Here is a 57,119-nt window from a genome sequence, read left to right on the forward strand (position 1 = left end):
TCCCAGCTGTCCACGTGGACAGGTAGCATCAGAGAATCACTCGTCCATTGCTAGGGCGTCCCTGAAGGACCGCATACGCTCGAACGACGCGATGGTCCGGCTACGCTATCGGTCAGCGCGAACGCAAATGCATTGAGCAGTTGCTTGAGTGGGGCAAGACAGTCGGGAGGATTCGGCGGGCGATGTATCGTGGTCTAAAGCGAGTCGACCAACTCTTTCTGCTGACTCAGGCGGCCTACAACTCGACGCGCATGCGAACGCTTGCCGCTCGGGCAGCACGACAGCCCATTGGGTGCGAAAGCGCGGCATCAGCAGCACTAGAATCAAGGAAGTTTGGCGTCAAATCGGCTGGAACACTACGTCACGCTGCCACTTTCGAATAAGCCAGCGCGCGCTCACGAATGGATATTTCAACAGCCATTTAGAGCGCCCGTGCGTTTTCCCGCAGCGTTATGGGATCAGCTGCTGCGAGGATCCTCTTGTGGAAGCTTGCCGTAGAGCTGCCCCGTTTGCCCGCTTGCAATGCCGTCGGCCATTCGCTGCAGATCGACCGACGTGTCTTTCGCAAGCAGAACATAGGCGAGCCGGTTCGCACGCCATGTAACGGTCTTCATCTCGCCGACCTGCTGGGAGCGCACGGGCGCATCGCCTTGTCCGTCCTCGATGATGCAGAGCGCCACTGGATCGCCCCGTTCGGGGAGATAGACCATCTGCACGAGCGGCCGGTCGTGGTAATTCAGCCGTTGCACGCGCTTGAACTTGAGGCCCGCCTGCCGCAGATCCGGCACGCTTACCGGCATGCCGTCGCGCTGGTGAATATCGGCGAGCACCTGCTCCGTGCTGACCTTATCCTCCCTGATATTGGCGACGGTATCGCGTCCGTACAGCACCTGGTAATCGGCCACGCTGCGCACCCACGGATCGACACCCGGCCTGAGCGGGTTCGCGCCACCCAGATAGCCGGTAAGAACGCCGGAACAGATCGCGCCCGCGACGAAAGCGGCCGCCGCCCACTGAACGGGCCAACGCCGCCCGCGGCGCTCGGCGGCGCGCTGGTGCGGCGTCGTCACGCTCACGAGTTCCTCGATGCGGCGCGTGAGGCTTTCAGGCAGCGGGGGAACCGCTTGCCGCTCGTAGGCGGCGCGATAGGGCAGGCACGACGCGCGCAACGCGGCCACTCGGCCGGAAAGGTCGTCAGAGTGCGCAATCGCGGCTTCGACCTCCGCGCGTTGTTCGGGCGGAAGCTCGCCATCGACGTATGACATCAGCAGTGAATCATCGACATTGATCATATTGATTCTCCCTTGCGAGCCGCGGACGACGGTTGCGCGCCGAATTGCTGCCCGATCGTGAGCCGCGCTCGCGACAGCCGGCTCATGACCGTGCCTATCGGCACATCGAGCACGTCGGCGGCCTCACGGTAACTGAGGCCTTCGATCGCGACCAGAACCATCACGACGCGTTGTGCGTCCGGCAGCGCTTCCACGGCGTTGATCACCTGGCGATGCAGCAAATCGATCTCCGGATTGTGCGATGCAGGATCGGCAAACGATTCTATGTCTTCGTCCTGCCAGTCCATGCTGCCGCGGTTGCGAATCGAACGAGCGCGCAGTTCGTTCATCCACGTCGAGTGAACGATCGAAAAGAGCCAACTCAGTGCCGAAGTGCCGGGCTGCAACTGACTACGCCGTTCCAGCGCGCGCACGCAGGAGCGTTGGACGAGATCTTCGGCATCGTGCTGGTTCTGCGTCAGACGCAACGCGAAGCGCCAGAGTCGCGGCAACAACGTCGGCAGGACGGCGGGTAAATCGTCGTCGTTCATCGGGGCAGCTCCTGAAATGGGCGCGCTCATAGAACAAAACACCCAGTTCGCGCCTTTATTCCAAAGTTTTTTCGAGTTTTTTTGCGGAATAAGTTGTGGAGCCCGGCTGTTTTCGGGTCACTGGATGCGGAACAGCGCAGAGACGAACGACCGAAAAGGAGACAGATCATGGAGACCATCCTCGACAGGGCCCGGGAAGCGGGCATGGCGGTCATGCTGAAGGCGTGCATCGGACGCGAGCATTTTCATAGCATAGCCGGTTCGCGTACGACGTTTCGAACGATTTGCGCGTTTTTGCGAAGCGCCGCTCGCGGATCGCGACACGTTGGACCGCTGGGCCGACGAAGCGTGAACGCCGGCTGAGTCGATCCGCGTTCGAGCGGGTCGAACCAATCAATATATTTAGACATCCGAATTGAGCGGAGGGCGATTTGCGCTCCGAATCCACTAGCTTCGCGATCCGAGTGGCGCGAACTCACCTGTGCGGCATGACGCACACATTTTCTGGAGACTGAGATGGCCGTAGATATGTTCCTCAAGCTGGGCGACATCAAGGGTGAATCACTGGCTGTGGGCCACGTGGAAGAAATCGAATTTCTGAGCTGGTCATGGGGCTCGTCGCAGACGGGCACCACGCACAGCGGGACGGGCGGCGGCACGGGTACCGCCGCCGTGCAGGACCTGATGATCAGCAAGTACGTCGACAAGAGTTCGCCCACGATCGTGCAGTCGTGCTGCCAGGGCAGCCACATGCCCGAAGCGGTGCTGACGATGCGCAAGGCAGGCGGCAAGGAGCCTGTCGAGTACCTGAAGCTCACGCTGAAGGAAGTGCTTGTCAGCAGTCACTCGGTCAGCTTCGGCGGCGGCGACCAGGCCGTCGAGAACATCACCCTCAACTTCGCGCAATTCAACATGGAGTACCAGCCGCAGGACAACAACGGCGCAAAGAAGGGCGGCGTCGTCACCGGCAAGTGGAACATCCCGAAGAACGTTTCGGAATGATCGTTGGGCCGACCCTGCAAACCCCTGATCGCGATCCCCGGACATCACCATGAAGCACGCCCCTATCGCCGCCTGGCTGACCGACGTTGCACCGGAACTGCCGTGCGGAGAAGACGAGGAATACAGCACGGAATTTCGTGCGCTCGAACTGGCGGTGGCCGGCAAGCCCGATGTGCAGTACGGCGGAACCGTGGTTGCCGCGACACCGCCCGACTGGACGCGCGCGCTCTCTCTCTCGATGACGCTGCTGGCGCGCAGCCGCGACTTGCGCGTGGCTGTGCATTTCACCCGGGCGAGCGCGATCCGCGAGGGTTTCGAGGGACTGGCATGCGGGCTGGCACTGATCGAGGGCCTGGTCGACCTGTATTGGGAGACCGTTCATCCGCAACTGGATGCAAGCGATAACGACGACCCGACTGCGCGCGTCAACGCGCTTTCTGGGCTCGTCGACGGCGCCGGCTTGCCGGCAGCGCTGCGTGACGTGCCGTTCGTGGTGCCGCCCGGCCAGCGCGGCTTCGCGCTGCGCGACATCGAAGTGCTTGCGGGCGAATCGTCGCCGGCCGAGGGCGCGGGCATGCCGACGCTCGCCGAAATCGAGGCCGCTTTCGCACAGTCGGGAACGGACGAAGTGGAGGCGACCCGTGAGGCGCTGTGCGCCGCGATGGCTTCGCTGACGCGGATCGAGACGTTGCTGACCGAACGCGTCGGGCCGGCGCGCGCACTCGACTTCAAGCCGCTTGCGGGGCTTCTGGCGCGCATCGCCGAGTTCGTCGGGGCGCGTGTCGCGGCAGCGAGGGAAACGGGAGGACAACGGGGCAGTGCGATGGAGACCAGCCGTAATCAAGAGGACGCAGACACCGGATCGGCGACGCACCGCGCCGCCATGCCCGGTCCTGCAAGCCCGGCACGCATCGTAAGCGCGCAGGGCGTGATCGAGGCGCTCGACACGATTTGCGCGTATTACGCTGACCACGAGCCATCGAGTCCGCTGCCCGTGTTGTTGCAGCGCGCGCGGCGGCTCGTGGGCAAGAGCTTTATCGAAATCATCGAGGACGTGGCGCCCGACGGTGCCGGTCAATTCAGGCATCTGGGCGGCGTCGAGTGAGACCTGCGCGGGGCGCATTCAACTGGCGAACACAGGAGTGACATCGTGGCAAAGGAAAGCAGTCAGAAGTTCATCGCGCGCAATCGCGCGCCGCGGGTGCAGATCGAGTACGACGTCGAAGTGTACGGCTCGGAGAAGCGAGTGAATCTGCCGTTCGTGATGGGCGTGCTCACGGACCTGTCGGGCCAGCCTGCCGAACCGCTCGCGCCGGCCGCCGAGCGCAAGTTTCTTGAGATCGACGTCGACAATTTCGACGAACGCCTCAAGTCGGTCGGGCCGCGCGTCGCGGTGCAGGTGCCCAACACGCTGACGGGCGAGGGCAACGTGGCGATCGACCTGACCTTTGAAAGCATGGACGACTTCGCGCCGGCCGCCATCGCGCGCAAGGTCGAGCCGTTGAGGCGCCTGCTCGAAGCACGCGCGCAACTCGCGAACCTCCTGACCTACATGGATGGCAAGACCGGCGCCGAAGCGCTGATCGCGCGCCTGCTCGAGGAGCCCGCCCTGATGCAGGCGCTGTCTGCCCAGCCGCGCCCAGAGGCACAACCAACCGAAACCCAAACGCCGACCGAGGGAGCATGACGCGATGAACGATCTCAGCATCCAGCAACAGGGCGACGCCTTTGCGGCCGCCATCGAACGTGCCCCGGACGTCAGCGACTTTTCGGCGCTGCTGCAAAAGGAATTCAAGCCGAAGTCCGAGCGCGCCCGCGAAGCGGTCGAGAGCGCGGTGCGCACGCTTGCCGAGCAGGCCTTGCGTGACACGGGCGTGATCTCGGGTGACGTGCTCGCGACCATCGAAGCGCTGATCGCGCAAATCGACCAGACGCTCACCGCGCAGATCAACCTGATCCTCCACAGCGAGCCGTTCCAGAAGGTCGAGAGCGCGTGGCGCGGTTTGCATTACCTCGTGAACAACACGGAGACGGACGAGTCGCTGAAGATCCGCGTGCTCAACATGTCGAAGGCGGAACTGCACAAGACGCTGAAAAAGTACAAGGGCCTCGCGTGGGACCAGAGCCCGCTCTTCAAGAAGCTCTATGAGGAAGAGTACGGCCAGTTCGGCGGCGAGCCATACGGCGCGCTGGTCGCCGATTACTACTTCGATCACAGCGGACCCGATACCGACCTGCTCGCGCAGATCGGCAGGATCGCGGCGGCGGCGCACGCGCCCTTCATCGCGGGCGCGGACCCGACGGCGCTCCTGATGGAATCGTGGCAGGAGCTCGCGAATCCACGCGACCTGACCAAGATCTTCCAGACGCCCGAGCATGCCGCGTGGCGCTCGCTGCGCGAATCGGAGGACTCGCGCTACATCGGCCTCGCGATGCCGCGCTTTCTCGCACGCGCACCGTATGGCGCAAAAACCGACCCGGTCGAGGAGTTCGACTTCGAGGAGGACACCGCAGGCGCGAACAGCAGCAAATATGCGTGGGCGAACGCGTCCTACGCGATGGCCGCCAACATCACACGCTCGTTCAAGATGTTCGGCTGGTGCTCGCGGATTCGCGGCGTCGAGTCGGGTGGGGCAGTGGAAGGGCTGCCCGTGCATGCGTTTCCGACCGATGACGGCGGTGTCGACATGAAATGCCCGACCGAGATCGCGATCAGCGACCGTCGCGAGGCCGAGCTTGCCAAGAGCGGCTTCATGCCGCTCGTCCACAAGAAAAACTCGGACTTCGCCGCGTTCATCGGCGCGCAGTCGCTGCACAAGCCGGCCGAGTACGAAGACCCGGATGCCACCGCGAATGCAAACCTCGCCGCGCGCCTGCCATACCTCTTTGCGTGCTGCCGCTTCGCGCACTACCTGAAGTGCATCGTGCGCGACAAGCTCGGTTCGTTCAAGGAACGCGAGGACATGCAGCGCTGGCTGCAGAACTGGATTCTCCAGTACGTCGATGGCGACCCGGCCCACTCATCCGACGACACCAAGGCCCGCAAGCCGCTCGCTGACGCTCAGGTCGTCGTCGAAGAGGTGGAGGGCAATCCCGGCTACTACACGTCGAAGTTCTTTCTGCGGCCGCACTACCAGCTCGAAGGGCTGACGGTGTCGCTGCGGCTCGTGTCGAAGCTGCCGACCGCCAAGACCGCATGATCCCGGCCGCGCCCATCTAAGGAGCATCAAATGTCAGAACTGACCGCCCGGGACCGCCTGCAACCGTCGTTGCTCGACCGCCTCACCGATCTCGAACCCGACGCGCGCCACGAAACGCGCGAGCGGCGCGTGCTGTCGCAACGTGCCTTGCGCGACAGCGTGCAGCGCGACATCGGCTGGCTGCTGAACGCGAGCGGGCTCGATGCGGTGCAGGACCTCGCTGGTTTTCCGCACGTCGCGACTTCGGTCCTCAACTACGGCCTGCCGGATCTTGCGGGGCGCAACGTCACGGGCCTGACGCCGGCTGCGATCGAGCGGCTGATCCGCGATGCGCTCTGGGCCTTCGAGCCGCGGCTCGTGCGCGATACGGTGCGCGTCACGGCGCTCGACGACGCGAAAGGCGCGTCGCGCGCCCATGTGATCCGCTTCGGGATCGAAGCGGAGATGTGGTCGCAGCCGTACCCCGAGCGTCTTTATCTGCGTACCGAACTGGACCTCGAAGCGGGTGAGGTGCGCATCGTCGATGGCGGCGCTGCGCGGCGCACCGAACTCGCGGAGCAGCAGGCATGAACCCGGCGCTTCTCAAGTATTACAGCCAGGAACTCCAGCATCTGCGCGAGATGGGCGGTGAGTTCGCCGCCGCGTTTCCGAAGATCGCAGGAAGACTCGGGCTCGATGGCATCGAATGCGCGGACCCGTATGTCGAGCGCCTGCTCGAAGGCTTCAGCTTCCTCGCCGCACGCGTGCAATTGAAGCTCGACGCCGAGTTTCCGCGCTTCACGCAACACCTGACAGAGCTGGCCTATCCGCACTATCTCGCGCCCACGCCGTCGATGGTGGTCGTCCAGTTGCAAGCGGACCATTCCAATCCGCAGCTAACTGCGAGTCCGGAGGGCGCCGTCGTGGCGCGGCACACGATGCTGCGAAGCATGCTCGACAAGTCGGGTTCGACGCGCTGCGAATACCGCACCGCGCACGCGGTGACGCTGTGGCCGATCGAGATCACGCACGCGAAGTTCTTCACGCACTCGGGGTCGCTGGGCGCTGCGGGCCTGGCGGTGCCAGCCGGCGTCAAGGCTGGGCTGCGGTTGCGTCTGCGCACGACCGGCACGTTGACGTTCGAGCGCCTCGCACTCGATCGCCTTGCGCTCTATCTGCGCGGCGCCGACGGCCTGCCGGCGCGCATCCACGAGCGGCTCTTGGCCGGTTGCATGGGCGTTGCCGTGCTGCATGGCGCCGGGGCGGGGACCGTGCTGCCGAAGACCGCGCTCCAGCCGCTCGGCTTTGGCGAGGACGAAGCGCTGTTGCCCGTGAGCCAGCAATCGTTCGACGGCTACCGGCTGCTGCAGGAATATTTCTCATTCGCGCCGCGCTTCATGTTCGTCGAGATCGGCGGATTGCGCGAAGCGTTGCGCGGGTGCCGCGAGCGGGAAGTGGAACTGATCGTCCTGCTCGACGGGGCGGATGCGTCGCTCGAACGCTCGGTGGACGCATCGCACTTCGCGCTCCATTGCACGCCGGCGGTGAACCTGTTCCGCCGCCGCACCGACCGCATCGCGCTCGCCGATACGGACTTCGAGTATCACGTCGTCGTCGACCGGACCCGGCCGATGGACTACGAAATCCACCAGATCGACGAAGTGACCGGCTATGGCGCGGGCGCGAGCGCCGAACAGCAATTCCGGCCGTTCCACTGCGCGAAGGATCTGGATATGCCGCAGCAAGGCGGCGCGTTCTACCAGTTGCGCCGCGAAGCGCGGCGGCCGTCGGCGCGGCAGCAGCACGGCGCGCGCAGCAGCTATCTCGGCAGCGAGACGTTCATCGCGCTGGTCGATGCATCGAGCGCGCCGGTGCGCGGCGAACTGCGCCAGCTCGGCGTGGCCGCATGGTGCACGAACCGCGACCTGCCGCTCTCGATGCCGATCGGTACCGGCTCGACCGATTTCACCCTCGACGCCGAAGCGCCCGCGACGGCCGTGCGCTGCGTGGCGGGTCCGAGCCGGCCGCTGCCGTCGTTCGCGCAGGGGCCGGCGGCATGGCGGCTGTTGAATCACCTCTCGCTCAACTATGCGTCGCTCGTGGACAGCGATCCGCAGCAGGCAGCCCGCGCGCTGCGCGAGATGCTGGCGCTGTACTGCCCGGCGGGAGATACCGCAGCGCACCGGCAGATCGAAGGGCTGCGCTCGGTCGTCGCGGCGCCGGTCGTGCGGCGCATGCCTTCGCCGGGACCGATCGTGTTCGGGCGCGGCCTGCGCATCACGCTGCAGTTCGACGATGCCGCTTTCGAGGGCGCGGGCGCCTTCCTGCTTGGCGCGGTTCTCGCGCGCTTCTTCGCGCAGTACGTGTCGATCAACTCGTTCACTGAGACCGCCGTCGCGACCCTCGCGCGCGGACCGATCATGCAATGGCCTGCGAGGACCGGACGATGCGCGACGCTCTAGACCTCGACCGCGCCCTCGTGCGCGACTCACGCCGCTTCGACTTCTTCCAGGCGCTGCGCCTCCTCGACCGGGCGCATCCGGAGCGTCCGCGCCTCGGCCGCTCGCTCAACGCCCGTGACGACGCCGTGCGCCTTTCGCAGGATCCGGAGCTGATCTTCCACCCGACCACGCTCGGCGACTACACGCCAGGCGGGGAGGGCGGTCCCGGCCGCCTGGCGGTGAATTTCCTCGGGCTTCTCGGCCCGAACGGTCCGCTGCCCACGCACCTGACGGCCTATGTGCGCGAACGTGCCCGCAATGCTGGCGATGCCACGATCGCGCGATTCCTCGACATGTTCCATCACCGCATGCTGTCGCTCTTCTACCGTGCATGGGCCGACGCGCAGCCGGTGGTGAGCGCGGACCGCGCGAGCGACGACCGCTTTGCCGATTACCTCGGCAGCCTGTTCGGCCTTGGCGCGCCTGCACTGCACGATCGCGATGCGGTGCCCGATGCCGCCAAGCTGCACTTCGCAGGCGTGCTCGCGGCACCGACGCGCCATGCGAGCGGCCTGCAACTGATCCTCGCGCGGTTCTTCGGCGTGCCGGTCGCGGTCGAGCCGTGGCGCGGCCACTGGATCACGCTGCCGGACGATGCCCGCACGCGTCTCGGCGGCGCGCGGCTGGGCGTCTCGTCGGTGGTCGGCACGCAGGTGTGGGACTGCCAGCACAAGTTCCGCATCGAGCTCGGGCCGCTCGATTTCAAGGATTTCCAGCGCTTCCTTCCCGGCGGCGCGAGCGTGAGCAAGCTCGCCGACTGGGTGCGCAACTACGTGCGCGATCCGCTCGACTGGGACGTGGTGCTGCATCTGAAGCGCGACGAAGTGCCCGCGCTGCGCCTCGGCGCCACATCGGAACCCGGCGCGCGTCTCGGCTGGTCGACGTGGCTCACGAGCGGCACGCCGGTTCATGACCATCATCGGGTCGTCATCGCACGAGACGCGTGCGAGCCCCGCCAACTGGAGACCTTCCATGACTGAGATCAGCCGTCTCGCGCTGTTCGGAAAACTGGACGCGTTCGCGTATCGCGCGATCGAAAGCGGCACCGTTTTCTGCAAGCTGCGCGGCAATCCCTACGTCGAACTCGCACATTGGCTGCATCAGATCCTGCTCGCGCAGGACTGCGACCTGCAGCGGATCGTGCGGCACTTCGAACTGGATCACGCCGTGCTCGCCCGCGACCTGACCGCCGCGCTCGATCGCCTGCCGCGCGGCTCGATGTCGGTTTCGGACATCTCGGCGCAGGTCGATGAAGCGGTCGAACGAGGCTGGGTGTTCGGCTCGCTGATGTTCAACGCGGCGAAGGTGCGCACGGGGCATCTGGTGATCGGCATCCTGCGCACGCCGAACCTGCGCAACGCGCTTTTCGCCATCTCGCGCCAGTTCGAGAAGATCAGCCTCGACGCACTGTCGGAGCGATTCGACGCATTGCTCGCGGGTTCACCGGAAGCGTCCGCCGAGCACACGCTGCACGACCGGAACGCCGGTCCGCAGACGGATGCCGCTCCGCTCGGCGGCCACGACGCGCTCGAACGCTACACCGTCGACCTCACCGCCGAGGCCCGTAACGGCAAGCTCGACCCCATCGTCGGCCGCGACGACGAGATCCGCCAGGTCATCGACATCCTGATGCGCCGGCGCCAGAACAATCCGATCCTGACGGGCGAGGCGGGCGTCGGCAAGACGGCGGTAGTCGAAGGATTCGCGCAACGCATCGTCGCGGGCGAAGTGCCGCCTTCCCTGCGCGATGCCGTCGTCCGGACGCTCGATGTCGGCCTGCTCCAGGCCGGCGCGAGCATGAAGGGCGAATTCGAGCAGCGGCTGAAGCAGGTGATCGAGCAGGCGCAGGAATCGGAGAAGCCGGTGATCCTCTTCATCGACGAAGCGCACATGCTCGTCGGCGCGGGCGGCGCCGCCGGCACCGGCGACGCGGCGAACCTGCTCAAGCCCGCCCTCGCGCGCGGCACGCTGCGCACGATCGCCGCGACGACGTGGGTGGAATACAAGAAGCACATCGAGAAGGACCCGGCGCTCACGCGGCGCTTTCAGGTGGTGCAGGTGCCGGAGCCGTCGGAGGCGTGCGCCGTCACGATGCTGCGCGGCCTCGCACTCGGGATGCAGCAGCATCACGGCGTGCAGGTGCTCGACGAAGCGCTCGAAGCGGCAGTCGCGCTTTCGCATCGTTACATCCCTGCGCGCCAGTTGCCGGACAAGGCCGTGAGCCTGCTCGATACCGCGTGCGCGCGCGTCGCGGTGAGCCAGCATGCGCTGCCGCCGGCGCTCGACGATGCGCGCCGCCGTATCGATGCGTGGCAAACGGAAGCGCGGATCGTCGCGCGCGAGGCCGCGCTCGGTATCGATACCGCCGCGCGGGCCGCCGATGTCGCCGCCCGGCTCGACGGCGAGCGCGCGCGGCTCGCTGAACTGAGCACGCGCCATGAAGCGGAGCGGGCGCTGGTCGCGCGCATCCTCGCGTTGCAGAGCGAACTCGAAGCGTGCCACGGGACCGATGCCGCGCGCCTTGCCGAACTGCAGGCGCTTCAGCAGGAACTCGCGCAACGCCAGGGCGAAACGCCGCTCATCCTGCCTGCGGTGGACCGGCATGCGGTGGCGTCGGTCGTGCAGGACTGGACCGGCATTCCGGTGGGCCGGATGATGCGCGACGACATCGCCAACGTGCTCGATCTCGCGGCGACGCTGAACCGGCGCATCGTCGGCCAGCAACACGCGATGCAGATGATCGCGCGCCGCGTGCAGACCTCGCGCGCCGGCCTCGACAACCCGGAGAAGCCCGTCGGCGTGTTCATGCTCGCGGGCACCTCGGGTGTCGGCAAGACCGAGACTGCGCTCGCGCTCGCCGAGGCGCTCTATGGCGGCGAACAGAACGTCATCACCGTGAACATGAGCGAGTACCAGGAGGCGCATACGGTGTCGTCGCTCAAGGGCGCGCCTCCCGGCTATGTCGGCTACGGCGAGGGCGGCGTGCTGACCGAGGCGGTGCGCCGGCGTCCCTACAGCGTCGTGCTGCTCGATGAGTTCGAGAAGGCCCATCCGGACGTGCACGAACTCTTCTTCCAGGTCTTCGACAAGGGCCGTATGGAAGACGGCGATGGCCGCCAGATCGATTTTCGCCACACGCTGATCCTGCTGACCACCAACGTCGGCACCGAGCTCGTCACGCGTCTGTGCGGCGATGCGCGTGAGACGCCCGCGCCCGAAGAGATCGCGCGGGCGCTGCGGGCGCCGCTCGTCGAGGTGTTTCCGCCCGCGCTGCTCGGTCGCGTCGTGGTGATTCCGTACTACCCGCTCGACGACACGATGCTCGACGCCGTGATCCGCCTGCAACTCGCACGCATCGAGCGTCGCATTGCGGAGCGGCATCGCGTGACGTTCGCTTACGACGACGCGATGGTCCGTCAGATCGCGAGCCGCTGCACCGAGCTGGAAAGCGGCGGACGCATGATCGACGCGATCCTCACCAACACGCTCTTGCCGCGCATCAGCGCCGAATTCCTGGCGCGCCTGATGGAAGGCCGCGAAGTCGCGAAGGTCGAGGTCAGCGCGCGCGACGGCGCATTCACCTACGCGTTCGATTGAACGCGCGAACGCACATCACACCAGAGGAGCCGATGATGCCGCAACAAGTCAGCATGGGTGCGACGCTGCAGTGTTCGTTCGGCATGGCGCCGTCGACGCTCGTCGTGCTGCCGGTCAACCGCGTGCTCTGCGAAGGGCCGATCGCCGCGAACATCATGGACCACGTCCCGCTCGTGAACATCATGCCGTTCGGGATGTGCACGTCGCCCGCGAATCCGCAGGTGGCCGCGGCGACCGCCGCCGCGCTCGGCGCCCCGACTCCGATGCCATGCGTGCCTGCTACCGCGCAGCCGTGGACGCCCGGTGCGACGACCGTGCTGCTCGGCAACCAGCCATCGCTCGACAACGTGTCGGTCTGCGCGTGCGCCTGGGGCGGTGTGGTCGCGGTCGCGGATCCCGCCACGCGCGAGACGCAAATCCCCTGACGCGAGAGGAGCGATGATGCTGACCGATACCCACCGCATTGCCAAGCTGAGCTGCGCACTCGGGCCCGACGCGCTGGTGCTGTACCGCATGCGCGGGCGCGAGGAACTGGGGCGACTCTCGGCGTGGACGCTCGATCTTTTCGCCGAGCGTTCGGATCTCGACATCGCCGCGATGCTGGGCAGCGACCTGTCGATCGCGGTGGATATTCCTGGCGCCGGGGAGCGGCAGTTCAACGGCATCGTGAGCGCATTCGTGCTGGCTCAGCCCGCCAGCACGAAGCCGAACCGCCCCGCGATGTACCGGGCGACCGTGAGGCCGCGCCTCTGGCTGCTCACGCGCGCGTCACACAGCCGGTTCTTCCATCAGATGACAGTGCCCGCAATCATCGCCCGGGTGCTGAGCGACTATCACATCGACTTCGATAACCTGTGCTCGGCCACCTATCCGAATCTGGAGCACTGCGCGCAGTATCGCGAGACCGACTTCGATTTCGTCAGCCGGCTGGCTGAGCGCGAAGGCATCTACTACTTCTTCGAACACCGCGAGCGCAAGCACAAGCTCGTGTTGACGGATTCGTCGCACGTGCACGCGGCCATGCCGCACTACGCGTCGCTCGTCTATCGGCCGCAAGCCGCGGCGCCCGGCGAGCATGAATGCATCTACGGCTGGTCCGCGGGCGGCGAGGTGCAGGCGGGCATCGTCGAGACGAACGACTACGACTTCGAAAAGCCGTCGCAAAGCGAGCAAGAGGGCCTGCTTGCACGCGGACGCCGGATGAAGCGCTACGACGAGCCGGTCTACGTGATGCAGGAACACGGCCTCGGCTACACGCGCAACGACGACGCCGAACGCTATGCAAAGGCGCACGCGCAGGCGCATCAGGCGGCCAACGCATGCGTGCGCGGCCACGCGACGGTGCGCGGCATCTGTCCCGGCACGCTGTTGCGGCTCGCCGAGCACCCGCTGAAGGAACAGAACGGCGAATACCTCGTCGTCGCGGCGGACTACGCTCTCAACTCGGATGCCTATCTGTCCACGCTCGACGCGGCGGCGCAGCCGCATGTATTCGACTGCGCTTTCGAGGCGCTGCCCCGCGACGCCGGGTTTCGGGCCGCGCGCATCACGCCGCGCGCACGTGTCGCCGGACTGCAGACGGCGGTAGTCGTCGGGCCCGCCGGCGAGGAAATCCACACGGACAAGTATGGCCGCATCAAGGTGCAGTTCCACTGGGAACAGCTCACGCCGCAGGAGTCGCGCGCGTCGCTTCAACGCTGCTGGGTGCGCGTCGCACAGCCATGGGCGGGCAAGGGCTTCGGAGCATTTTTCCTGCCGCGCGTCGGCCAGGAAGTGCTGGTCGATTTCATCGAAGGCGATCCGGATCAGCCGCTCGTCGTCGGCAGCGTCCATAACGCCGCGCAGATGCCGCCCTACACGCCAGCCGGAAAGATGGCGCGCACGACGCTCAAGACCAACTCAACCAAAGGCGGCAACGGCTTCAACGAAATGCGCTTCGACGATGCCAAGGGTGCCGAACAACTGTTCCTCCACGCCGAGCGCAATTTCGACACCTGGGTCGGACACGACGCGCTCGCGCGCATCGGCAACGAGCGGCATGTGATCGTCGAAAAAAGCGACTTCGCGCGCTGCGGCGGCGATCGCAGCGACGCGCTCGACGGCAGTCACAGCGGACGCATCGGCGGCAAGTACTCGCTCGATGTCGGCGCCGACACGCAGCACAAGACCGGCGCGAATCTGGCGCTCAGCGCGGGCGGCAACGTCGACCTCAAGGCTGCTGCCAACGTGACCATCGAAGCCGGCAGCACGCTCACGCTGAAGGCGGGCGGCAACACCATCGTGCTCGGGCCGCAAGGCATCGCGATCAGCGCGTCCGGTCCGGTGACGGTCGACGGCGTGCTCGTGAAGATCAACTGCGGCGGCGCGGGTGGCGGGGCGAGCGCAATGAGCGCCAGGCCCGATGCGCCCGCCGATCCGCAACAAGCCGACGACGGTTCGCAATGAACGCGCCCGCCGAACACTACGCGCACCACGCGCACGAGGAAGACACGATGCGCATGACGCTCGCGGTCAGGTCTTATCAGGGCGCCGCGCCCGACGCGCCGCTCGCCTGCGGATTCGGCACGGCGGGCGGCACCATCGGACGCGGACCCGACAACACCATGGTGCTGCCCGACGCGCTCAAGACGGTATCGCGCGTGCAGGCGCGCATCGACCGGAGCGAGGACGGCTGGCGGCTCACCGACCTCGGCAGCAACCCGAGCCGGCTCAACGGGCGGCCGCTTGCCGCCGCCCGCCCGGCGCGGCTTGCGAACGGCGACCGGCTGGAGATCGGTGGCTATCGGCTCGACGTTCGCACCGTCGAGCGTGCGCTGGCGGACGGCTTCGACGCACCGCCTGGCCTGCATGACGAGCGCGCCTTCGATCCGCTCGCCAGCGCCGGGGCAGCCGCGCTCTCCGGCGATCCGCTCGCGCATGCCGCCGTGCTCTCCGGCTCGTCTGTGCCGGGCGCGATGTTCGATCCTCTCGGCACGCCGGCCGATGCGGCACGGAGGCACGCCCTGCGCCCGGGAGGACGCGCGTCGTTCGCCGGGTCCGAGAGCGATCACGTGCCGCCGGAGCAGTTCGCGTGGATGCCACGGGAGGCTGCTGTCGCCGCGGGCATTCCGCACGATTACGATCCGCTGCGGGACGAGCCGATGGTGCCGCAACGGCCAGAGCCGGTATCGGCTTCGATGGCGCAATCCGGCTCGCGGTCGCCGCAACCGGCCGTCCCGGAAATGGCGCACGCCGCGCCCGCGACCGACGACCCGACGCTCAACGCCTTGCTCGAAGGCCTCGGCATCGATGCATCCGCGCTGCGCGAGCGCAGCGCCACGGAACTGGCCCGCCTTGCGGGCACGATGCTGCGCACGGCGGTGCGAGGGGCGGTGGACGTGTTGCTGTCGCGCTCGGTGCTCAAGCGCGAGGTCCGTCTCGACACCACGCTCCTTCTGCAACGCGACAACAACCCGCTGAAGTTTTTTCCCGATGGCGACAGCGCGCTGCAGCAAATGCTCGCCGGCCGCAGCGGCGGCTATCTGCCGGCGCAGACCGCGCTCCAGGGCGCTTTCGACGACATCCGCCGCCACGAACTGGCGGTACTCGGCGGGATGCGCGCCGCAATCCAGCACCTGCTCGGCCGCTTCGATCCGCAGGCGATAGCCGTCGCCGACACGGCACACCACTGGCTCGACTGGCTGCCAGCGTGCCGCAAGGCGAGGCAGTGGGATCGCCTGGTCGCGCTGCATCGCGAACTCAACCGCGCGAGCGCCGACGACCTTCAGGCGCTTTGCGGCGGCGCCTTCAATGATGCATACGAGCGGCAAGCGGGCCTCATGTCCGGCGACGAGCCGCAGACCTTCACTCACACGCAGCGAGACGACAATGTCCTGGAATAACAAGGTGATCTGGTCAGAAGGGATGCTGCTGCAGCCGCAGCACCTCCAGCAGCACGACCGCTACGTGCGCGCGCAGATCGATGCGCGCTGCGCGGCGCTGCGCCCCTACGCATTCGGTTTCTCGGAACTGGCGATCGACGCAGAGCAACTGAAGCTCGGCCGCATCGCGCTGACCGCGTGCGCCGGCGTGCTGCCGGACGGTAGCCCGTTCCGGCTGCCGTCGGACGACGAACTTCCGTTGCCGCTCGCGGTGCCCGAGGACGCGCGGGACCTGACGGTCGTGCTCGCGCTGCCGGCGGCACGCCGTGGCGTGCCCGAAGCCATGCATGCTGCATCGGCCGCACAGACGCCGGGCGACGTGCATCGCGACGGCTTCGCGCGGCATCGCATCGCCGAGGCCGAAGTGCTCGACAGCAACGAAGGCGCGACGGGCGCGGCGCTCGTGCAGGTCGGCAAACTCCAGTTGCGCCTTGCGTTCGAGCAGGACGTCGCCCATGCGCATACGTCGCTCGGCGTCGTGCGGATCGTGGAGCGCCGCGCCGACAACCGCGTCGTGCTCGATGCCGGCTACGCCCCGCCGTGCCTCGACTATCGCGTGACACGCAGGCTCTCGTCGTTCGTCGATGAACTGGTCGGCCTGCTGCACCAGCGCGCCGACGCGCTCGCGGCACGCCTTGCCCAGCCGGCGTCCACGGGCGCGGCCGAGATCGCCGACTTCCTGCTGCTGCAGGTGCTCAATCGCGCGGAACCGCTTTTCGCAGGCATCGCATCGACGACCGGCCTGCATCCGCACGACCTGCATCACCACGCGCTGCAACTGGCCGGCGAACTCGCGACCTTCGGCCAGGGCAAGCGGCCGGGCGCGTTCCCGGTCTACCGGCACGAGCGGCTCGATGAAACGTTCGCGCCTGTCGTCGACGCATTGCGCGCCGCGCTCGGCATGATCATGGACCCGCACGCGGTGCCGATCGCGCTGGAAGAGCGCAAGTACGGGCTGCGCGTCGCGGTCGTGCCCGATCGCGACCTGTTCCGCTCGGCGAGCTTCGTGCTCGCGGTCAAGGCCGATCTCGCGCCTGCCGCTCTGCTGAACGGCTTCCCGTCGCAGGCGAAGCTCGGACCGGTGGAGCGTATCCGCGATCTGGTCAATCTCCAGTTGCCGGGGATCGGGCTGCGGGTGCTTCCCGTCGCACCGCGCCAGTTGCCGTTCCACGCCGGCTTCACCTACTTCGAGCTCGACCGGAGCAGCGAATTGTGGAAGCAGTTCGCGACATCGGCGGGCGTGGCGCTGCATGTTGCCGGCGACTTCCCGGGACTCGCGCTCGAGTTCTGGGCCATCCGTCCATGAACGACGCCGCCTGCACCTTCGAAGGATGAAACCGTGAACGACCAGACACTGCCGGTGGCGAGCACCGACCCGGATGAAACCATGCTGATCCCGCAACCGGGCGGGCGGCGCGCGGGGCAGGGCGGCATGGGCGCGCCCGCGCATTCGCAGCAACACGCGGGCGCGAACGCCCGGCCATCGCGGCAGGCGCCGGTCATAGACGTCGCGAGCGGTCTGAACCCGCTCCTGCGCGCCGCCAACCCGCTGCTCGAACTCGCGCTGCCATTGCGCACGCGTCCGTCGCTGACCGATATCGAGGCGTTGCGCGCCCAACTCGTGCAGATGGTTAGCGCTTTCGAGCACGACGCGCGCGCGAGCGGCATCGACAACGAACGGCTTGCTGCAGCGCGCTATTGCCTGTGCACCTGCATCGACGAGGCGATCTCCGGCACGCCATGGGGCAGCGGCGTGTGGGCGAGCCGCAGCCTGCTCGTAACGTTTCACAACGAGGCGTCGGGCGGCGAGCGCTTTTTCCTGATCCTGCAAAGACTCGCGCAAGACCCGGCGGGAAACGTCGACGTCCTCGAACTGATCTACGTGATGTTGTCGCTTGGCTTCGAGGGTCGCTATCGCCTGATCGATGGCGGACGCACGCAACTGGAGTCCGTTCGCGAACGGCTGGAGCGCATGATCCGCGCGCAGCGCGGCGCCTTCGAGACGGAACTGTCGCTGCATTGGCAGCCGGTGCAGCGCACGCGCCGCCGGCTGTCGCAACTCGTGCCGCTGTGGGTGGCGGCGGCGCTCGCCGGCGTCGTGCTGGCCGCGACGCATGTGGCGCTCGGCGTGAGCCTGAACCGCGCATCGGACCCGGTATTCGATGCGATGAACCGGATTCGCGCGAACCCGCCGCCGCAGCATGCCGTCGCCGCGCCGCTCGCGGCGATGCCCGCCGCGAGCGCGAAGCTTGCGACGTTTCTCGCGCCGGACATCGCGCAGGGACTCGTCACGGTGCGCGAGGGAGCCGACCGCACGGTGGTGGCGATCAACGGCGACGGGCTGTTCGCATCCGCCAGCGCGACGCCCGACCCCGCCTATGACGCGCTGCTGACGAGAATCGCCGATGCGCTGAAGGCGGTGCCGGGCAAGGTAGTGGTCACCGGTCACACGGATGACCAGCGGCTTTTGTCGGCGCGTTTCCCGTCGAACTGGCATTTGTCGCAGGTGCGCGCCGACAGCGTGCGCGCGCGGCTCGCGGCGGCCACCGGCACGCCGGAACGCTTCACCGCCGAAGGACGCGGCGACGCCGAGCCGCTTGCCCCGAACGACACGCCAGCGGGGCGCGCGAAGAACCGCCGCGTGGAGATCACCTTGCTTGCACCGGGAGCGTCGTCATGACGCGCCGCTTCGAAAACATCGCCCGACGGGGAGACATCGAATGAAAAAGTTCGCTGGATGGATAAAGACGCCTCAAGGCCTGACCCTCGTGGGCGTGGCCGGGCTTGCGCTCGCGTTGTGGTTCGAAGGGCCGCTCTTCGCGTTCGGCTCTCACGTGCCGCTCGACACGCAGCAAAGCCGCTGGTTCGCGATCGGCTTCCTGCTGCTGGCCTGGGCGCTGGCGTGGGCCGGCCGCTCCCTCGCCGGGCGGATCGTCAACGTGCGCTTCGTCAGCGGCGTGGCGGCGCAGACGCCTTCGCAGGCCGCCAGCAGCGCCGACATCGCGCTCTTGCGCGAACGCTTCGAACAGGCGCTTGCCATGCTGCGCAAGGTCCGCGTGAAAGGCACCTTCGGCAGCCAGTGGATGTACCAGTTGCCGTGGTACATGTTCATCGGCGCGCCGGGCACCGGCAAAACCACCGCGCTCACGCATTCCGGGCTGCGCTTCCCGCTGCGCGAAAAGCTCGGCGACGATGCGATCGGCGGTGTCGGCGGAACGCGTCATTGCGACTGGTGGTTCACCGACGACGCCGTGCTCGTCGACACAGCCGGCCGCTACACGACGCAGGACAGCGACGCCCAGGCCGACGAGTCCGCCTGGTCCGGGTTCCTGCAACTGCTGCGCAAATATCGTCCGCGCCGTCCGCTGAATGGGATCATCGTCGCGCTGTCGGCGGCGGATCTCCTGCGCCAGGACGATGACGCACGCGCCGCGCACGTGCGGGTCGTGCGCGCCCGGCTGCACGAACTCACGGAGCGTCTCGGCATGCGCTTCCCAGTCTATCTGGTGGTGACGAAGTGCGACCTGCTCGCCGGCTTCACCGAGTTCTTCGACGACCTCGGCGAGCAGGAGCGCGCGCAGGTGTGGGGCATGACGTTCCCGCTCGATGAATCGGCGAGTGCGGACAGTGCGCTCGGCGCGTTTCCCGCCGAATTCGATGCGCTCGGCACGCGGCTTCATGCGCGCGTGCTGCATCGCATGCAGCGCGAAACCGACGTGCATCGACGCGCGCTGATCTACGCGTTTCCGCAACAGTTCGCGGGTCTTCAGCCGGCGCTGCGCCGTTTTCTCGACGACACCTTTCGCGGCACGCGCTACGAAGCCGCGCCGCTGCTGCGCGGCGTCTATTTCACGAGCGGCACGCAGCATGGTCGGCCGATCGACCGCGCGATCAGCTCGCTGGCGCAGCGCTTCGGCTTGAACCGCGATGTGGCCTTCAACCGCGAGGCGGCCGGCCGTGCGTACTTCATCAACCGGCTGCTGACGGATGTCGTGATCGGCGAGGCCGGGCTTGCTGGCGCCAATCCGCGGCTCGAGCGCTGCCGCGCGTGGCTGCAGCGAGGCGGCCTCGCGCTGATCGGCGTCGCGCTCGCGCTTGCGCTGGCAGGCATGGCAGTGAGCTACGAGCGCAACCGTGGGTTCGTCGCGTCGTTCGATCAGCAGATGCATCGCCTGCAGCAAATGACGCAAGCGCGCGGCAACGACGGCGATCCGCTCGCGGTGCTGCCGCTTCTCGATGCGGCGCGCGCGCTTCCCGGCGGCTACGCGGACGCGGGCAAGCCGGTGCCGTGGCTCACGCGCCTGTGGCTGTATCAGGGCGACAAGCTCGGTCAGCAGGCGCAGGTGACCTACCGGCGTCTGCTCGACCAGGCGTTGCTGCCGCTCGCCGTCGCGCGGCTCGCGGACGCGCTGCGTCACGGCGCGGCGGACTCGCCCGAACATCGCTACGAAGCGCTGCGCACCTACCTGATGCTCGGCGATCCGCGTCACTACGACGCCGACGCAGTGCGCGCATGGGTGGCGCGCGACCTCCAGCGCGACGCGAACGCGGCCCAGCAGCGCGCGCTCAATGCGCATCTGGCGGCGCTCTTCGAGCAATCCCGCTTCGACCCGTCGCTGCCGCTCGACAGCGCGCTGATCGCGCAGGCGCGTGCCAGTCTCGGCGCGTTGCCGCTCGCGCAGCGCATCGGCGATCGCGTGGATCGCGAACTGAACCATGCGAACCTGTCTGCGTTCAGCGTCAGCGAGGCTGCCGGGCCGAACGCGCCGCTCGTGCTCGCGCGTGCGAGCGGGGCGGCGCTGACGGGCGGCGTGCCGGGCGCCTACACGCGCGCCGGCTACGCCCAGTACATGCGAGTACGCGACGCCGCGCTGGCCGATGTCGCGAAAGACGCGTGGGTACTCGGCCGCGACGACGTCGCGCCGACTCCGGAAGGCATCGCCGGGTTGCGAGCCGCGCTCGACCAGCGCTATTTCGATGCGTATATCCGCGCGTGGGATGGCCTGCTTGCGGACGTGACCGTCGCGCCGTTCACGGGCTTGTCCGATGGCGCGCGGGCCGCGAACCAGTTGTCGGCGCACGGCTCGCCACTGAAGAAGCTGATCGTCGCGGCGGCGCGGGAAACGACGCTTGCCGATGTGTCCGTCGGACGGACGACGAGCGAGCACGGCGCGCAGGCCGCCGGCCCTATCGAAGCGGCGCGCAGGCGCGTCGCCGCCGCGCTCGGCAGTGAGGCGGTGCCAGCGGCACCCGCGGCCGAAACGGTGTCGACCACGACGCCGGTCGATGCGCACTTCCAGGCTCTGCATGACCTCGCGGGCAAGCCGGCTGACGCCGCCGCGCTCGATCAGGCCTTCGCGCCGCTGAAGGACGCAGCCGTCTTTCTCGACGCAGCGGACGCCGCGCGTCGCATGGGCCAGGCCGCGCCCGCTGGCGACGCGCTGGGCAAGCTCAGGCTCGCGAGCCAGACGCTGCCCCCGCCGCTCGCGCCGGTGGCCGTATCGCTCGCGGCGACGGGCGGCTCGCTGCTCGAAGGCGGCGAGCGTGCCCGCCTGAATGCGCAATGGAACGCGAGCGCAGGCCAGTTGTGCCACAAGGCGCTCGACGGCCGCTATCCGCTCGTTCGCACCTCCACGCGCGATGCCGCATCGGACGACTTCGCCAGGCTCTTCAGCCCGGGCGGCCTCATCGACGACTTCTTCCAGAAGAACCTCGCGGCGCTGGTCGATACCAGCACGCCCGTCTGGCAATGGCGCGCGGGCGCGGCGCCCGCCGGCATGCCGCGCGATGTGCTCGCGCAGTTCCAGCGCGCCGCGCAGATCCGCGACGCGTTCTTTCGCGACGGCGGGCGCGACCCGTCGGTCCGCTTCGCCGTGAAGCCGCTCGCGATCGATGCGTCGGTCGCGCAACTGACGCTCGATATCGACGGCCAGCAACTCGTCGTCAGGCCGGATACGCTGCAGTCGATGTTCTTCCAGTGGCCGGGCGCAAAGAATACGGGGCACGCGCGCGCGGAATTCGCGCCGCAGGCGGGCGGACAGGCCGTCTCGTTCGATACCAGCGGCCCGTGGGCGCTGCTGCACTTGATCGATGCGGGAAAGCTCGAAGCGACCGCGCAGCCCGAGCGTTACAAGCTGACGCTCGAATCGGCGGGCCGCAAGGCCGTGCTCGAACTCGATGCGAACAGCGTCGTCAATCCGTTCCGGCGCGCGCCGCTCGAACAGTTTCGCTGCCCGGATCATCTGTGATGCAAACGCCCGGAACCGCCGGCTGCTTCGGCAAGGTGCGAGGCAACGGCGACTTCGTCTCGCGACGCCTGCCGCACCTGTTCGTCGAGCCGTGGGACGCCATGCTGCAGGCCGGCATGCTCGCGACCCGCGCGGCGCTCGGGCACGCATGGCTCGGTGCCTATCTGGACGCGCCGTTGTGGTGTTTCGCCCTTGGCGGCGATGTCGTGGGAGGGAGCGGGTGGGCGGGCGTGCTGATGCCGAGCGTGGATCTCGCCGGACGCCACTTTCCCCTGACGATCGCGGCTCCCGTCGATCCGGGCGCGCTACCGCTCTGGCTGCCGAAAGCCGGCGCGTGGTTCGAGCGCTGCCGCGAACTCGCGCTGGCGACGCTGGAAAATGGTTCGCGTCTCGCCGATCTGGATGAGGGCGTGGTCGCGCTTTCGCCGGTCTGCCCGACCGTGCGGGCGGGAGCGGGCATCGAGGTGTCGGACGATGCCGTCGCACGCTGCATGAGCGTCTGGTGGACCGAAGGATCGGACAGCGTCGCGGCGTCGCTGCGAGGCTGTAGCGGCCTGCCGGATGCCGCGCGCTTCGCCGGCCTCATCGACGGCCGGGTCGGCGGCTGGGCGTGGCATCGTCCATTGACGGAGCGCGCCGGAACCTAGCCGGCGTCGACGCTGACAATCACTGCGGTCACGTTGTCCCTGCCTCCGGATTCAAGGGCTAGATCGATCAGACGCCGGCATCCTGCTTCGATCTCCGATCCGTGCAGCCGTGCAAGGACCGCTTCGATCTCGTGATGCGGCACTTCGCCGTGCAGCCCGTCACTGCACAGCAGATAGCGGTCGCCGGGCGCGCACGCGTGCGCTTCGATGACAGGTGCCACCGATGGCAGCGGCCCGAGCGCCTGCAGGAGCACGTTGCGCGGCGGCAAATGGTCGATGGTGCCGAGATCGAGTGCCTGCTGGTAGAGCGTCTGATCGCGCGACAGTTGCTGCAACGCGCCATTGCGATAACGGTAGAGCCGGCTGTCGCCCACCTGGAACGCGATCAGGAGGTCGGGGGCGAGCGGCCGCCAGATGCCCGTCAAGGTCGTGCCCATCGAACGATGCGTCGCGATGCGCTCGCTTACGTTGATCGCGTGGAGCGTGGCGTTCGCGTCGTCGAGCGCATAGGTCAGCGCGCGGAGCGCCGCCAGCGTGTCGTCGTGGATCGTGGCATCGGGGTCGACGGCGAGCTTCGTGCTCTCGCGCACCCGTGCCGTTGCAAGAATCGCTGCGAGGCGCTCGAGCGCAATCGAACTGGCCCGTGCACCGAACGCGTGGCCGCCTATACCGTCGGCGACGGCAAACAGGTTCAGGCTCGCGTCGATCAGAAAACGGTCCTCATTCTCCCGGCGCACGCGCCCCGGATCGGACAGGCCGCACGCCGAGCAGCCGCCGAGGCGCAGCAGCGCCGGCGTCGGCAGTGTGTCGAAAATCATGGTCGGGTCTCCCTCGATGAGAGCGCTTGCGCGCGCCCTGTCATTGCAGTCCGACGTCGCGCCGGAAGCGGGCGCGATCGTGTTCGTTCGTGATCGTGATGGCGAGGCTTTCGTACAGTGCCGGCAGGCTGGCGGCGCGCGCGGCTTCGCGCCGGGCCAGGATGTTCGCTATCGGTCCGAGATACACAGCCAGTTTCAGCGCGGCAGCCTGCGTCTCTTCGACGCTCGGGTGCGGAAAGTGCGAACCATCCGGTGGCGTCGCGCGATGCGTGGCGCACGTCAACACGTCATCGGCGAAGGCGTCGGTGAACTGTCTGCGACCCTTGTCCGAGGGGATATGCGGAGCGAGCAGTGCGACGAGCGCAGAAAGCTCCGCCGTGCGCGCCGCGCCGCGAGCGACGAGCAGGCGCGCGACCGGCCCGACCTGCGAGGCGAGCCGCGCCTCGATGCCGGCGAGCGTCGCGGTGGACCATGCAGCGGGCGAGCCCACGCAGTCGCCGCGCGACGATTCCGCAGCCGGGGCAGCGGACCAGGTCTGAACACTCGCCGCCGTAACGAGCACGGTGCGATCGATCTCGTGATCGCCGTGCGCGCTGCCCGACGCTCCCATCGCGTCGGTCAGGGCCTGTTGCAGCGCCGCCGGTGTCTGGAAGCGCGCTGCCGGGTCCTTTGACAGTGCGCGTATCAGCACTTCATCGAACGCCGCGGGCAATGCCGGGTTGCAGAGCGATGGCGCACGCGGCGTCTCGCGCAGCACCTGTTGCATCACCGCAACTGGCGAGCTTCCAACGAACGGCCGCTGACCCGTGAGCATCTGGTAGAGCACGACCGCCGCCGAAAAAAGATCGGAGCGGCCATCGGCGGGAGCCCCCGAGAATTGCTCCGGCGACATGTAGCTGGGCGTGCCGACGACGGAACCGGCGACCGTCAGCGTCGACGATTCGACGTGCGCGATGCCGAAATCGGTCACCTGCAACCGGCCGTGTGCGGTGACGAGCAGGTTCGCCGGCTTGATGTCGCGGTGGACGATGCCGTGCGCGTGGGCAAAGCCGAGCGCGGCCAGCAACTGGCTGAACCAGCCGAGCGCCGTGTACATCTCGACGGGGCCGCCGCTCGCATCGAGCAGGAGATCGAGTCCGCGTCCCGCGACGAACTCCATCGCGATATAGGCGGTGTCCGGGGTCTCGCCATAGTCGTAGACGCCGACGATGTTCGGATGCGACAGCCGCCCCGCCGCTTGTGCCTCGTTGCGAAAGCGCGCCATCAGGCTTGCGCGCTCGCCGGTCTCGAATAGCTCGTGGCGAATCGTCTTGAGCGCCACGAGCCGGTCGAGGCGCGGATCGAACGCGCGATACACGACGCCCATCGCGCCGGCACCGAGCGTCCCTTCGATGCGGTACCTGCCGAGGGACCTGACGGGCGGCGGTTCCATCGCGCTGCCTCAGGCCTCGATCATCTTGAACGCTTCCACGAGGCTCGTCTTCATGCGCGCGAACGAAGCGGCGAGGGAAGCGATCTCGTCGCGGCCGCGTTCTGTGAACGTGGCGCCGTCGAGCTTGCCGAGGCTCGCTTCGTCGGCGGCCCGTGAAAGCGCGCGAATGCGCCGCGTCACGAGCAGGTGGACCATCGCGTTCAGCGCGAGCAGCAGCCACACGAATACCACCAGCAGGGACACCAGGAACGTGCGCAGCATCGTTTCGCTGTGCGCGACCGGCAGTGCCATCGGCACCGAAACGAATTCCGCGCCGATCACTTCGTGCATCGCCCAGTTGAAGCCGTTGTCGGGACCGTACTTGTCGATCAGCGTCTTCGGCGCCCTGGACGGCACGCTGTGGCATTCCATGCACGCGACGTCGTTGATCCGGTTCGGACGCGCGATATACAGGTTGGGCCCGGACGGCGTGTCGCGCACACCCACCACTTCCTTGAGTTCGGGCTTGTCGCGCAGGTGGCGGATGACATCGGTTTCCCAGTCGCTCGGGCGGTCGCGCGGATTGGTCGGATTGAGCATCGTGGAACGATACGAATAGCCCGTGAGGTGCTTTTGCACCGTCATCAGCGTTTCGATCGCGGAGAACGCCGGTACCGACTGCGGCACGAAGCTGTATTTCAGCTGCGTTTGCAGGAGCGGCGTGACCTGGGTTGAGGTGTAGTTCTGCGCCGCGCCCGCCGCTTCCATCAGGACGCGGGCGTTCTGCACGGTTTCTTCGACCGCCGAGCGCCGCAGCAGATCGCGTGCGGCGAAGCCCGCCGCGACGAAGCCGATCAGGAAGACTGCGAGGAACACCAGGTTGAATTTGACGGCGAGCGACAGCTTCATGAGTCCACCTCGGACGTTTTCGGAATGCCCGGCCGACGCGGCGGCGCGGATGGTGGCGGACAGAGCACCGTGCGCCACTCGGGAAGCTCGCGCAGGTTCAGCCGGACCTGCGTGCGGAACGTCTCGGTCCGGACGAGCGAACGAAAGCGCGCGACGAAGGTGCGCCGAACGGTGAGCGGCGAAACGAGCCACTCCGCGATGTCGGAGTACGCGGCGACGCGGCCGTGTGTGGGCGCGAGCGGCTGCGTCGGCATGCGCGCGGTGATCGAAGCGAGGGGATCGCGAAACGCGAGCGGCAAGCCGGTGACGAAGGCCGGTGCGGGGCGCGCCTGCGCTTCGAGCGGCTTGCCGTTCTCGCGCTGGACGTAGTGTTCGGCATTCAGGGACCGTGGCGCGTCGGCTGAGTCCGGCAGAGTGAGCAGGATGCCCCCCGTCTCGATGAAAAGCGACGCGGCGTCTGCGCTCGCCTGGATCACGGCGGCTCCGTGGGGCATGCTGACGCGCAACGCGGCGGTGTCGATCTTCACTTGCCCGGACGAGTCGCCGTCGCCACGTTCGACCTTGATCCAGCCGGAGAGAAGCGAGAGCGCACCGAGCGTATCGGTGTTCACGCCGCGCGGTACGGCATCGATTGAGATGCGCGTTTGCGCTCCGAGCGCCACGATCGTGCCGTTCGCGTCCTCGATCTGCGCGCTTGCGTGAGCATCGGTCGAGAAGAGATCGCCCGGCTCGACGGCGAGCGGCGCGTCGATCGTGAATACGGATGTGCCGCGGACCAGCGTGACCGGCCCTTCGGGAAGCAGTATCGCGTGGCCGGCGTACGCGAGTGGGGCGGCGCACAGGCATGCGATGCCGATGCCGTGGCGCAGCCATCGTGCAAGGCCGCATCGTGACCAATGCTGGAAGTTCATCGCCGCCATGCCTCGAAAAAGTGAAGGGGGATTGCGTCGAAAACAGCCGGGCTATCGTTTCTATTCCAAAATAATTTTCAGAAGAGCGATGGAACAAAATCGCGTGTTCCGCTGTTGTCGGCAGGACGGGATCGCCAGGCGTTCCGTGATCCGGTCTTTCAATCACCGATTCATCGAACTCAAGGAACATTCATGATGCGTAGATCCACTTTGCATGCCGCGGTCATCGCGCTCGCGCTGGCCGCTTCTTCGAGCCAGGCGGCGTGGCACGTCGATAGCGGCCAGTCCTCGTTCTCCTTCACGACGGCCAAGGCCGGCATGCCCGGCACGTCCGCGGTGGAGGAAGTGCAGACGTTCAGGCAGATCGGCGGCTCACTTGCCGATGATGGCAAGCTCGTGTTCGACGTCGAACTGGCGAGCATCGAAACGAACATCGGCCTGAGAAACGACCGGCTGAAAGCGCTGCTCTTCAAGGTCGCCGATAACCCGAAGGCCGTCTTCACCGGCTCCGTCGATCCGCGGCGCCTGAAAGCGCTGCGCGTCGGGACGAGCCTCGACATGGACGTGAGCGGGCAGCTTGCGCTTGGCGGACTGAGCAAGCCGCTCACGGCCAGCGTGCGCGTCGTGAAACTGGCATCCGATGCGCTGCTCGTGGGCACGCGCGTTCCGATCGTCGTAAATCTGAACGATTACGGCTTGCAGGATGGCGTCGAGGCATTGCGCGCCATCATGAATCTGAACGTGCTCGCAAGCTCTGCGCCGGTCAGCTTCTCGGTGATGATGAAGCCGGGCAGATGACATCTGCCTTGGTGAGATGCACGCTCAGTCGTGCATCTCACATTGGCGCGGGCAGACATGCGATCGCCTTCACGACGATGAAGGCGATCACGGTGACGGAGGCGGCGCGGTCAGCCGTTGAGGAATCCCAGCACGGCCTGCCGGACCTTGAGATCCCAGGTCTGTTCCTGCTTGTGATTGCCGGAGAATTCCAGCAGTGCCTTGACCATGTTGTCTTCCGACGCGAAGCTGAATCCGGCATCGCTCAGATAAGTCGATCCCCAGACCTTCAGGTCATCGACGTACTTGCATCCGGCCTGGAATTCAGCCTTGCCAATCACTGCGTCGTCGTCTTTGAACATCGCGAGAAAGTGCATTTTGTCGCCGCAGATTCCCGAGTTCAACGCAAGGACCGACAGCACCGGAAGCGGGATCGCATAGCGCTTGAACCAGTTGTTGAATGCGATCGGCTGAGTATGCAGCGCGTCGCGATGCATACGCGCTTCCCAATGCGCTTTTGCCTGCTGGAAGAAGCGCTGCATGCGCTTGATCTCCACGATCTTCCAGATCGATTTGGCGAGCGTTTCCAGAATGGAGACCACGGCTCCGACGATCGTCGACGCGCCCTGGCTCGCGATCTGCAGGCCGAGGTCCGCGCCTCCCTTGACCATGTCGTACACGCCCGCGCCGATGCTTATTTTCATCGCGCGCCTAATCGCCTCGATGATGGTAGACGGGTGCCCCGCGAGCAACTGGACGTCGCGGCCCGCGACCCATTCCCGGTACTTGGTGATGCTGCTGTCGACGGTATTCGCAATGCCCTTGGCGATGTCGAGGCTTGCGCCGATGAGCGGGGCAAAGGCGACCAGCAGCTTCTTGCAAAGGAAGTCGACCAGCTTGCGGATCAGTCCGGGCATGACGTCAAGTGCAAAGGCGCTTGGGTCGTCGCGGATGTCCACCGCCTTTTCGCGAATCATATTCCACAATTTCATTGCCGCTTCTTCGAGCTTCGCGCGGATGAAGTCGTACAGGGCACGCGCGGCGCTCCCGGTCGGCGGTGGGCTGCTGCCGTTGGTGAGCTGGTTCGCGTTCACGAGCTTGGTGCCCTTGTGCTTCCTGACCCTCTTTTGCACTTGCTCGAGGGCCAGCGAGGCGGACTTCTGCACGACGCTGTTTTCCAGCACGTCGGAGGCCCGCGACGCGGCATCGTTGGAGTCCGCGATGCCCAGGCCACCGATCGTGACCTCGAAGGCGCCCTCCAGCATGACCTGGAACACATCGTCCTCGATCGTCACGTTGCCGAACAAGTAGAGCACGCCCAGTCGCGAATTAACGAGTGCAGGCGTCATGAAGTCCTGCGCGCCCATCGCGGCATCGGTGTCGCCCTTGCCGCGCAACTGCTGGTCGAGCAACGAAAAGAGCTTCGATTCATTGCGTGCATCCGATTCCCACGCACCGCTCGGCCGGAGGCTTTCCTTCCAGTTCCTGAACGCATTCTTCAACTGGTGAAACTGGTACGTCGACCGATCACGGTGATACGTCAGTATCTGATGATCGAGCGCCTTGAGCGCGGCACTGCGCGGTTGTAGCAACGACGATGTCCCTCTGAGCCATTCGTCGTAGTCGACGATGGCGGGCAGGCGGGCTTGGTTGTAGGGCATCGGAGGTCTCCTTGCGCCTTGTGGGTGTTGAGTGGAGTCAGATGTTTTCGCGTGTCCTAGCACCACGTGATCTCGCGCAACTCGACGTAATGGCATTCAATCAGCCGGCCGCTACGACTGCGCACATCGACTCGATAAAAACAGCCGAGGTTGAAAAAGCTCTGCTGCATGACGTGGATTTCCCGGTGCATGAAAGTCTCCTCGCAGGCTCGCGCGCGGTGTGCACCGAGTCTTTTGTCGCGCGGCAGAGTGCCACGCCGTCCATGCCTACTGGAACAGCGGACGCTCACTGTTTCTTCCGTACGAAACGAAAGATATATTTTTCTTGCAGCGACGAATAACGCGGCGCAGTTGCGTGTTATTAGGGTTCGGGGCTTCGGCTCGAATAGGAGAGTTCGGCCGGTTACTGCAAGGTTCTTGAGTTGTCGCCAACAGTAGGCATTCGTCAACGGAGCGACCGATTGCGAAGGTTCAATCGGCCCCCGGGTCGACGAAATGGCGAAGAAGGGGGCCCAACTTACGGCATCCGTCGGTTTTGCACAAAATGCGTCGAAACCCGACTCCCTTGCGCGTGCAAGACCGGCCTGCGATGCCAGTGCCGATTGCCGTGCTCGTCAACGCTTGCGGACCAGTCGTTGATGCGTTGGATCGACGAACTGCACCTGGAGTTTCCGTTTGCCGGGCACGGATGCTGGCGCGCTTGCTGTGCCGGGAGGGCCATGAGCTCGGCCGGCTCCGCGTGCGCACGCTCATGAGGCGTATGGGCGTAGAGGCGCTGTATCGCAAGCCGAACACGAGCCGACGCAACGCGAAGCACAAGATCTGGCCGCACTTGCTGCGCGGTCTGAAGATCGAGCGGGCCAATCAGGTCTGGGCGCTCGACACGACCTACATTCCGATGGCGCGCGGCTTCGTGTACCTGACGGCGGTCGTGGACTGGGCGCGCCGCAAGGTACTCACGCACCGGGTTGCCATCACGCTGGGAGCGGTGCATGCGGTTGATGCGCTGGAAGAAGCGTTCAGCCGTTACGGGCTGCCCGGCATCGTGAACGCCGATCAAGGCAGCCAGTTCACGGCGGGCACGTTCACCGAGGCCGTGCTGGGCCGGGGGATTCGTCTGTCGATGGATGGCAAGGGATGCTGGCGCGACAACGTGTTCGTCGAGCGGGTGTGGCGCAGCATCAAGTACGAGCGGTCGTGGCTCGTTCCAAAATCCGACCGTCGACTCCAGGCCGCCCACACCCAACCCGCCTCACAACCATTCCCAGGCACACCCTTCACGTTTTTGATACGCTTGAGGCCCTCGATCAAAGCCCGCAAAGGAGCGTCCATGCTACGCCACATCGTCATGTGGAAACTGAAGGAAACTGCCGAAGGCGCCGACCGCGCCGAGAACGCCCAAAAGCTCAAAGCCACGCTGGAAACCTGCCGTAGCATCGTCCAGGGGCAGGGGCACTTCGAAGTCGGCATCGGGCTTGGCCTTCCGGCCTCGACCTTCGACGTCGTCCTCGTCTCCGACTTCGACGACAGCGCCGCCCTCGATTCCTATCAGAACCACCCGAAGCACGTCGCGATCAAGGCCTTTGTCGGCGCCGTGACCGAAGGGCGGCAGTGCGTCGACTACGAAGTGTGAGCGCAACGATGCCCCAAGACCCACGCGACCCCGTCATCGAAAGCCCTTTCGTCGACAACCTCGGCGTCCAGCTCATCAAGGCCGCCGACGGTACGAGCGAAGTCGCGATGCCGCTCGCGAACGGCCACCTGAACACCTGGGGCATCGCGCACGGCGGCGTCACGATGACCCTCGCCGACGTCGCGCTCGCGATGGCCGCGCGCAGTCTCGCGGGCGATGGCATCGGCGTCGTGACCGTCGAGATGAAGGTCAACTTCATGCAGCCGGGACGCGGCGAGCTGCGCGCCTTCGGCCGCGTGCTGCACCGCTCGACCACGATGGCCTATTGCGAAGGCGAAATCCGCGACAGCGAAGGCCACTTCGTCGCGAAGGCGCTCGGCACATTCAAGTATATGAGGCGGCTCGCCGTCGGACGCGACATCGTGCAGCAGAAACTACGCTCCGATCCCGCCGCGAAGCCCGGTCCGAGCGACGCCTGAACCGCATCCATCGATCCTCCAAGGAGTGCCGTATGACCGAGCAAAACCGACAAATCCTGCTGGTCTCGCGCCCCGACGGCGAGGCGCGTGCCGACAACTTCCGGCTCGTCGAAACGCCGCTCGCGCCGCTCGGCGACGGCCAGGTGCGCGTGCGCAATCACTATCTCTCGCTCGATCCATACATGCGCGGCCGCATGAACGACACCAAGTCGTATGCGCCGCCGCAGCCGCTTGACGAAGTGATGATCGGCGGGACGGTGGGCGAAGTGGTCGAATCGAAGCATCCGAAGTTCAAGGCCGGCGACAAGGTCGTCGGCATGTTCGGCTGGCAGGAGTACGGCACGTCGGACGGCACGAACCTGAAAGTCGTCGACGATACCCATGTGCCGCTCTCGGCCTATCTCGGACCGGTCGGCATGCCAGGCGTCACCGGCTGGTACGGGCTCAACCGCATCATCGAGCCGAAAGCGGGCGAAACCGTCGTCGTGAGCGCGGCGAGCGGCGCGGTCGGCGGCGTCGTCGGGCAACTGGCGAAGGCGGCGGGCTGCCGCGCGGTCGGCATCGCGGGCGGCGAGGACAAATGCCGCTACGTGGTCGAGTCGCTCGGCTTTGACGCCTGCGTGGACTACAAGGCCGGCAAGCTCCACGAAGATCTGAAGGCGGCCGTGCCGAACGGCATCGACGGCTACTTCGAGAACGTCGGCGGCGAAGTGCTCGACGCCGTGCTCCTGCGCATGAACGCGTTCGGCCGCATCGCGCTGTGCGGAATGATCGCGGGCTACGACGGCGCGCCTTTGCCGCTCAAGCGCCCCGCGCTCATCCTCACGCAACGGCTCAAGATGCAGGGCTTCATCGTGAGCGAGCATCTGGAGGACTGGCCGCAGGCGCTCACGCAACTCAGCGGACTTGTTGCGCAGAAGAAGCTGCATTACCGCGAAAGCATCGCGCTCGGGCTCGAAAACGCGCCCGAAGCGTTCCTCGGCTTGCTCAAGGGCCGCAACTTCGGCAAGCAGCTCGTGAAGCTGATCTAACCTGCCGACCCCGTCGCAGCGAAAAAAAGGAACCGAGCGTGGACCAGTTTGAAGGCAAGGTCGCGGTGATCACCGGCGGCGGCAGCGGCTTCGGCCGCGCGTTCGCGATCAAGGGCGCGTCGCTGGGCATGAAGCTCGTGATCGCCGACATCGATCCGGCCGCGCTCGCCGAAACGGTCGAGATGCTGCGCGCGTCGGGCGCCGAGGCGCTCGGCGTGCCGACCGACGTCGCCGATGCAGCGCAAGTCGACGCCCTCGCGAAAGCCGCGCTCGACACCTTCGGCGCGGTGCATCTGCTCTTCAACAACGCGGGCGTCGGCGCGGGCGGTTTCATCTGGGAAAACACCGCGAACGACTGGCGCTGGGTCTTCGGCGTCAACGTGATGGGCGTCGCGAACGGCTTGCGCGCCTTCACGCCGGTCATGCTCGCGCAGGGCGAACCGGCGCATATCGTCAACACGGCGTCGGTCGCGGGCCTGCTCGCGGCGCCTGCGATGGGCGTCTACAACGCATCGAAGCACGCGGTCGTCGGGATGACGGAGACGCTCCATCACGACCTGAAGCTCGCGGGCGGACAAGTCGATTGTTCGCTGCTGTGCCCGGCGTTCGTGCCGACCGGCATCGCGAACGCCGAGCGCGCGCGTCCCGGCGACTTGCGCAACGACGCGCCGCCGACCGCATCGCAGAAACTCGCCGGCCGGCAATTGACGAAGGCGGTGGAGGGCGGGCGGCTCTCGGCGCGGGAAGTGGCAGACATCACGTTCGACGCCATCCGCGAGCGCCGCTTCTACGTCATCACGCACCCGGGCATCATGGCGTCGGTGCAACTGCGCCTCGACGACATCGCGCAGCTGCGCAATCCCACCGATCCGCTTTCGCTCAAGCCCGGCGTGAAGGCGAGCCGCTGATCACCCATGCCGCTCAACCCCAGAATCGCGCAGATACTCGACATGGTCGCGCGCGCGAATCGTCCGCCGTATCACACGCTCACCGCGCAACAGGCGCGCGCGGCGTACGCGATGAGCGCGCAGATCCTCGACATCGCGCCGGCGCCGATGCACGACGTGCAGGACGTCGACGTGCCGACCCGCGACGGCGCCGCGATCCGCATGCGCCTTTATTTTCCGTTCGAGCCGAGTTGGGCCACGCCCGCGCCCGCGCTGGTGTTTTTCCATGGCGGCGGCTTCACGGTCGGCAGCGTCGAGACGCATGACGCGCTGTGCCGCAAGTTCGCGATCGACGCGGGCTGCGTCGTGGCATCGGTCGATTACCGGCTCGCGCCCGAGTACAAGTTTCCGGTCGCCGTGAACGACGCCTTCGACGCGCTTCAGTGGCTGCACGCAGAGGCCGCGACGTTCGGCATCGATGCGTCGCGCATGGCGGTCGGCGGCGACAGCGCGGGCGGCACGCTCGCCACCGTCTGCGCGGTGCTCGCGCGTGACGCGGGGCTCGCGCTGCGGCTGCAACTGCTGATCTATCCGGGCGTGAGCGCGCGCCAGCAGAGCGGCTCGCACACGCGCTATGCGCAAGGTTTCCTGCTGTCGGGCGAGACGATTCAGTGGTTCTTCGCGCAATATCTCGACGACGATGCGCAACGCGACGACTGGCGCTTCGCCCCGCTCGACGGCACGCGCGGCCAGCCCGATTACAAGGGCGTGGCGCCCGCGTGGATCGCGGCGGCGGACCACGACCCGCTCTTCGACGAAGACGTCGCTTACGCGCAGAAGCTCAAGGACGCGGGCGTGCCCGTGACGCTCGTGCGCTACGAAGGGATGATCCACGAGTTCTTCAAGATGGGCGGCTTCGTGCCGGACGTCGGGCATGCGCACGCCGAAGCGGTCCGCGCGCTGCGGATTGCGCTGCAATCGTAGGCGGCGCGCCTAGCGCTCCACGTCGAACGCGAAGCTGCGCTCGAACGCGCCCGGCCGCACGATGCGATGCGCGCCGTCGTCGTCGCTGCGTTCCTTGATCTCGATTTTCAGGCCGTCGTCGAATTCGAGGACGTGTAGCGCGGTCGTGCTGCGCGTGCCGTAGTCGGGCGATTCGATGAACGCCGCCGAAAGCACGCGCTCACGCTCGATCGAAATGCCGGTGGCGGGCAGCAGGTCGTCGTTGGCGATGCGCGGATCGCGCAGCGTGTCGATCAGCAGGTCGAGCGAAGGCGGCCCGCGCTCGTCGCTTTCGTGGATCAGATCGCGCAACGCGTCGCGCTGGGCGACGAGCTTCGGCCACGGCGTGTTCAGCAGACTGTTCGAGAGCCCGTGCACGCCCGGTTCGAGCAGCGACGGCGGCGCATCGGCGCGATTGCCGTACCAGCCGATCTCGCGCCGCGTGAAATCGCCGACGAGCAGATTGAAACCGTTGTAGCGATCGCCTTCGCGCGCCACGCGGCGCAGATAGTCGAGCGGGGCAACCGGCGCATCGGCGAGGAAGTCGGAAACGAGCGCGCCGCGTGTCGGCGCATCGGGGCGCACTTCGCTCGGCGCGCGAAAGTTCGTGAGCGCGGCGAAACGCCCGTCGCGCGTCACGCCGAGCCACGTGCCGCCGCCCGTCAAATCACGGCCCGCGAGCACGTTCGGCGCGTCGGCCCACCATGAAAGCGGCTCGGTCTCGCGGCGAAAGAACTCGTCGCGGTTCGCGGCGAGCGTGAGAAGCGGACGAACGCTCCCCGAGCGATGCGCGTCGGGCCGCCAGTCGAAAACGATCAGGCACATGGTTGCGCGCTCGGGGTCGGGTTGATCAGGCGTCGGCGGGGAAAGCGTAGGGCAGCGGCAGGAATGCGAGCGCCGGGCCGTCGGACGAACCGACGTGCACCGCGCCGTTATCGAGCGCCGTGAGCTTCATCTCGACCAGGCAATCGACGCCGCCGTCTTGCGCCGGCGCCGCGTTGACGACCATGCCGCACGGCTGGCCGGGGTCGTCGGAGTGGAAGACTTCGTCGCCGGGTTGTGCCGATTGCGCGTGCGCGAGCGCCGTGCGCCGCTTGATCGTGCCGCGATACTGGCTGCGCGCGACGATCTCCTGTCCCGGATAGCAGCCTTTCTTGAAGTTCACGCCGCCGAGCACGTCGAAATTGACCATCTGCGGGACGAACTGCTCGGAGGTCGCCTGCGTGATGCGCGGCTCGCCCGCGTGGATGTCGAGCCAGTCCCACATCGACGCCGACGCGCGTGTGAGCTTCTCCTCCAGCTTCGGCAACTGCGCCTCGATGTCGGCTTTCGGCCCGACCCACAGGAACCGCGCGCGGTGCGCCGCGTCGGGCACGCGGATCAGCGCGCCGTGCGGGCCTTCCACTTTCACGTGCACGCCGTCGGGCAACGCATCGAAGATGCCGGAGAGCGCCGCTCGGACGTCGCCCGCGAAGCCGATCGCGCCGACTTCCGGCGTCGCGTCCGACAGTTTCGCCTTCGCGCGCAGCACGAACATCGAGAGCCGCTTCTGGACCGGCGCCTGCACATCGTGCGAAATCAGCAGGCGCACCGCGTCGCCCGTGCGCCACATCAGGAACGACGCCAGGAGCCGCCCCTTCGGCGAGCAATAGCCGGCGAGCCGCGCGGTGGAGGCGTCGAGATGCTGGACATCGTTGGTCAACTGGGTGTGAAGGAACGTGGCGGCTTCTTCGCCCTTGACGTCGATGACGCCGAACTGCGTGAGCGGCATGAACGCGCCTGCGTTCAGCACGGCGGTGAATTCGGAGGGATCGGGTGAGGCGGTCGGGGAATTCATGGAGTGTGCTGGAAGTCAATCCTGACTTTGGCGGAAGCGAACAAGTATTATATGGGGTCTATCTCAAGCGTGTTCCGCATGTCCCTTTTCAAGAAATGCCTCATCGCGACGGCGGTGGCCGTCGTGATCGTGATCGCGCTCGCCGGCGGCGTGTATCACTGGGCGACGAGCCCCGTCGCGCTCGCCTCGCCGCAACTCGACGTCACCATCAAGCCCCACAGCAGCCTGCGCAGCGTCAGCACCCAGTTGAACCGCGGCGGCGTCCCGGTCGAACCCGAGCTTTTCGTGCTGATGACGCGCGTGCTCGGCCTGCAATCGCAACTGAAATCGGGCAATTACGCGTTCAAAAGCGGCATCACGCCTTACGAGGTGCTGCAGAAAATGGCGCGCGGCGACGTGAACGAATACGTGGCGACCGTCATCGAAGGCTGGACGCTGCAAAAGATGCGCGCGGAACTCGACGGCAATCCGGCGCTCGCGCACGACACGGCCGGCATGAGCGACACCGATCTGTTGAAGGCGATCGGCGCGCCGGAAGTCGACAAGGCGTCGGCGGAAGGGCTCTTTTTCCCGGACACCTATCTCTTCGACAAAGGCACGAGCGACCTCGCCGTCTACAAGCGCGCGTACCGATTGATGCAGTTGCGGCTCACCGAAGCGTGGAGCGCGCGCGCGCCGGACCTGCCTTACAAGACGCCCTACGAGGCGCTCATCATGGCGTCGATCGTCGAGAAGGAGACGGGGCGCGCGGCGGACCGGCCGCTCGTCGCGGCGGTGTTTGCGAACCGGCTGAAGATCGGCATGCCGCTGCAGACCGACCCGACGGTGATCTACGGCCTAGGCTCGGCTTACGGCGGGCGTCTGAAGAAAAAGGACCTGCAAACGGACACTCCGTACAATACCTACACGAGGAACGGCCTGCCGCCGACGCCGATCGCGCTGCCCGGCGTCGCCGCGCTCGCCGCGACGATGAATCCGGCGTCGAGCACCGCGCTCTATTTCGTGTCGCGCGGCGACGGCAGCAGCATCTTTTCCGACAATCTCGGCGAGCACAACAAGGCCGTCGACAAGTACATCCGGGGTCAATGATGGCGCGCGGCAAATTCATCACGTTCGAAGGCATCGACGGCGCGGGCAAGACGACCCATCTCGACTGGTTCAGAGCGCTCCTGGAAGCGCGCGTCGCGCCGCTCGGGCGTTCTGTCGTCATGACACGCGAGCCGGGCGGCACGGCGCTCGGCGAAACCTTGCGCGGCATCCTGTTGAACCAGCCGATGGACCTCGAAACCGAGGCGCTGTTGATGTTCGCGGCGCGCCGCGAGCATCTCGCGCAGGTGATCGAGCCGGCGCTCGCGCACGGCGACTGGGTGCTCTCCGACCGCTTTTCCGACGCCACGTTCGCTTATCAGGGCGGCGGCCGCGGGTTGCCGCGCGACAAGCTGGAGGCGCTGGAGCGCTGGGTGCAGGGCGGTTTCCAGCCGGATTTGACCGTCCTTTTCGACGTGCCGACGGCGACCGCCAGCGAACGGCGCGGCGCGGCGCGCGCACCGGACAAGTTCGAGAGTGAGTCGGAGGCGTTTTTCAACCGCACGCGCGAGGAATATCTGCGGCGCGCGGCGGAATCGCCGGAACGCTTCGTGATCGTCGATGCGACGCGTTCGATCGAAGTCATTCAGCAAGAACTTGAAGAAATCGTCGCAAGTATCTGATACCAAACATGATCTATCCCTGGCAAACCGACGACTGGTCCCGACTCCAGCAATTGCGCGCGCACTGGCCGCATGCGCTCTTGCTGCACGGCGAAGCTGGCATCGGCAAACTGAAGTTCTCGCAGCATCTCGCGCAGGGGCTGCTCTGCGAGGCGCAGCAGCAAAACGGCGAACCTTGCGGCAAGTGCGCGGCGTGCGTGTGGTTCAGCCAGGGCAATCACCCGGACTACCGCGCGGTGGTGCCCGAGGCGCTGGCGGCGCTCGTCGGCGCGCAGTCGGCCGAAGCGGACGAAAAATCCGACGGCGACGAGGGCAAGAAAACGCGCACGCCGAGCAAGGAAATCAAGATCGAGCAGGTACGCGCGCTCCTCGATTTCTGCACGCTCGGCTCGCATCGCGGCGGTGCGCGCGTCGTGCTGCTGTATCCGGCCGAGGCGCTCAACGTGGCCGCGGCGAACGCGCTGCTGAAGACGCTCGAAGAACCGCCTTCGGGCGTCGTGTTCCTGCTGGTTTCGGCGCGCGTCGACCGCCTGCTGCCGACGATCATCAGCCGCTGCCGCCAGTGGCCGATGGCCGTGCCGCAAGGCGATGCGGCGGTCGTCTGGCTCGCGCAGCAGAGCGTCGCCGATCCCGCGGCGCTGCTCGCGGAAGCCGGCGGCGCGCCGCTCGCAGCACTTGCGCTCGCCGCCGACGAAAACCGGCCGCTGCGCGATTTCGCGCTGGCGCAACTCGCGGCCGGCCCGAACTGCGACGCCTTCGCGTGCGGCGAAAACCTGCAAAAGCTGCCGGTGCCGCTGGTGCTCGGCTGGCTGCAGCGCTGGCTGTACGATCTGCTCGCGCAGCGCACGGCGGGGCGTCCGCGCTATTTTCCGAATGCCGCGAAGGCGCTGGATCGCTGCGCCCGTCAGGCCGACGGCGACGCGCTCGCCCGTTACATGAAGACCGTCACGCGCCAGCGCGCGGTGGAAAACCATCCGCTGAACGCGCGGCTCGTCTTCGAAGCGCTTTTCATCGGTTATCGCGACGTTTTCGCGAATTGAACACGTGCCACTGACATTCATGAGCCTCACCTACCGCGACGCCACGCTCGACGACCTGCCCGCCATCGTCGCCATCTACAATTCGACGGTGCCGTCGCGCCAGGTCACCGCCGACCTCGATCCGGTGACGGTCGAAAGCCGCGTCGCGTGGTTTCATGCGCACGGGCCGCACGCACGGCCGCTGTGGGTGGTCGAAGAGGGCGGCGAGATCGTCGCGTGGCTGAGTTTTTCCGACTTCTACGGTCGCCCGGCTTATTCGCGCACGGCCGAAGTCAGCATTTATCTCGATGAAAGCGCGCGCGGCAAAGGTCTCGGCAAGAAGCTTCTGCAAGCTGCGCTCGAAAAGGCGCCCGAGCTTCAGATCGACACCGTGCTCGGCTTTGTCTTCGGACACAACGTGCCGAGCGTCAAGCTCTTCCAGGCCTTCGGTTTCGAAGCGTGGGGCACGCTGCCGCGCGTGGCGGCGCTCGATGGCGTCGAGCGCGATCTCGTGATCCTCGGCCGGCGCCTCGACGCACCGGGCACCGCCGGAACCGCCTGATCCGCGCCGCGTCGAGTCAACACAGGAACGCCACATGTTCGTCGATTCACATTGCCACATCAATTTCGAGGGCCTCGCCGACCGCATGCCCGAAGTGCTCGCCAAGATGCGCGAGCTTCAGGTGACGCACGCGCTGTGCGTGTCGGTCGATCTGGAGACGCTGCCTTCGGTGCTCGATCTCGCGGAAAAGCACGAGAACATTTACGCGTCGGTCGGTGTGCATCCCGACCACGAAGACGCCGAAGAGCCGAGCGTCGCGCAACTGATCGAACTGGCGTCGCACCCGAAGGTGGTCGCGATCGGCGAGACCGGGCTCGACTATTACCGCCTGGACGGCCGCAGCATCGCCGACATGGAATGGCAGCGCGAACGCTTTCGCACGCACATCCGCGCCGCGCACGCGACGGGCAAGCCGCTCATCGTGCATACGCGCGCGTCGGCGGAGGACACGCTGCGCATCATGGAAGAAGAACGCGCGAGCGTGCCGGGCGGCGTGATGCACTGTTTCACCGAGCCGTGGAGCGTCGCCGCGCCCGCGCTTGCGCAGAATTTTTACATCTCGCTGTCGGGTATCGTCACGTTCAAGAGCGCGAAGGACGTGCAGGACGTCGCGCAACGCGTGCCGCTCGAACGGCTTCTGATCGAAACCGATTCGCCGTACCTCGCGCCCGTGCCGTATCGCGGCAAGCCGAATGAACCTGCTTACGTGAGTTATGTCGGACGTTTCATCGCGCAATTGCGCGGCGTGGCCGACGAAGCGCTTGCGGAAGCCACCACCGACAACTTCTTCCGGCTTTTCAAGATCGCGCGGCCGGGCGCGTGACAGACGCAACAACGCAATTCAAGGCTCACATGAACAACGACTCGATGCACCCCGTTTCTTCTCCGGTTTCCAGGTTCGGCCACGCGCGCGCGGTGCTCGCGGGCGTCGTGCTGGCGGCCTGCGCGCTCGCTCAACCCGCGTTCGCCGCACCCGCCGACACGATGATCAAGGCCATCAAGTTCGACGACGTATCGGAGGTGAAAAAGCAGCTCGCGAAGGGCATGGACCCGAATCTCGTCGACAACACCGGCACGCCGCTTCTCGTGATCGCGGCGCGCGAGAAATCGGACAAGGTCGGCCAGATTCTCGCCGAGAACCCGAAAACCGACCTCGAAAAGCAGGACCCGGCGGGCGAAAACGCGATGATGCTCGCGGCGCTCAACGGCGACGCGACGTTCGTGAACCTCCTGATCGCGAAGGAGGCCGAGGTGAACAAGAAGGGCTGGACGCCGCTGCACTACGCGGCTACCAACGGCCACGACGACATCGTGAAAATCCTGCTCGACCATTCGGCTTATATCGACGCCGGTTCGCCCAACGGCACGACGCCGCTGATGATGGCGGCGCGCGGCGGACATCTGTCGACGGTGAAACTGCTGCTCGACGAGGGCGCCGATTTGCGTGTGAAGAACCAGATCGGTATGACCGCGGTCGATTTCGCGCAGAAATACAACGAGAAGGACGTCGCGGAAGGGCTTGCGGCCCGTTTGCAGTCGATGCAGCAAGGCGCGAGCGCTCCGCAAAACGGCACAAACAGTGCAAAATAATGCGGCCGCCGGGGTTCGATGAACGAAGCCCGGCGCTCGGGGGAAGCGGGCGACGGAGCGCTTTCGGCGAGGCGTCGTCGCGGGCAATACGAAAACGAAAGTCACGCGCAACGAACAGAACGGCGAAAATCCCAACTCACCCACCCGAATGCAACCGCTCAACTAGAAAAGGAACATCATGCTGCGGTTTTTCGTGATGGCCAGTGTCCTTGCGATGCCGCTTTGCGCGGCCGCGTTCACCGGCAACGATCTCAACAAGCTTTGCACCAAGACCGATCCGGTGTCGCGCAGCGCGTGCGCGTCGTATATCGAAGGCGCGGCGGACGGCATTTACAACACGATCGAAGCGATCGGGGGAACCTCTGGCCCGCAAGTCGGACAATACTTTTGTCTGCCCACCGACGTGAAACCGCAACAACTCACCGACGCGGTGCGCAAGTACATCGCCGACAACCCCGACAAGGCGGGATTCAACGCCACCACGATGGTGTCGCTCGGCCTCGGCAAGGCTTTTCCGTGCAAGGCGGAGCGCTGAACAGCATGTGCTGATGCGGCCGGTCCGCGTGACCGGCCGTTTTTGCTTTTAGCCCGGGCTTGCACCTTCGCCACGAGGCCTGCGTCGTATTCCGACCGTCGTCAACACCTTCCATGCGAGGCTGATTCCGCGACGCTCATGATCTCCTTCGACGATTTCACACGCATTGCCGAAGCCCCGTTGCACACGTGGCCCGGCGCGATCGGCGTCGCGGCGCTCGGCGTGGCGTTCGCGATCGGCGTGCATCGCGTCGGCGCGCGCATCCTCGTGCGCATCGCGCGGCCCTATCCGCTGATGAGCGTCGTCTTGCGCTATATCGACACGCCCGCGCTCGTCTTGCTGATCATCCTCGCATTCGGTTTCGTGCTGTTCGAGGCGCCCGACACGCTGCCGTTCGCCGCCGTGCTGCGCGATCTCGCGACCGTCGCCTTGATCGTCGCGCTGACGTTTCTGGCGGCGCGCTCCGCGAGCGCGGTCGGCGAGGCGATCGTGCAGGCGCATCCGCTCGACACCGAGAACAACCTCCACGCGCGCCGCATCCACACGCAGGCGCGCGTGCTCGCGCGTTCGGTGATGGTCGTGATCGTGATCATCGGGTTCGGCGGCGCGCTGATGACCTTCCCGAGCGTGCGTCAGATCGGCGCGAGCCTGCTCGCGTCGGCGGGTGTCGCGGGGCTGGTCGCCGGTATCGCCGCGCGGCCGGTGCTCGGCAACCTGATCGCGGGCTTGCAGATCGCGCTTTCGCAGCCGATCCGGCTCGACGACGTCGTCGTGATTCAGGGCGAATGGGGGCGCGTCGAGGAAATCACCGGCACTTACGTGTCGATCCGCATCTGGGACCAGCGGCGTTTGATCGTGCCGCTGCAATGGTTCATCGAGAATCCGTTCACGAACTGGACGCGCAACAGCTCGCAAATCATCGGAACGGTGTTCTTCTACGTCGATTACCGCATGCCGATCCTGCCGTTGCGCGAGGAACTGGAGCGCATTCTGGAGCACGCGCCGGAATGGGACGGCCGCGTGCAGGTGCTGCAGGTGACCGACGCCACCGAGCGCTCGATGCAGTTGCGCGTGCTCGTCAGTTCGTTCGACTCGGGTCTGAGCTGGGATCTGCGCTGCCGCGTGCGCGAGGGGCTCCTCAGCTTCGTGCAGGCGGCGTATCCGCAGTTTCTGCCGCGCACGCGGGCGGATTTGTCGTCGGACAAGGAGCACGTCGCGCACACCGAATTCGCGCCGCCGCTCGAACGCGCGGGGCCCTCGCCGAAGGCGGCGGGCACGGCCAATACCGCCGCCAATCCGGTCGCGAGCCGGGGCGAGCGCTCCGGGCCGGACCCGGCCGCGCATGCGATGGCATCGACCACGCCGAAGTCGCCGACCAAAGCGGGCACGCGACGTTAGCCATCCGGACGAAGGCGCCGGAAACCCGGCGCCTTCCCGCGAGTCGTAAAATCAGACGCGGATCGACGTGTCGCCCGCCCCACGCCGGCGCGCGCATCGTCGAACGCGAACCCCCATCCAAGATCGAAGCAAGGAGAAGTACATGAGTCGCCTGGTTGTCGTATCCAATCGCGTTGCCTCGCCCACCGAAACCAAGGGTTCGGCGGGCGGGCTTGCCGTCGGCGTGTTCGGCGCGCTGAAGGACAGCGGGGGCGTCTGGTTCGGCTGGAGCGGCGACGTGGTAAGCGAGAGCGTGGCGAACTCCGGACCGACGCTCGTTCAGGACGGCGCCGTGACCTTCGCGACGGTCGGCCTGCCGAAGAAGGACTACGACCAGTATTACCGCGGCTTTTCCAACGCGACGCTCTGGCCGGTCTTCCACTATCGCAACGACCTGGCGGTGTACGACCGCGAGGAATATGCGGGCTATCGGCGTGTGAATTCGTGGCTCGCGCACAAGGCGATCAAGCTCTTGCAACCCGACGACATCGTCTGGGTCCACGACTATCATCTGATTCCGTTCGGCGAAGCGCTGCGTTCCGAAGGTGTGACGAATCGAATGGGATTCTTCCTGCACATTCCGTTTCCGTCGCCGCAAATTCTGCTGAACATCCCGCCGCATGCGGAACTCGTGAAGTCGCTGTGCTGCTATGACGTCGTCGGATTCCAGACGGAAGGCGACCGCGTCGCGTTTCACGACTACATCGTGCGCCACGCGCACGGCACGGCCACGCCGGACGGGCAGGTCGAGGCGTTCGGGCGCAAGCTCAAGACGGGCGTCTACCGTATCGGCGTGTTCCCGGACGAAATCGCCGAGCAGGCGCGTCGCGGCGAGGCGCGGCAAGATGTGATGGACCTCAAGCAGAGTCTCGAAGGCCGCAAGCTCATCATGAGCGTCGACCGGCTCGATTATTCGAAGGGTCTCGTCGAACGTTTTCGCGCGTTCGAGCAGTTCCTGGAGAAGTCGCCGGAGTGGCGCGGCAACGTGACGCTCGTGCAGATCGCGCCGCCGACGCGCTCGGACGTCGACACTTACCAACAGATCCGCCAGAACCTGGAATACGAAGCGGGGCGCATCAACGGCCGCTATTCAGGCCTCGACTACACGCCGATTCGCTATCTCAACCAGCGATACGACCGCTGGAAACTGATGTCGCTGTTCCGGGAATCGCAGATCGGGCTCGTCACGCCGTTGCGCGACGGCATGAATCTCGTCGCGAAGGAGTACGTCGCCGCGCAGAATCCCGACGATCCCGGCGTGCTCGTGCTGTCGCAGTTCGCCGGCGCCGCCGACGAAATGACGGGTGCGCTGATGGTCAATCCGCACGACATCGTCGGGATGAGCGATGCGATCGGGCGCGCGCTCTCGATGCCGCTCGCCGAGCGCCAGGAGCGCTACAAGACCAACATGGTCGCGTTGCGCGAAAACGATCTGGGCGTGTGGCGCGACAATTTCCTGGCCGATTTGCGCGGCGTACCCAGGAAATAGGGCGCTTCCGGTCTTTCCCTGCGAGTGTTTCCTGAATGTAACAGGGCAATGGAAATGAAAGAGTCGGCCGTATTCCGCCAACTCGCGTCGATAATGTTTCTTGTGCGCGATGGCGCCGCGTAGCGCCAGTTAGGGCAAACCTCGTTGCCCGGCGTATCGCGCGACTGTCATACTCGTGCGCCCGGACGGCCGCGCGCCGAGCCGGTGCGACGGCGCGTTCGTGAAGACACATTTCAGACGCGAACGAGCGCCCGACATCACGAGAAGTGAAGACCCGTGGAGACGAATCGATGAGAATTGCCCAGATTGCCCCTCTGACCGAGTCGGTTCCGCCGAAGCTGTATGGCGGCACCGAGCGCGTCGTGTCCTATATCACCGAGGCGCTCGTCGAACTCGGCCACGACGTGACGCTGTTCGCAACCGGCGATTCGCAGACGAAAGCGACCCTCGAAGCCGTCTGGCCGCGCGCGCTGCGCCTCGACCCGGCCATCCGAGACCGGATCGCCCCGCACATGCTGCTGATGGAGATGGTCCGTCGCCGCGCCGACGAATTCGACGTGCTCCATTTCCACATGGACTATTACTCGTTTTCGCTCTTCAAGCGGCAGGACACGCCGTTCGTCACGACGCTGCATGGCCGGCTCGATCTGCCGGAGCAGCAACCCGTCTTCGACACGTTCAACACGGCGCCGGTGATTTCGATTTCGGATTCACAGCGTCATCCGCTGCCGCAGGCGAAGTGGCTGACGACCGTCTATCACGGCCTGCCGGAGAAGCTTTACGAGCCGCAGCCCGTCGAGCAAAAGTACCTCGCGTTTCTCGGGCGCATCTCGCCGGAAAAGCGGGTGGACACCGCGATCCGCATCGCGGGTCGCTGCGGGATGCAGATCAAGATCGCGGCCAAGGTCGATTCCGCCGATCACGAGTACTTCGAGCGCGAAATTGCGCCGCTGCTCGAACTGCCTTACGTGGAATTCGTCGGCGAGATCAACGACAGCCAGAAGGCCGATTTCCTCTCGGGCGCGCATGCGCTCCTCTTTCCGATCGACTGGCCGGAGCCGTTCGGCCTCGTGATGATCGAGTCGATGGCGTGCGGCACGCCGGTGATCGCGTTCAATCGCGGTGCGGTGCCCGAAGTGATCGACGAGGGCGTGTCGGGCTTCATCGTCGAGGACGAGATCGGTGCGGTGGCTGCGGTGAACCGCCTGCATACGCTCTCGCGCGCACGCGTGCGGCAGCGCTTCGAGGAGCGCTTCACGTCGCACCGGATGGCGCAGCAGTACGTCGATGCCTACCAGGCCGTCATGCGGGCGCAAAAGCGCGCGCGCTTCAAGCTGATCGACCGCGCGACGACCTGAGCCTCGGGCGAGCGTCCCGGTAAAAGACAAAACCGCCGCGCGGCACGACCCGGAAGTCGTACCGCGCGGCGGTTTTGCTTTGCCCCGCGCCCTATGCCGGCCGAAGCCGGCACGCGTGCGTCAGATCTTCAGCTTCGAGACCTTCGTGCCGGCGAGCGAAACGTCGGCCATCAGGCCGGCATTCGTCAGGATGAACGCTTGGACGGGTGCGGTGGCAGTGGTCGTGTCGACTGTGCCGTTCGCGCCCATCTTCACGAGCGCGACCGATGCGTCGACGCCGGCAGCCCAGCCGTCGGAGTTGCGGAATTTGTCGAGCGCGTCCTGCGTCATGAACAGGAAAATCAGCGACTTCGATTGCGCGCCGGCCTGCAGGCCGACCGATGCCGAGGTCGTGCTGTAGTAGCCGACCGTGCCGCCGCCGACACGCAGCGCGCCCTTGCCGTATTGCGCGCCGATCACGAAGCCCGCCTGAATGACCGACGGGAACACCAGCACGCCGCGCGACTTTCCGACGAGCTCGCGCGAACCGCGCACGGTTGCATACAGACGCTGCATGGTCGCGTCGACGTCGGCGTCGATGGAGCGCCGTTCATCCGAATCACCGGCGGTCTTTTGCTCGCCCTTGTTCGAGGTCGTCGTGCAGCCGGCAAGCGCGAGGCCTCCCAGAGCGAGCGCAGCAGTCGACTTGAGCATGAAGTTTCGTCTTTGCATCATTTTTCTCCATCGTGGTCTTGGGAAACCCCATTTAAGCGGGAGGGTGCAGCATGCGAAGTTATAGCACAGCAACCTGCGCACAACGTTTCGTGAGAATCGCGCCAAGCCTTGTCCCGCTTGGGTCGGCTGATCCTGCACGGAGTCAGGCGGTAATTTTGACTTCCGAGCTTACTCCGTTTTACAACGCTTTTGCGCGGTTTTAAACGGGCATTTGCACTGAGTTTTACGCGCCGCGCGTAACTCTCTTTGCGCTCCCCGCCACTGTCCGGCGGCGGCAAAGCGGTCAAAACTACCCGCGCCATTGGTATGAGGATCGACGCGAGGATCACGGAAATCGCCCTGCCATGTTGCGCGGATGCTGCATTCTGCTGACGGCGGGAAGTGCACAGCAATGAGCGTGCCAGGACGGCAACGCCTTTTAGGGTTGCGTCGTCGACTCGACTTCCGGGCGGCTCGCGTGCGCCTGCCGCGAAGGGCGGCGCAGGACCCGCCGGATCGCGCCGATCACGACGCCCAAGCCGAACAGGAACGCCGCCGGCACCACCCAGTAGCCGACGAACGCGTGCCACAGATACCCGGCGAGGATGCTCTTGCGATGCGCGTATTCGTCGATGGCGTCCTGATGCTTCGCCGCGTTGGCGGCGAGCACGTCGGCCGAACAGCCGGCGGCGCGGGCTTCGTCGGGCATGCCGTGACAGCGCGCGGGCGCGCCTTGAGTGCGCTGGACATCGGTGAACTGCCATGTGGACAGCGCGCGTTCGAGATCGACCTTGTTATAGGCCATCTCTTCGCGGATCTCGCTGACCGCGACGATCATCACCGGGACCGCCCAGAAGACGATCACCAGCAGCCACCGCCGGAACCAGCGGTTCTTGTGTTTCCAGGCCATCCACTGTCTCCGTCCGATGCAATGCTGCAAGCCGGAAAAGCCGCGGCGGCCGATGGCGCGTTTCTCGTTCGAATGTGGGGGCCGCCTTCGCGCATCTTATGAGAAAAAGGCGGGCTCGCGTATCACCTTTATAGGTGCGCTGCAATATGAGCGGGGCGAAATGCCGCGCGCGTCTCGCGGCGAAGATCGGCGGGAAGGGCGCCGGGCCGTTGCGGCCCGGCGCGATGGCTTATCCGGCGAGCGTGCGCGTTCAGCCCTTCGTGCTCAGACAATCCTTCATGTACGTCTTACGTTCGTCGCCCTTCTTGCCGGTCGCCGACTTGTTGCACGCGCTCATCTTCTCCTGCTGCGTCATCGGGGTCGACGCCGCGGCGGGCGCGTCCGCCGAGAGGCAGCTTTTCATGAACGCCTTGCGCTCGTCGCCTTTCTTGTCGGTTGCCTGCTTGTTGCACTCGGTCATCTTCGACTGCTGGCTGTTCGCGGCAAACGCGCCGGGCGCGGCGAGCGCCATCCCGAGCACGGCCACGGCGACGCTCGACTGGATGAATCGGTTGGATCGGATATTCATGTGACGCTCCCTTGAGTTGGTTTTCGACTGGATGGCTTCTTGCAGGACGGCGAGGCGACGACATCGAAGCGCCGCCTGCAGACTGGCGTTCGCCAGCGCATTATGGCAAACCGAATATCGCGATTGTGCGACGTCAGGGGAAATCGGGACGCGGCCGCGGGAGCGTTGTCCTCGACCCGGTTCGCACAAACTTTGCACCGGCTGTAAGCTGCACGGGCGCGCGTCCCGTGCATCCAGCGGATTCGCCTTACAGTGGCGTCGGTATCGCCTGAAACGTCGTTCGCGGACCGTCGCGCGCCTCGCGTTGCACGACCACAACAGCCATACGAAAACCGATCGAAGGAGTCGCTCATGTCCACCCCGTTGTCCGATCACTACAAAGGCTTCGAAATCAAGGTGCAGGCGTTGCGGCGCGCGAAGGAACGCGACGAGCCCGACGACGGCCCGCGGCATTTCGACATCGTCGTGACCATTTCGCGTAGTTCGAGCGGCGAGAGCGGCCGCGCGGAAATGTTCGGCGTGCCCGACCGGGAGCCGTTCGAAAGCCCGATCGACGCGACGCGCGCCGGCATCGACTACGCGCGCGACATCATCGACAACAAGGTGGAAGGCCAGTCGGTCGCCGAACTGTAAGCGCGCGTTCAGGTCGGCCGCGACCACGGGCGATGCCCGGTTGACCGGAGGCCCGCCGCAACCGAGAATCGACGGCGGGCGGCAGCGGGAACCGTGGAGAGACGTCATGCGTCCCATGCAAACGTCGGCTGCATGGCGTTCCGATCGCTGCATGCGGCAACCGCCTTTCGACGCTGCCCGAACCAGACAACGCACAACGATATAACTGGAGATACGCATGAACCGAAACATCCGCCGGCGCGTCCTGTCGGCCGCCGTCGCGCTGGCCGTCTGTACCGTCCTGCCGCTGCCGTTTTCCTTCGCGCAGGCGCAAACGCCGGCGAAGCCGAAAGTCGCGCTCGTGATGAAGTCGCTCGCCAACGAGTTCTTCCTCACGATGGAAACCGGCGCGAAGGACTACCAGAAGCACAACGCCAGCCAGTTCGACCTGATCACGAACGGCATCAAGGACGAAACCGATACCGCGAACCAGATCCGCATCGTCGAGCAGATGATCGTCTCGAAGGTCGACGCGCTCATCATCGCGCCGGCCGATTCGAAGGCGCTCGTGCCGGTCATCAAGAAGGCGGTCGATGCGGGCATCATCGTCGTCAACATCGACAACCGGCTCGATCCGGACGTGCTCAAGTCGAAGGACCTGAACGTGCCGTTCGTCGGCCCCGACAACCGCAAGGGCGCGAGGAAGGTCGGCGACTACCTCGCGAAGCGCCTGAAATCCGGCGACGACGTCGCGATCATCGAAGGCGTCTCGACGACGACCAACGCGCAGCAGCGCACCGCCGGCTTCAAGGATGCGATGGAAGCGGGCGGCATGAAGGTCGTCGCGCTCCAGTCGGGCGACTGGGAAATCGACAAGGCCAACGCGGTCGCCGGCCAGATCCTCAACGCCAATCCGACCGTGAAGGCGCTGCTCTGCGGCAACGACAACATGGCGCTCGGCGCGGTCTCGGCGATCCGCGCGGCGGGCAAGGCCGGCAAGGTGCAGGTGGTCGGCTACGACAACATCAACGCGATCAAGCCGATGTTGAAGGACGGCCGCGTGCTCGCCACCGCCGACCAGTACGCGGCGAAGCAGGCCGTGTTCGGCATCGACGTCGCGTTGAAGGCGATCGCGGGCCACAAGAAGCAGTCGGAGTTGTCGGGCGTGGTGGAAACGCCGGTCGAACTGGTCACGAAGTAACGCTGCGCCCACGCGTGCGCCGTCGTTCGTGCTGGAAAGCCTAAAGTTCTCCCGGACGGCGCCGATAAGCCGGTGAAGCGCGTGACTCCCGGCATGCCGCGCGCCGTCCGCCGGTCGCACTGGAGAAACGAATGCGGGTGTCCGCGCGACAAACGCGGCGCCTGCGAATCGCGCGCCCCGGAAGAAGCGAGCGTCGCTTTTTCCACTAGGAACAGGATGCCCAACCAAGCCCAACCTGCAACCGCCATCGACGGACCGGGAGCGCCGGGAGCGCCTGCCGTGCTCAGCGTCGCCGGGATCGGCAAGACCTATGTCGAGCCGGTCCTGTCGGACGTCTCGCTCGCGCTGCACGCCGGCGAAGTGCTCGCGCTGACGGGCGAGAACGGCGCGGGCAAGAGCACGCTGTCGAAGATCGTCGGCGGGCTCGTCACGCCGACGACCGGCACGATGACGCTTGCCGGCACGCCTTACGCGCCCGCGAGCCGCAGCGGCGCCGAGGCGCTCGGCGTGCGCATGGTGATGCAGGAACTGAATCTGCTGCCGACGCTGTCGGTCGCGGAGAACCTCTTTCTGAACCGGCTGCCGACGAAGGGTGGCCGGCTCGGCTGGATCGACCGCCGCACGCTCGCCGAGAACGCGCGCCACGCGATGGCGCAGGTCGGGCTCGATGCGATCGATCCCGACACGCCGGTCGCCGCGCTCGGCATCGGCCATCAGCAGATGGTGGAGATCGCGCGCAACCTGATCGGCGATTGCCGCGTGCTGATTCTCGACGAACCCACCGCGATGCTGACCGCGCGCGAAGTCGATCTGCTGTTCGAGCAGGTCGAGCGCCTGAAGGCGCGCGGCGTGGCGCTCGTCTTTATCTCGCACCGGCTGGACGAACTGAAGCGCGTCGCCGAGCGCGCGGCCGTGCTGCGCGACGGACGGCTCGTGCACGTCGGCGCCATGCACGAACTGTCGAGCGAGCGGATCGTCACGCTGATGGTCGGGCGCGACATCGGCGAGCGGATCGATCTCGGCGAACGGCGGATCGGCGAGGTGGCGCTGAAAGTGGAAGGCATGACGCGCGGGAATGTGGTGCGCGACGTGTCGTTCGAGGTTCGCGCAGGCGAGATTTTCGGCGTGAGCGGGCTGATCGGCGCGGGGCGCACGGAACTGATGCGCCTCATCTACGGCGCGGACGAAGCCGATGCGGGCGTCGTGAAGGTGGCGCACGAAGGGCCGCTCGAAGCCGTGCGGATCGCTTCACCCGCGGACGCCGTGAAGCACGGCATCGCGCTCATCACCGAGGACCGCAAGGGCGAGGGCCTCTTGCTGCCGCTGCCGATCGCCGCGAACATTTCGCTCGGCAACATCGGCGAGGTGGCGCGGCACGGCATCGTCGACGTGAAAAAAGAGGCCGCGCTCGCGCAGACGCAGATCGACGCGATGCGCATCCGCAGCTCGGGCCCGGCGCAGGCGGTGTCGGAGCTGTCGGGCGGCAATCAGCAGAAGGTGGTGATCGGCCGCTGGCTCGCGCGCGACTGCACGGTGCTGCTCTTCGACGAACCGACGCGCGGCATCGACGTCGGCGCGAAGTTCGACATCTACGCGCTGATGGGCGCGCTCGGGCGGCAGGGGCGCGCGCTCGTCGTGGTGTCGAGCGATCTGCGCGAACTGATGCTGATCTGCGACCGGATCGGCGTGATGTCGGCCGGGCGCATGACGGGCGTCTTCAGCCGCGAGACCTGGTCGCAGGATGCGCTGCTCGCCGCCGCGTTCGCGGGTTACGCGAATCGCGAGGCGATCATGCACGAGCCGCTCGAACCCGATGCGAAGGCCCCTGACATGCCGGGCGCGAGCGCGGCGGACAACAACACGTTGGAGCATTGAATGACGAGCCAGCCGAGCGGAACCCCTGTGCCGGCCGAGCCGCCGAAGGCGGCGAAGGCGGTCGGCACGCGACTGGGTTTTTCGAACTATCTCGGCCTCGCGGGCGCGCTGATCGCGATGATCGCGCTGTTCTCGACGTTGAGTTCGCACTTTCTCACCTACGACACGTTCAGCACGATCGCGAACCAGATTCCCGATCTCGTCGTGATGTCGGTCGGCATGACCTTCGTGCTGATCATCGCGGGGATCGACCTGTCGGTGGGATCGGTGCTGGCGCTGGGCGCGTCGGTGGTGAGCGTGGCGGCGTTGCAATGGCACTGGCCGGCGTTTCCCGCCGCGCTGCTCGGGCTCGCCTCCGCCGCGCTGACCGGCACGGTGACGGGCATGGTGACGGTCGCGTGGCGGATTCCGTCGTTCATCGTGTCGCTCGGCGTGCTCGAAGCGGCGCGCGGACTCGCCTATCAGATGACGAATTCGCGTACGGCCTACATCGGCGACGCGTTCGATTTCCTGTCGAATCCGATTGCTTTTGGAATTTCCCCTGCATTTTTGATCGCAGTTGCCGTAATGATAGTGGCGCACCTCATACTCACCCGGACGGTGTTCGGGCGCTATCTGGTCGGAATCGGCACCAACGAGGAAGCCGTGCGGCTCGCGGGCGTCAATCCGCGGCCTTACAAGGTGATCGTGTTCGCGCTGATGGGCGCGCTTTCCGGCCTCGCGGCCCTGTTTCAGATTTCCCGGCTCGAAGCCGCCGATCCGAACGCGGGCGCGGGCCTCGAATTACAAGTGATCGCGGCGGTCGTGATCGGCGGAACCAGCCTGATGGGCGGCCGCGGCTCGGTGATCAGCACTTTTTTTGGCGTGTTGATCATTTCGGTGCTGGCGGCGGGACTGGCGCAGATCGGCGCGAACGAGCCGACCAAGCGCATCATCACGGGTGCCGTGATCGTGGTGGCGGTCGTGCTCGACACGTATCGCAGCAGGAAACGCCGTGCGTGAACGCTGAACAGACCGGGCACGAGCCGGCAAGGCAAGATAGCAGGAAGCAACACGACAGAGCGGGTGACCGGACGGGGAACATCGACCGTCAAGGCGGATCGATGAAAGCAAGCGCGCGAAAGGGTTGCGCGTGCCGGTAGCCCTCCATCAAAAAAAGCAGGAAGCAGGACCAAAGCCGGAGAAGGACCAAGTATGGCGACGATCAAAGACGTGGCAGCCATTGCAGGGGTGTCGTTTACGACGGTATCCCACGTAGTGAACAATTCGAGGCCGGTATCGGCCGATGTACGGGCGAAAGTCGAGCGCGCGATCCGCGAACTGGACTACGTGCCGTCGGCGGTCGCGCGTTCGCTGAAGGCGCGCTCGACCGCGACGATCGGCCTGCTCGTACCCAACGCGACCAATCCGTATTTCGCGGAGCTGGCGCGCGGCGTCGAGGACGGCTGCGCGAAGAACGGCTACTGCGTGTTCTTCTGCAATTCCGACGACGACCCCGCCAAGCAGCGCAGCTACCTGCGCGTGCTGCAGGAAAAGCGCATCGACGGGCTCGTGATCGCCTCGGCGGGCGAGGACGCGGTGCTTGCGCAGTCGCTCGCGAGTTCGCGCGAGCCGCTCGTGATCGTCGACCGCAATATCGAGGGCGTCTCGGCCGATCTCGTGCAGATCGACCACGAAAAGGGCGCCTACCTCGCGACCCGGCATTTGCTGCAACTCGGCCACGCGGAAATCGGCTGTATCACGGGGCCGGTGTCGACGGCGGTAAGCGCGATGCGCGTGCACGGCTTCATCCGCGCGATGGCGGAGCGCGGCATCGAGATCGAACCGGGCGCGATCGTCGAAAGCGATTTTTCCGCGACGGGCGGTTACGCGGCGGCCTCGCAACTCTTCGATTCGATGAAGCCGAGCGCGATCTTCGCGTGCAACGACATGATGGGCATCGGCGCCCTGCGGGCGGCGGCGGAGCGCCGGATCAGCGTGCCGGGCGACTGCTCGATCATCGGTTTCGACGACGTCGAACTGAGCCGCTACACGTATCCGGCGCTGTCGACGGTCGGTCAGTCGGTGCGCGCGCTGGGCGAAATGGCCGCGTTGACGCTGATCGACCGCATCACCGGCAAGCTCGCCGGCACGACGCGCCGGCGCGTGGTGCCGCCGCGCCTCCTGTGGCGCGAATCGACGGCGGTGGTGTCCGAGACGCGCGTACCGAGGCGCACCGCCGCACAGAAGGGCGGCGCCTGACGACGCGGTCTGAACCCAGAACGGAGACGAATTTGCCCACGACGACCGCTCGAACCGCGCCTGCCAGCCCATCCGCCGACGACCGCCGAGGCCGCGTGGTCGTGGTCGGCAGCCTGAACATGGACCTCGTCGCGCGGGCGCCGCGCTTGCCCAAGCCGGGCGAAACGCTCGCCGGGCACGCGTTCGCGCAGGTGCCGGGCGGCAAGGGCGGGAACCAGGCGGTGGCGGCGGCACGGCTCGGCGCGCAGGTCGCGATGCTCGGCTGCATCGGCGACGATCCGAACGGCGCGACGCTCAGGCAAGGCCTCGAAGCCGAGTCGATCGACTGCACGGCGCTCGGCACGAGCGCATCGCCGACGGGCGTCGCGCTGATCATCGTCGACGACGGCAGCCAGAACGCGATTGTGATCGTCGCGGGCAGCAATGCCGACGTCACGCCCGCGACGATCGCCGGCAACGAAACGCTGCTCGCCACGGCGGACGTGATCGTCTGCCAGCTCGAAACGCCGCCGGACACCGTGCGCGCGGCGCTGGCCGCCGGGCGGCGCCTCGGCAAGACGACCATCCTCAATCCGGCTCCGGCCGCGAACGCGCTGCCCGACGACTGGTTCGCGCTCGTCGACTATCTGATCCCGAACGAACTGGAAGCCGCGACGCTCTCTGGCATCGAGATCGCCACGCCCGACGACGCCCGTCGCGCCGCTGTCGCACTGCGGCAAAAAGGGGCTCGCAACGTCATCGTGACGCTGGGTTCGCAAGGCGTGTTCGCGCTTCTCGGCGACGGCGCGGGCGAGCACATCGGCGCGCCGACAGTGCAGGCCGTCGACACCACCGCGGCCGGCGACACCTTTATCGGCGGGTTCGCCGCGGAACTGGCGCGCGGTCGCCCGGTGCCGGCCGCGATCGCTTTCGGCCAGCGCGCGGCGGCGGTGGCCGTCACGCGCGAGGGCGCCCAGCCCTCGATTCCGCACCGCAGCGAAATCGCGGAATAAACGTCCTCGGTGAGCGCAGAAAACGAACGTTAGTTCGCTTACCGCGTGGCGTCCTCCGAAAAATTTTCCTCAAGGTGCCCGTGGCGCACGCCGTAATCCGGAGATAAGCGGCGCGCACGGCGTCCCGCTTGCGGCGACGGCGCAAGGCTGTCGGCGATCCCAATGACCGCACTCGCTTCCGGCCTCAAGACACCGGGCATCAAGGACAATCATGACCAAGAGTTTGACGATCAAGGCCCGCCTCGGCGTTTCGATGACGTTTCTCGGCGCCTTGCTCATCGCGATCGGCGCGCTCGGCCTGATCGGCATGAGCCGTTCCAACGACGCCTTCCTCAATACGTTCTCCAACCAGATGCCGAGCGCGATCGCCGTCGGCAACATGGAGCTGTACGCGGCGCGCGAGCGCCTCGTGTTCGATCGCGCGGCGCTGCTCGCGGGCACTCCGGAAGCGACGGCCACCATCGACCGCTCGCGCATGATGCGTGAGCGCGCCGACAACTACTGGAAGGAATACAACTCGATGCCGCAGTCGCCGTCCGAAAGGGCGCTCGCGAACACCGCGCAGGCCCGGCGGCTCGAACTGCAAAAACGCGTGGACGCGGGCGTCGCGGCCGTCGTCGCCAACGATCACGACCGCATCGTGAGCGCGGCCAAGGAAATGCAGGCGAGCTACAACGATCTGTCGAACGCCAACGACGCGCTGCGCAAGGAGCTCACGGAAGGCTCGCGCAAGGCTTACGACGAATCGCAACAGCGCTTCGGCCTGTTCCGCACGGTGAGCATCGGCGCGATCGTCGCGGGACTGCTTGCCGCTGCCTTCGCGTGGGTGTCGCTGCGCCGCGCCATCGCCCGTCCGCTCGACGAGGCGCTCGGTCACTTTGACGCCATCGCCGCGGGCGACCTGCGCCGGAAGGTCCACGTGAGTTCGAACGATGAAATGGGCCAGTTGCTGCGCGGCCTCGCGAAGATGCAGGCGAGCCTCGTCGGCACCGTCGAAACGATGCGCTCGGGCAGCGAATCCATCGCCTCGGCGACGAAGCAGATCGCGGCGGGCAACATCGATTTGTCGTCGCGCACGGAAGAGCAGGCTTCGGCGTTGCAGGAAACGGCATCGAGCATGGAGCAGCTCACCGGCACGGTCAAACAGAACGCCGACAACGCCCGCCAGGCGAGCGCGCTTGCCGCGAACGCTTCCGAGATCGCCAACAAGGGCAGCGCGGTCGTGGGCCAGGTGGTCGGCACGATGAGCGAGATCAATCAGAGCTCGGCGAAGATCGCGGACATCATCACGATCATCGAAGGCATTGCGTTCCAGACCAACATCCTTGCGTTGAACGCAGCCGTCGAAGCGGCGCGCGCCGGGGAAGAAGGGCGCGGCTTCGCGGTCGTGGCAGGCGAAGTGCGCACGCTCGCACAACGCTCGTCGGCGGCGGCGAAGGAAATCAAGGAACTGATCGACACGTCGGTGTCGCGCGTGCAGTCGGGCACGACGCTCGTCGACGAAGCGGGCCGTACGATGAACGAGATCATCGGCGCGGTGCAGCGCGTGACGGACATCATGGGCGAGATCGCGGCGGCATCGGAAGAGCAGAGCAGCGGCATCGACCAGGTGGCGCGCGCCGTCACGCAGATGGACGAAGTGACGCAGCAGAACGCGGCGCTCGTCGAGGAAGCGGCTGCGGCGGCGCAATCGCTTGAAGATCAGGCGGGCAGTCTGCGACAGGCAGTCGCCGTATTCCAGCTCGCCGAAGGCGCCGGCAACGCAGTCCAGCAGCCCGTCCCGGCGCGCGCGGCGGTGAAGCGTCCGCCAGCGCCGCGAGTGTCGGCAGCTCCGGCTTCGTTCAAGCGTACGCCGGCCGCGGCCTCGACTTCGACGTCGACTTCGACCGTGCAGCGGGGCGCCAGCCCGGCTGCGGCCGTGGCGAACGCCGCGGGCGACTGGGAAACGTTCTAAGCCTCCCGATCCGGTCCGAGACCGGCCATGACACTCGACGACGCGCGCCGCGAATCCTTCGCGGCGCGCGTTTGTCTTTGTAACAGAGTCTTGCGCGCGGGG

50 protein-coding genes and 2 pseudogenes are annotated in these 57,119 nt (G+C 66.4%); 40 read left to right on the forward strand and 12 right to left on the reverse strand.

From position 1 onward, the window contains the following. Positions 1-80 precede the first annotated feature (80 nt). Positions 81-272, forward strand: a pseudogene (locus AWB66_RS14430) (IS5/IS1182 family transposase); the annotation flags it as partial. A 186-nt stretch (positions 273-458) separates the two neighbouring features. On the opposite strand, the gene AWB66_RS14435 reads toward AWB66_RS14430, so the two are convergent. Both AWB66_RS14435 and AWB66_RS14440 read right to left on the reverse strand, forming a co-directional pair. Next, a complete protein-coding gene (locus tag AWB66_RS14435) occupies positions 459-1,292 on the reverse strand; it encodes an anti-sigma factor family protein (protein ID WP_087630969.1) in 834 nt (277 codons plus the stop codon). After that, positions 1,289-1,822, reverse strand: a complete 534-nt coding sequence (locus tag AWB66_RS14440) for an RNA polymerase sigma factor (protein ID WP_062638641.1) — start codon at positions 1,820-1,822, stop codon at positions 1,289-1,291. Before AWB66_RS14440 ends, AWB66_RS14435 begins: the two co-directional genes overlap by 4 nt. Before the next feature lie 516 nt (positions 1,823-2,338). On the opposite strand from AWB66_RS14440, the gene AWB66_RS14445 reads away from it, so the two are divergent. The 15 genes from AWB66_RS14445 (at position 2,339) to tagF (ending at position 22,916) form a co-directional block, all read left to right on the forward strand. Further along, on the forward strand, positions 2,339-2,824 hold the full coding sequence (locus AWB66_RS14445) for an Hcp family type VI secretion system effector (protein ID WP_062638642.1): 486 nt from the start codon (positions 2,339-2,341) through the stop codon (positions 2,822-2,824). Positions 2,825-2,873: 49 nt separating this feature from the next. Further along, positions 2,874-3,929 (forward strand): type VI secretion system protein TssA, encoded by a 1,056-nt coding sequence (gene tssA / locus AWB66_RS14450; protein WP_087630970.1) that lies wholly within the window; start codon positions 2,874-2,876, stop codon positions 3,927-3,929. A 45-nt stretch (positions 3,930-3,974) separates the two neighbouring features. After that, the gene (tssB, locus tag AWB66_RS14455) at positions 3,975-4,511 is read left to right on the forward strand and encodes a type VI secretion system contractile sheath small subunit (protein WP_087630971.1); all 537 of its coding nucleotides are present in this window, start codon (positions 3,975-3,977) and stop codon (positions 4,509-4,511) included. A gap of 4 nt (positions 4,512-4,515) precedes the next feature. Beyond that, positions 4,516-6,024: a type VI secretion system contractile sheath large subunit gene (gene tssC, locus AWB66_RS14460; RefSeq protein WP_200818993.1), complete on the forward strand. Its 1,509-nt coding sequence runs from the start codon at positions 4,516-4,518 to the stop codon at positions 6,022-6,024. A gap of 30 nt (positions 6,025-6,054) precedes the next feature. Further along, positions 6,055-6,594, forward strand: coding sequence for a type VI secretion system baseplate subunit TssE (gene tssE / locus AWB66_RS14465; protein WP_062638674.1), 540 nt, complete (start codon positions 6,055-6,057; stop codon positions 6,592-6,594). Next, positions 6,591-8,465 carry a type VI secretion system baseplate subunit TssF gene (gene tssF, locus AWB66_RS14470; protein ID WP_087630972.1) on the forward strand — a complete coding sequence of 625 codons (1,875 nt, stop codon included), beginning with the start codon at positions 6,591-6,593 and terminating at the stop codon, positions 8,463-8,465. Before tssE ends, tssF begins: the two co-directional genes overlap by 4 nt. Continuing rightward, on the forward strand, positions 8,450-9,484 hold the full coding sequence (tssG, locus tag AWB66_RS14475; protein ID WP_087631150.1) for a type VI secretion system baseplate subunit TssG: 1,035 nt from the start codon (positions 8,450-8,452) through the stop codon (positions 9,482-9,484). The genes tssF and tssG overlap by 16 nt, the downstream gene beginning before the upstream one ends. Continuing rightward, a complete protein-coding gene (gene tssH / locus AWB66_RS14480) occupies positions 9,477-12,101 on the forward strand; it encodes a type VI secretion system ATPase TssH (protein WP_087630973.1) in 2,625 nt (874 codons plus the stop codon). Before tssG ends, tssH begins: the two co-directional genes overlap by 8 nt. A gap of 35 nt (positions 12,102-12,136) precedes the next feature. Further along, on the forward strand, positions 12,137-12,526 hold the full coding sequence (locus AWB66_RS14485) for a DUF4280 domain-containing protein (protein WP_087631151.1): 390 nt from the start codon (positions 12,137-12,139) through the stop codon (positions 12,524-12,526). Positions 12,527-12,542: 16 nt separating this feature from the next. Beyond that, positions 12,543-14,546, forward strand: coding sequence for a type VI secretion system Vgr family protein (locus tag AWB66_RS14490; RefSeq protein WP_235021115.1), 2,004 nt, complete (start codon positions 12,543-12,545; stop codon positions 14,544-14,546). Then, a complete protein-coding gene (gene tagH / locus AWB66_RS14495; protein WP_235021116.1) occupies positions 14,543-15,982 on the forward strand; it encodes a type VI secretion system-associated FHA domain protein TagH in 1,440 nt (479 codons plus the stop codon). Before AWB66_RS14490 ends, tagH begins: the two co-directional genes overlap by 4 nt. Further along, positions 15,969-17,327, forward strand: coding sequence for a type VI secretion system baseplate subunit TssK (gene tssK, locus AWB66_RS14500; RefSeq protein ID WP_087630975.1), 1,359 nt, complete (start codon positions 15,969-15,971; stop codon positions 17,325-17,327). The genes tagH and tssK overlap by 14 nt, the downstream gene beginning before the upstream one ends. Positions 17,328-17,453: 126 nt before the next feature. Beyond that, on the forward strand, positions 17,454-18,701 hold the full coding sequence (gene tssL, locus AWB66_RS14505) for a type VI secretion system protein TssL, long form (RefSeq protein WP_407642284.1): 1,248 nt from the start codon (positions 17,454-17,456) through the stop codon (positions 18,699-18,701). 40 nt (positions 18,702-18,741) lie between these two features. After that, a complete protein-coding gene (tssM, locus tag AWB66_RS14510) occupies positions 18,742-22,269 on the forward strand; it encodes a type VI secretion system membrane subunit TssM (RefSeq protein ID WP_087630976.1) in 3,528 nt (1,175 codons plus the stop codon). After that, complete coding sequence (gene tagF / locus AWB66_RS14515) at positions 22,269-22,916, forward strand: type VI secretion system-associated protein TagF (RefSeq protein ID WP_087630977.1); 648 nt, start codon at positions 22,269-22,271, stop codon at positions 22,914-22,916. The genes tssM and tagF overlap by 1 nt, the downstream gene beginning before the upstream one ends. Here the strand turns inward: tagF and AWB66_RS14520 are convergent. The 4 genes from AWB66_RS14520 to AWB66_RS14535 are packed head-to-tail and all read right to left on the reverse strand — an operon-like array spanning position 22,913 to position 26,965. Beyond that, positions 22,913-23,734 (reverse strand): PP2C family protein-serine/threonine phosphatase, encoded by an 822-nt coding sequence (locus AWB66_RS14520; RefSeq protein ID WP_087630978.1) that lies wholly within the window; start codon positions 23,732-23,734, stop codon positions 22,913-22,915. The two genes, tagF and AWB66_RS14520, sit on opposite strands and share 4 nt — an antisense overlap. 40 nt (positions 23,735-23,774) lie before the next feature. Then, a complete protein-coding gene (locus AWB66_RS14525) occupies positions 23,775-25,166 on the reverse strand; it encodes a serine/threonine-protein kinase (protein ID WP_087630979.1) in 1,392 nt (463 codons plus the stop codon). Positions 25,167-25,175: 9 nt separating this feature from the next. Then, complete coding sequence (locus AWB66_RS14530) at positions 25,176-26,054, reverse strand: c-type heme family protein (RefSeq protein WP_087630980.1); 879 nt, start codon at positions 26,052-26,054, stop codon at positions 25,176-25,178. Then, entirely contained in the window at positions 26,051-26,965 is a 915-nt protein-coding gene (locus tag AWB66_RS14535) for a FecR family protein (RefSeq protein ID WP_125469727.1), read from the reverse strand. Before AWB66_RS14535 ends, AWB66_RS14530 begins: the two co-directional genes overlap by 4 nt. A 192-nt stretch (positions 26,966-27,157) precedes the next feature. Here AWB66_RS14535 and AWB66_RS14540 point away from each other — a divergent pair, with 192 nt between their 5' ends. Next, positions 27,158-27,763 carry a YceI family protein gene (locus tag AWB66_RS14540; RefSeq protein WP_087630982.1) on the forward strand — a complete coding sequence of 202 codons (606 nt, stop codon included), beginning with the start codon at positions 27,158-27,160 and terminating at the stop codon, positions 27,761-27,763. Between the two features lie 110 nt (positions 27,764-27,873). Here AWB66_RS14540 and AWB66_RS14545 read toward each other — a convergent pair whose 3' ends face one another. After that, entirely contained in the window at positions 27,874-29,139 is a 1,266-nt protein-coding gene (locus AWB66_RS14545) for a hypothetical protein (protein WP_125469728.1), read from the reverse strand. Positions 29,140-30,029: 890 nt separating this feature from the next. Here AWB66_RS14545 and AWB66_RS34350 point away from each other — a divergent pair. From AWB66_RS34350 to AWB66_RS14570, 6 genes and pseudogenes are all read left to right on the forward strand, one after another. Beyond that, a pseudogene (locus tag AWB66_RS34350) lies at positions 30,030-30,607 on the forward strand (IS3 family transposase); the annotation flags it as partial. Positions 30,608-30,733: 126 nt separating this feature from the next. Then, positions 30,734-31,036: a Dabb family protein gene (locus AWB66_RS34355; protein ID WP_268811153.1), complete on the forward strand. Its 303-nt coding sequence runs from the start codon at positions 30,734-30,736 to the stop codon at positions 31,034-31,036. A gap of 8 nt (positions 31,037-31,044) precedes the next feature. Further along, positions 31,045-31,515 carry a PaaI family thioesterase gene (locus AWB66_RS14555; protein ID WP_087631154.1) on the forward strand — a complete coding sequence of 157 codons (471 nt, stop codon included), beginning with the start codon at positions 31,045-31,047 and terminating at the stop codon, positions 31,513-31,515. A 32-nt stretch (positions 31,516-31,547) separates the two neighbouring features. Beyond that, positions 31,548-32,546, forward strand: a complete 999-nt coding sequence (locus tag AWB66_RS14560) for an NADP-dependent oxidoreductase (RefSeq protein WP_087630985.1) — start codon at positions 31,548-31,550, stop codon at positions 32,544-32,546. 38 nt (positions 32,547-32,584) lie between these two features. After that, positions 32,585-33,454 carry an SDR family oxidoreductase gene (locus tag AWB66_RS14565; RefSeq protein ID WP_087630986.1) on the forward strand — a complete coding sequence of 290 codons (870 nt, stop codon included), beginning with the start codon at positions 32,585-32,587 and terminating at the stop codon, positions 33,452-33,454. 6 nt (positions 33,455-33,460) lie between these two features. Continuing rightward, complete coding sequence (locus AWB66_RS14570) at positions 33,461-34,417, forward strand: alpha/beta hydrolase (RefSeq protein ID WP_087630987.1); 957 nt, start codon at positions 33,461-33,463, stop codon at positions 34,415-34,417. A gap of 9 nt (positions 34,418-34,426) precedes the next feature. Here the strand turns inward: AWB66_RS14570 and AWB66_RS14575 are convergent, their stop codons facing one another. Together AWB66_RS14575 and ygfZ are read right to left on the reverse strand one after the other, a co-directional pair. Next, on the reverse strand, positions 34,427-35,260 hold the full coding sequence (locus tag AWB66_RS14575) for an NRDE family protein (RefSeq protein WP_087630988.1): 834 nt from the start codon (positions 35,258-35,260) through the stop codon (positions 34,427-34,429). A gap of 25 nt (positions 35,261-35,285) precedes the next feature. Then, positions 35,286-36,272, reverse strand: coding sequence for a CAF17-like 4Fe-4S cluster assembly/insertion protein YgfZ (gene ygfZ, locus AWB66_RS14580; RefSeq protein ID WP_087630989.1), 987 nt, complete (start codon positions 36,270-36,272; stop codon positions 35,286-35,288). A 78-nt stretch (positions 36,273-36,350) separates the two neighbouring features. Between ygfZ and mltG the strand changes: the two genes are divergently transcribed. The 10 genes from mltG (at position 36,351) to AWB66_RS14630 (ending at position 45,971) form a co-directional block, all read left to right on the forward strand. Continuing rightward, positions 36,351-37,361 carry an endolytic transglycosylase MltG gene (mltG, locus tag AWB66_RS14585; RefSeq protein ID WP_087631155.1) on the forward strand — a complete coding sequence of 337 codons (1,011 nt, stop codon included), beginning with the start codon at positions 36,351-36,353 and terminating at the stop codon, positions 37,359-37,361. Next, complete coding sequence (tmk, locus tag AWB66_RS14590) at positions 37,361-37,981, forward strand: dTMP kinase (RefSeq protein ID WP_087630990.1); 621 nt, start codon at positions 37,361-37,363, stop codon at positions 37,979-37,981. Before mltG ends, tmk begins: the two co-directional genes overlap by 1 nt. Positions 37,982-37,989: 8 nt before the next feature. Continuing rightward, positions 37,990-39,021, forward strand: a complete 1,032-nt coding sequence (locus tag AWB66_RS14595; RefSeq protein ID WP_087630991.1) for a DNA polymerase III subunit delta' — start codon at positions 37,990-37,992, stop codon at positions 39,019-39,021. A gap of 19 nt (positions 39,022-39,040) precedes the next feature. Then, the gene (locus tag AWB66_RS14600; RefSeq protein ID WP_087630992.1) at positions 39,041-39,562 is read left to right on the forward strand and encodes a GNAT family N-acetyltransferase; all 522 of its coding nucleotides are present in this window, start codon (positions 39,041-39,043) and stop codon (positions 39,560-39,562) included. Positions 39,563-39,596: 34 nt separating this feature from the next. Next, the gene (locus tag AWB66_RS14605; protein WP_087630993.1) at positions 39,597-40,385 is read left to right on the forward strand and encodes a TatD family hydrolase; all 789 of its coding nucleotides are present in this window, start codon (positions 39,597-39,599) and stop codon (positions 40,383-40,385) included. 29 nt (positions 40,386-40,414) lie between these two features. After that, the gene (locus AWB66_RS14610) at positions 40,415-41,152 is read left to right on the forward strand and encodes an ankyrin repeat domain-containing protein (protein ID WP_087630994.1); all 738 of its coding nucleotides are present in this window, start codon (positions 40,415-40,417) and stop codon (positions 41,150-41,152) included. Positions 41,153-41,330: 178 nt separating this feature from the next. Beyond that, positions 41,331-41,687 (forward strand): Rap1a/Tai family immunity protein, encoded by a 357-nt coding sequence (locus tag AWB66_RS14615; protein WP_087630995.1) that lies wholly within the window; start codon positions 41,331-41,333, stop codon positions 41,685-41,687. 138 nt (positions 41,688-41,825) lie between these two features. Next, on the forward strand, positions 41,826-43,085 hold the full coding sequence (locus AWB66_RS14620; protein WP_087630996.1) for a mechanosensitive ion channel family protein: 1,260 nt from the start codon (positions 41,826-41,828) through the stop codon (positions 43,083-43,085). A 142-nt stretch (positions 43,086-43,227) separates the two neighbouring features. Further along, positions 43,228-44,613 (forward strand): alpha,alpha-trehalose-phosphate synthase (UDP-forming), encoded by a 1,386-nt coding sequence (gene otsA, locus AWB66_RS14625; RefSeq protein ID WP_087630997.1) that lies wholly within the window; start codon positions 43,228-43,230, stop codon positions 44,611-44,613. A gap of 290 nt (positions 44,614-44,903) precedes the next feature. Continuing rightward, on the forward strand, positions 44,904-45,971 hold the full coding sequence (locus tag AWB66_RS14630) for a glycosyltransferase family 4 protein (protein WP_087630998.1): 1,068 nt from the start codon (positions 44,904-44,906) through the stop codon (positions 45,969-45,971). A gap of 120 nt (positions 45,972-46,091) precedes the next feature. Here the strand turns inward: AWB66_RS14630 and AWB66_RS14635 are convergent, their stop codons facing one another. The 3 genes from AWB66_RS14635 to AWB66_RS14645 all read right to left on the reverse strand — a co-directional run bounded on the left by AWB66_RS14635 (position 46,092) and on the right by AWB66_RS14645 (position 48,142). Continuing rightward, positions 46,092-46,682 carry a BPSL1445 family SYLF domain-containing lipoprotein gene (locus tag AWB66_RS14635; protein ID WP_087631156.1) on the reverse strand — a complete coding sequence of 197 codons (591 nt, stop codon included), beginning with the start codon at positions 46,680-46,682 and terminating at the stop codon, positions 46,092-46,094. Between the two features lie 421 nt (positions 46,683-47,103). Beyond that, entirely contained in the window at positions 47,104-47,574 is a 471-nt protein-coding gene (locus AWB66_RS14640; RefSeq protein ID WP_087630999.1) for a hypothetical protein, read from the reverse strand. Between the two features lie 250 nt (positions 47,575-47,824). Then, positions 47,825-48,142, reverse strand: a complete 318-nt coding sequence (locus tag AWB66_RS14645) for a PsiF family protein (protein ID WP_087631000.1) — start codon at positions 48,140-48,142, stop codon at positions 47,825-47,827. A 351-nt stretch (positions 48,143-48,493) separates the two neighbouring features. Here AWB66_RS14645 and AWB66_RS14650 point away from each other — a divergent pair, with 351 nt between their 5' ends. The 7 genes from AWB66_RS14650 to AWB66_RS14680 all read left to right on the forward strand — a co-directional run bounded on the left by AWB66_RS14650 (position 48,494) and on the right by AWB66_RS14680 (position 57,017). Then, entirely contained in the window at positions 48,494-48,775 is a 282-nt protein-coding gene (locus AWB66_RS14650; RefSeq protein WP_087631001.1) for a hypothetical protein, read from the forward strand. A gap of 217 nt (positions 48,776-48,992) precedes the next feature. Next, positions 48,993-49,955, forward strand: coding sequence for a sugar ABC transporter substrate-binding protein (locus AWB66_RS14655; protein ID WP_087631002.1), 963 nt, complete (start codon positions 48,993-48,995; stop codon positions 49,953-49,955). 216 nt (positions 49,956-50,171) lie between these two features. Further along, positions 50,172-51,830, forward strand: a complete 1,659-nt coding sequence (locus tag AWB66_RS14660; protein WP_087631003.1) for a sugar ABC transporter ATP-binding protein — start codon at positions 50,172-50,174, stop codon at positions 51,828-51,830. After that, a complete protein-coding gene (locus tag AWB66_RS14665) occupies positions 51,831-52,832 on the forward strand; it encodes an ABC transporter permease (protein WP_087631004.1) in 1,002 nt (333 codons plus the stop codon). A 192-nt stretch (positions 52,833-53,024) separates the two neighbouring features. Continuing rightward, complete coding sequence (locus AWB66_RS14670) at positions 53,025-54,071, forward strand: LacI family DNA-binding transcriptional regulator (protein ID WP_087631005.1); 1,047 nt, start codon at positions 53,025-53,027, stop codon at positions 54,069-54,071. 32 nt (positions 54,072-54,103) lie between these two features. Beyond that, positions 54,104-55,063 carry a ribokinase gene (gene rbsK, locus AWB66_RS14675; RefSeq protein ID WP_268811150.1) on the forward strand — a complete coding sequence of 320 codons (960 nt, stop codon included), beginning with the start codon at positions 54,104-54,106 and terminating at the stop codon, positions 55,061-55,063. Between the two features lie 211 nt (positions 55,064-55,274). Beyond that, positions 55,275-57,017: a methyl-accepting chemotaxis protein gene (locus AWB66_RS14680; RefSeq protein ID WP_125469730.1), complete on the forward strand. Its 1,743-nt coding sequence runs from the start codon at positions 55,275-55,277 to the stop codon at positions 57,015-57,017. The last annotated feature ends 102 nt before the right edge of the window (positions 57,018-57,119 follow it).

This window comes from Caballeronia telluris, assembly GCF_001544495.1.
Lineage (GTDB): Bacteria > Pseudomonadota > Gammaproteobacteria > Burkholderiales > Burkholderiaceae > Caballeronia > Caballeronia telluris.

What these genes read in the sequence shown, in the direction of transcription:
- tagF (WP_087630977.1), top strand. Translation starts at nt 22,269, where the DNA reads ATGCAAACGCCCGGAACCGCCGGCTGCTTCGGCAAGGTGCGAGGCAAC.
- AWB66_RS14520 (WP_087630978.1), bottom strand. Translation starts at nt 23,734, where the DNA reads ATGATTTTCGACACACTGCCGACGCCGGCGCTGCTGCGCCTCGGCGGC.
- AWB66_RS14670 (WP_087631005.1), top strand. Translation starts at nt 53,025, where the DNA reads ATGGCGACGATCAAAGACGTGGCAGCCATTGCAGGGGTGTCGTTTACG.
- AWB66_RS14660 (WP_087631003.1), top strand. Translation starts at nt 50,172, where the DNA reads ATGCCCAACCAAGCCCAACCTGCAACCGCCATCGACGGACCGGGAGCG.
- AWB66_RS14635 (WP_087631156.1), bottom strand. Translation starts at nt 46,682, where the DNA reads ATGCAAAGACGAAACTTCATGCTCAAGTCGACTGCTGCGCTCGCTCTG.
- tssK (WP_087630975.1), top strand. Translation starts at nt 15,969, where the DNA reads ATGTCCTGGAATAACAAGGTGATCTGGTCAGAAGGGATGCTGCTGCAG.
- AWB66_RS14440 (WP_062638641.1), bottom strand. Translation starts at nt 1,822, where the DNA reads ATGAACGACGACGATTTACCCGCCGTCCTGCCGACGTTGTTGCCGCGA.
- AWB66_RS14640 (WP_087630999.1), bottom strand. Translation starts at nt 47,574, where the DNA reads ATGGCCTGGAAACACAAGAACCGCTGGTTCCGGCGGTGGCTGCTGGTG.
- tssA (WP_087630970.1), top strand. Translation starts at nt 2,874, where the DNA reads ATGAAGCACGCCCCTATCGCCGCCTGGCTGACCGACGTTGCACCGGAA.
- AWB66_RS14630 (WP_087630998.1), top strand. Translation starts at nt 44,904, where the DNA reads ATGAGAATTGCCCAGATTGCCCCTCTGACCGAGTCGGTTCCGCCGAAG.
- ygfZ (WP_087630989.1), bottom strand. Translation starts at nt 36,272, where the DNA reads ATGAATTCCCCGACCGCCTCACCCGATCCCTCCGAATTCACCGCCGTG.
- AWB66_RS14615 (WP_087630995.1), top strand. Translation starts at nt 41,331, where the DNA reads ATGCTGCGGTTTTTCGTGATGGCCAGTGTCCTTGCGATGCCGCTTTGC.
- AWB66_RS14435 (WP_087630969.1), bottom strand. Translation starts at nt 1,292, where the DNA reads ATGATCAATGTCGATGATTCACTGCTGATGTCATACGTCGATGGCGAG.
- tssE (WP_062638674.1), top strand. Translation starts at nt 6,055, where the DNA reads ATGTCAGAACTGACCGCCCGGGACCGCCTGCAACCGTCGTTGCTCGAC.
- AWB66_RS14645 (WP_087631000.1), bottom strand. Translation starts at nt 48,142, where the DNA reads ATGAATATCCGATCCAACCGATTCATCCAGTCGAGCGTCGCCGTGGCC.
- AWB66_RS14560 (WP_087630985.1), top strand. Translation starts at nt 31,548, where the DNA reads ATGACCGAGCAAAACCGACAAATCCTGCTGGTCTCGCGCCCCGACGGC.
- AWB66_RS14600 (WP_087630992.1), top strand. Translation starts at nt 39,041, where the DNA reads ATGAGCCTCACCTACCGCGACGCCACGCTCGACGACCTGCCCGCCATC.
- AWB66_RS14530 (WP_087630980.1), bottom strand. Translation starts at nt 26,054, where the DNA reads ATGAAGCTGTCGCTCGCCGTCAAATTCAACCTGGTGTTCCTCGCAGTC.
- AWB66_RS14535 (WP_125469727.1), bottom strand. Translation starts at nt 26,965, where the DNA reads ATGAACTTCCAGCATTGGTCACGATGCGGCCTTGCACGATGGCTGCGC.
- tssL (WP_407642284.1), top strand. Translation starts at nt 17,454, where the DNA reads ATGGGCGCGCCCGCGCATTCGCAGCAACACGCGGGCGCGAACGCCCGG.
- mltG (WP_087631155.1), top strand. Translation starts at nt 36,351, where the DNA reads ATGTCCCTTTTCAAGAAATGCCTCATCGCGACGGCGGTGGCCGTCGTG.
- AWB66_RS14655 (WP_087631002.1), top strand. Translation starts at nt 48,993, where the DNA reads ATGAACCGAAACATCCGCCGGCGCGTCCTGTCGGCCGCCGTCGCGCTG.
- AWB66_RS14540 (WP_087630982.1), top strand. Translation starts at nt 27,158, where the DNA reads ATGATGCGTAGATCCACTTTGCATGCCGCGGTCATCGCGCTCGCGCTG.
- AWB66_RS14595 (WP_087630991.1), top strand. Translation starts at nt 37,990, where the DNA reads ATGATCTATCCCTGGCAAACCGACGACTGGTCCCGACTCCAGCAATTG.
- tssG (WP_087631150.1), top strand. Translation starts at nt 8,450, where the DNA reads ATGCGCGACGCTCTAGACCTCGACCGCGCCCTCGTGCGCGACTCACGC.
- AWB66_RS34355 (WP_268811153.1), top strand. Translation starts at nt 30,734, where the DNA reads ATGCTACGCCACATCGTCATGTGGAAACTGAAGGAAACTGCCGAAGGC.
- AWB66_RS14525 (WP_087630979.1), bottom strand. Translation starts at nt 25,166, where the DNA reads ATGGAACCGCCGCCCGTCAGGTCCCTCGGCAGGTACCGCATCGAAGGG.
- tagH (WP_235021116.1), top strand. Translation starts at nt 14,543, where the DNA reads ATGAACGCGCCCGCCGAACACTACGCGCACCACGCGCACGAGGAAGAC.
- AWB66_RS14650 (WP_087631001.1), top strand. Translation starts at nt 48,494, where the DNA reads ATGTCCACCCCGTTGTCCGATCACTACAAAGGCTTCGAAATCAAGGTG.
- AWB66_RS14485 (WP_087631151.1), top strand. Translation starts at nt 12,137, where the DNA reads ATGCCGCAACAAGTCAGCATGGGTGCGACGCTGCAGTGTTCGTTCGGC.
- tssM (WP_087630976.1), top strand. Translation starts at nt 18,742, where the DNA reads ATGAAAAAGTTCGCTGGATGGATAAAGACGCCTCAAGGCCTGACCCTC.
- tssH (WP_087630973.1), top strand. Translation starts at nt 9,477, where the DNA reads ATGACTGAGATCAGCCGTCTCGCGCTGTTCGGAAAACTGGACGCGTTC.
- AWB66_RS14555 (WP_087631154.1), top strand. Translation starts at nt 31,045, where the DNA reads ATGCCCCAAGACCCACGCGACCCCGTCATCGAAAGCCCTTTCGTCGAC.
- AWB66_RS14680 (WP_125469730.1), top strand. Translation starts at nt 55,275, where the DNA reads ATGACCAAGAGTTTGACGATCAAGGCCCGCCTCGGCGTTTCGATGACG.
- AWB66_RS14575 (WP_087630988.1), bottom strand. Translation starts at nt 35,260, where the DNA reads ATGTGCCTGATCGTTTTCGACTGGCGGCCCGACGCGCATCGCTCGGGG.
- AWB66_RS14610 (WP_087630994.1), top strand. Translation starts at nt 40,415, where the DNA reads ATGAACAACGACTCGATGCACCCCGTTTCTTCTCCGGTTTCCAGGTTC.
- tmk (WP_087630990.1), top strand. Translation starts at nt 37,361, where the DNA reads ATGGCGCGCGGCAAATTCATCACGTTCGAAGGCATCGACGGCGCGGGC.
- tssF (WP_087630972.1), top strand. Translation starts at nt 6,591, where the DNA reads ATGAACCCGGCGCTTCTCAAGTATTACAGCCAGGAACTCCAGCATCTG.
- otsA (WP_087630997.1), top strand. Translation starts at nt 43,228, where the DNA reads ATGAGTCGCCTGGTTGTCGTATCCAATCGCGTTGCCTCGCCCACCGAA.
- AWB66_RS14570 (WP_087630987.1), top strand. Translation starts at nt 33,461, where the DNA reads ATGCCGCTCAACCCCAGAATCGCGCAGATACTCGACATGGTCGCGCGC.
- AWB66_RS14665 (WP_087631004.1), top strand. Translation starts at nt 51,831, where the DNA reads ATGACGAGCCAGCCGAGCGGAACCCCTGTGCCGGCCGAGCCGCCGAAG.
- AWB66_RS14620 (WP_087630996.1), top strand. Translation starts at nt 41,826, where the DNA reads ATGATCTCCTTCGACGATTTCACACGCATTGCCGAAGCCCCGTTGCAC.
- AWB66_RS14490 (WP_235021115.1), top strand. Translation starts at nt 12,543, where the DNA reads ATGCTGACCGATACCCACCGCATTGCCAAGCTGAGCTGCGCACTCGGG.
- AWB66_RS14605 (WP_087630993.1), top strand. Translation starts at nt 39,597, where the DNA reads ATGTTCGTCGATTCACATTGCCACATCAATTTCGAGGGCCTCGCCGAC.
- tssC (WP_200818993.1), top strand. Translation starts at nt 4,516, where the DNA reads ATGAACGATCTCAGCATCCAGCAACAGGGCGACGCCTTTGCGGCCGCC.
- AWB66_RS14445 (WP_062638642.1), top strand. Translation starts at nt 2,339, where the DNA reads ATGGCCGTAGATATGTTCCTCAAGCTGGGCGACATCAAGGGTGAATCA.